The organism is Streptomyces sp. NBC_01288, assembly GCF_035982055.1.
Lineage (GTDB): Bacteria > Actinomycetota > Actinomycetes > Streptomycetales > Streptomycetaceae > Streptomyces.
The window spans coordinates 5,203,297-5,260,967 of the sequence record NZ_CP108427.1 but is presented as its reverse complement, the minus strand read 5'-3'; the positions used below and the strand labels follow the sequence as shown (position 1 = coordinate 5,260,967).

Sequence of the window (57,671 nt, the reverse complement as noted above, 5' to 3'; positions counted from 1 at the left end):
ATGGGGTCGACGCCCGAGTCCGTGTAGAAGCTCTTGTTCTCGGCCGAGATCACCGACCACTGCATGGCCTTGGGGATCTGCGCGATGTTGATGTTCTGGCGGTTGGTGCCGGTGCCCGTGGCGACCATCTGGTCGCCGTTGGACCAGTAGTAGACGTTGTTCTGCGACTTGGCCGCGGTGTTCTCGCTGGGGATGCTGACCATCGCGTAGCCGACACCGACCGCGGCCACCAGGCTGCCGAAGAAGAACAGGCACAGGCCGGAGACAAGCCTCCAGGAGGGCACCCAGCGGCGCCATCCGTACTTGTCGAAGCGCGGATAGTCGACGAAACGCTTCTTGCCGGGCGCGGGAGCGCGGCCTCTGCCCCGGCCGGGCCCGTTCGGGCCGCCGGGACCTTGGCCGGCGGGCTCTCTGCGACGGCCACCGCTTCTCTGGGCAGCCTTGCGTGCTTCGGCGCGGCTGCCGTACTGGCGCTCCTCACCCCCCGGCTCTGCGGGGTTCGACCCATAGGAGTCGGAGGGAGACCCGGTGGTGGCGCCTCGCGGTGCCGCGCGGCGGCCGGAGGTCGGTCCGGACTGGCCGCGTCGGGCCGCGGCTCGTCCGCCTCCCTGCGGCTGCGGCGGTTTGCGACGGTGCTCGCTCATCGAACGATTACTCCTCGGGCAGGCGCACCCGTGCGCGCCTGGAAACGGCGGCTGGTTTCCGGTCCCCCCGAAGTACGGATGTGGTCGGTTCTGCATTCATCCGTACCGCACCGGGGACGTCGACGCCCCCACGCGTCACTTGGTTCCCGGTGGTGTGCATGCCGCACAGACTACGCACCGTCAAAACCTGCTTAGCCCCGAAGTTCACCCCAAATCAGGCAACTTGATTCCAACGAATCAGTGATGTGACGCCGCTCACCATCTCCCCACTTGTCGCATCCGGGAGGCCGTTCTATCGTCTGGATGTATCGAGTCGATACATCAGCTCGGCATAAAGGCCGTCACGGCCGGATCGCGGACAGGAAGGGGGCGACGATGAGCAGACGCTCCGGCATCCTTGAGTTCGCCATCCTCGGCCTGCTCCGCGAATCCCCGATGCACGGCTATGAGCTGCGCAAACGACTCAACACGTCACTGGGTGTGTTCCGTGCGTTCAGCTACGGGACGCTCTACCCCTGCCTCAAGACGCTGGTCGCCAACGGCTGGTTGATCGAGGAGACGGGGAACACCCCCGAGGACGCCCTTACCGCCACCCTCGCGGGACGTCGCGCCAAGATCGTCTACCGGTTGACGGCGGAAGGTAAGGAGCACTTCGAGGAGCTGCTCTCGCAGACGGGGCCCGACGCGTACGAGGACGAACATTTCGCCGCTCGTTTCGCCTTCTTCGGGCAGACGTCACGCGACGTACGCATGCGCGTACTGGAAGGTCGCCGCAGCCGGCTGGAGGAGCGTCTCGACAAGATGCGCACCTCCCTGGCGCGGACCCGGGAGCGCCTCGACGACTACACGCTTGAGCTCCAGCGCCACGGAATGGAGTCCGTGGAGCGCGAAGTGCGCTGGCTGAACGAGCTCATCGAGAGCGAGCGAGCCGGACGGGACCTGACGGGTCCCGCCTCCGGAGGCTCCGCTCAGCAGGACAGCACATCTGGGGAGTCGGGCGGCCTGCCCCGGCTCGGGGGCGCCACCCCCGGGCCGGATCCGTCCGACGAAACCACCACATGAGGTCCAGTCAGGGCCTCACCTCGCACACACAGGGAGCAACCGGAATGGGTTCGGTTCGCGTAGCCATCGTCGGCGTGGGCAACTGCGCCGCGTCACTGGTACAGGGCGTCGAGTACTACAAGGACGCCGATCCGGCGGCCAAGGTGCCCGGTCTGATGCACGTCCAGTTCGGCGAGTACCACGTCGGTGACGTCGAGTTCGTCGCCGCGTTCGACGTCGACGCGAAGAAGGTCGGCCTCGACCTCTCCGACGCCATCGGTGCCAGTGAGAACAACACCATCAAGATCTGCGACGTCCCGAACAAGGGCATCACGGTCCAGCGCGGTCACACCCTCGACGGCCTGGGCAAGTACTACCGCATGACGATCGAGGAGTCCGACGAGACCCCGGTCGACGTGGTCCAGATCCTCAAGGACAAGCAGGTCGACGTCCTGATCTGCTACCTGCCCGTCGGTTCCGAGGACGCGGCGAAGTTCTACGCCCAGTGCGCCATCGACGCCAAGGTCGCCTTCGTCAACGCCCTCCCGGTCTTCATCGCCGGCACCAAGGAGTGGGCGGACAAGTTCACCGAGGCCGGTGTCCCGATCGTCGGCGACGACATCAAGTCGCAGGTCGGCGCCACCATCACGCACCGTGTGATGGCGAAGCTGTTCGAGGACCGCGGTGTCCGCCTTGAGCGCACGATGCAGCTCAACGTCGGCGGCAACATGGACTTCAAGAACATGCTGGAGCGCGACCGCCTGGAGTCCAAGAAGATCTCGAAGACGCAGGCCGTCACCTCGCAGATCCCGGACCGCGACCTGGGCGAGAAGAACGTCCACATCGGCCCGTCGGACTACGTCCAGTGGCTCGACGACCGCAAGTGGGCCTACGTCCGCCTCGAAGGCCGTGCCTTCGGCGACGTCCCGCTGAACCTGGAGTACAAGCTGGAGGTCTGGGACTCCCCGAACTCCGCGGGTGTCATCATCGACGCCCTGCGCGCCGCGAAGATCGCCAAGGACCGCGGCATCGGCGGCCCGATCCTCTCCGCGTCGAGCTACTTCATGAAGTCCCCGCCGGTCCAGTACTTCGACGACGAGGCCTACGCGAACGTCGAGAAGTTCATCAAGGGCGAGGTCGAGCGCTAGGACCCGCCACCGGTCCGCTCGTCGAGGGTCCCCGGGCATTGCGCCCGGGGACCCTCCTCGTATGTGAGGCTGTGCCCATGGCCGTCGTCCGTGACCTGCGCATCCTCCTGCGCTTCCAGGGCTTCCGGCGCCTGCTCGCCGTACGCCTGCTCTCCCAGGGCGCGGACGGCGTCTACCAGGTCGCACTCGCCGCCTATGTCGTCTTCTCCCCGGAGAAACAGACCTCGGCCGCCGCGATCGCCTCCGCGATGGCGGTCCTGCTCCTCCCGTACTCCCTCATCGGCCCCTTCGCCGGCGTCCTCCTGGACCGCTGGCGCCGCCGCCAGGTCTTCCTCTACGGCAACCTGCTGCGCGCCCTGCTGGCCGCGGCCACCGCCGTCCTGATGCTGAGCCACGTCCCGGACTGGCTCTTCTACGTCTCCGCCCTGTGCGTCACCGCGGTCAACCGCTTCGTCCTCGCCGGCCTGTCCGCCGCCCTCCCGCGCGTGGTCGACGACGAACGCCTGGTCGTCGCCAACTCCCTTTCCCCCACGGCCGGAACACTGGCGGCGACGCTCGGCGGCGGCCTCGCCTTCCTCGTCCGGCTGCTGGTCGCGGACACCGACGCCGCGGTGGTGCTGCTGGGAGCGGCCCTCTATCTGTGCGCGGCCCTCACGTCCTTGCGCATGGCCCCCGAACTCCTCGGCCCCGACCGCGCGTTGACCCAGCCCCGACTGGCGACGGCACTCGCCGGCACCGCCAGAGACCTGAAGGCGGCGGTACGCCACCTCGCCGCCCCGCAACGCAGGGAAGCGGTCTGGGCTCTCGTCGCCATGACGTTGATGCGCTTCTGCTACGGCGCCCTGACCGTCCTGCTGCTGATGCTCTGCCGCTACGCCCTCTCGTCGACCCCGGACGACGGACTGCGCCTGCTGGGGCTGGCGTTGGGGGTGTCCGGCGCCGGCTTCTTCGTGGCGGCCGTGGTGACACCCTGGGCCGCCGGACGACTCGGCCCCGGCCGCTGGATCGCCGTGTGCGCCGCGGGCGCCGCCCTCCTGGAACCGGCCCTCGGCCTCCCGTTCACCACCGCCCCCATGCTGGCGGCGGCCTTCGTCCTGGGCCTGACCACACAGGGCGCGAAGATCGCCACGGACACGATCGTGCAGTTCTCGGTCGACGACGGCTTCCGCGGCCGCATCTTCTCCGTCTACGACGTGCTCTTCAACGTCGCTTTCGTCGGCGCCGCCGCGACGGCCGCGCTGATGCTTCCCCCTGACGGCCGCTCAGCCGTGCTGGTGCTCACCGTGGCCCTCGTCTACGGAGCGGTTGCTGCGACTATGGCCCATTTTGAGCGCCGGACAGTGTCACATCACTGATACGGAGCCGCTTCGGGCCACAGCGGTGTCAGTGGGGGCAGGTAGCTTACGGGCGTCTTATTTCGCATCATGCCGCACGCCAGACCACGGGTCCTGCCGTGTGCCATGCGTCCACGTTCCAGGGGGGACCCCAGTGACTACTCCGCCGCCTCAGAGCCCGAACCCATACGCCCAGGGCCCGGGCCCGAATCCCTACACCCAGGACCAGCAGTCCTACGGCCAGCCTCAGACGCCGGCGCCGTACCCGCCGCAGGCTCAGACTCCGGCCCCGTACCCGGCCCAGGCTCAGGCTCCCTACCCGCCGCAGGCCCAGGCCCCGTACCCGCCTCAGGGCGGCTACCCGCAGCAGCCCGGTCAGCCCGGCTTCCCGCCCCAGGGCGGGGCCCCGTACGCTCCGGTCCCCCCGCAGCCGAAGCGCAAGTTCAGCCCCAAGATGATCCGCATCGGCGTCATCGTCCTGATCGCCGCCGGCGCGGCCATCTACGGTGCCATATCGAGCCAGGACGACGCCGACACCGCCAAGGTCGGCGACTGCATGCACCGCGGCAGCGCCAGCGACACCAATCCGGATCTTGAGGTCGTGAAGTGCAGCGACTCGAAGGCCCAGTACACGGTGCTTGCCAAGATCAGCGGCAAGTACTCCGAGTCGGAGGCCGACGCCAAGTGCTCAGCCGCCGCGAAGGACTTCCAGTACTCGTACACCGAGAGCGGTGACGGCAGTAACTTCCTGCTCTGCCTGAAGGACTACTCGAAGTAAGGCAGATACGGCGAGGGGCGGTGTCTCATGTTTCACGTGAAACACCGCCCCTGATGCTGTCCGGGGTCCATGTTTCACGTGAAACATGGACCCCGTTCCACGGCCTCAGCTCTCCGAGGCCCACCACTCCTTGAGTGCGGCCACCGCCGCCTCATGCTCCATCGGCCCGTTCTCCAGCCGCAGTTCCAGCAGGAACTTGTACGCACGGCCGATGACCGGCCCGGGCGTGACGCCCAGGATCTCCATGATCTGGTTGCCGTCGAGGTCGGGACGGATCGAGTCCAGCTCCTCCTGCTCCTGCAGCTGGGCGATGCGCTCCTCCAGACCGTCGTACGCCCGGGACAGCGCGGCAGCCCGGCGCTTGTTCCGTGTGGTGCAGTCCGAGCGGGTCAGCTTGTGGAGGCGACCGAGGAGCGGGCCGGCGTCACGGACATAACGGCGAACGGCTGAGTCGGTCCACTCGCCGGTGCCGTAGCCGTGGAAACGCAGGTGGAGTTCGACGAGACGTGAGACGTCCTTCACCAGGTCGTTGGAGTACTTGAGCGCCAGCATGCGCTTCTTGGTCATCTTCGCGCCGACCACCTCGTGGTGGTGGAACGAGACCCGGCCGTCGTTCTCGAAGCGGCGGGTGCGCGGCTTGCCGATGTCGTGCAGCAGGGCGGCCAGGCGGAGGGTGAGGTCGGGACCGTTCTCCTCCAGTTCGATCGCCTGCTCCAGAACGATCAGCGTGTGTTCGTAGACGTCCTTGTGCCGGTGGTGTTCGTCGCTCTCCAGGCGGAGGGCGGGAAGCTCGGGCAAGACGTGGTCGGCGAGTCCGGTGTCGACCAGCAGGGCCAGCCCCTTGCGGGGGTGCGCGGAGAGGATCAGCTTGTTCAGCTCGTCCCGCACCCGCTCGGCCGAGACGATCTCGATCCGCCCGGACATCTCCGTCATCGCCGCGACGACCTCGGGAGCGACCTCGAAGTCCAGCTGCGCGGCGAACCGTGCCGCCCGCATCATCCGCAGGGGATCGTCCGAGAAGGACGCCTCGGGAGTGCCCGGGGTCCGCAGCACCCGGGCCGCGAGGTCGGCGAGGCCGCCGTGCGGGTCGATGAACTCCTTCTCCGGGAGCGCGACAGCCATCGCGTTCACGGTGAAGTCGCGCCGGACGAGGTCCTCCTCGATGGAGTCGCCGTACGACACCTCGGGCTTGCGCGAGGTGCGGTCGTACGCCTCCGACCGGTACGTGGTCACCTCGATCTGAAAGCGTCGATCAGTGTCTCCGACGCGGGCGTCCTTCTGCACCCCCACCGTGCCGAAGGCGATCCCGACCTCCCACACGGCGTCCGCCCACGGCCGGACGATCTTCAGTACGTCCTCGGGGCGGGCATCCGTCGTGAAGTCCAGATCGTTGCCGAGCCGTTCGAGCAGCGCGTCCCGAACCGAGCCGCCGACCAGGGCAAGAGAGAACCCGGCCTCCTGGAAACGGCGGGCGAGGTCGTCGGCGACGGGAGCCACCCGCAGCAGCTCGCTCACCGCGCGGTGCTGCACCTGGCTCAGGGCACTGGGGTTGTCTTCGTTGGCGTTCGGCACAACAGAAAAGGGTACGTGGCCCCGGCCACCGCGAGCGCCTCCATTAAATGTGCACGGACACGTCCGCCGATACCCGCGCAAGCGCTGCCCTTGCGACGTACACCAGCGCTCCCCTTCATACGGGCACATACGGGACGGTCCGCCGCTGTTCTCCGATCTTGTGGAGCAGTCCGCGGCACTTCCCCTCAGCGCGCATCGTTACCATGCGTGGACGCACATTGCGACGACCACTGACGATGACGAGGGACGGGCGAGCGCGTGGCCGAGGCGGCAGACTTCCAGGGGACGCGTCCCTCACCTGCCCGCCGGTGGCTGGGGCGCACCGGCGCACTGCTCGCCGGGGCGCCTCTGCTGGCCGGCCTCCTCCAGCTGTCCGCCGTCGCACCCGCCGGTGCGGCCGAGCAGACGTCCGCGAAGGCCGCCTCCGGCTCGCAGACGGTGTCCATCTCCCTGGACACGCTCAGTCCCGGCATCCCCACGGACGGGGACACCCTGACCGTCTCCGGGACGGTGACCAACAACGGCAAGCAGGCGGTCACCGACGCCCATGTGGGCCTGCGCCTGGGTCAGGCGCTGAGCACCCGTTCGGCGATCGACACCGTCGCGAAGCGCACCGACTTCATCCAGGGCGTCGACGGCTCGGAGGTCGGCGACAAGTACACCGAGAAGTTCTCCAAGCTCACTCCGGGCGTCGCCGAGCCCTTCACCCTCTCCGTGCCGGTCGACAAGCTGGACCTCGGTGACGACGGTGTCTACCCGCTCGGTGTCTCGCTCTCGGGCCAGACCTCCGCGCAGCCGTGGGAGCAGGTGCTGGGCATCCAGCGGACGTTCCTGCCGTGGCAGCCCGACGAGGCGGACACGAAGACGAAGACGACGTATCTGTGGCCGCTCGTCTCCGGCGTCCACATGACGGCGCAGACGGGTTCCAACGAGCAGCAGACGCCGGTCTTCCTCAACGACGACCTCGCCAAGGAGATCGCCCCGGGCGGTCGCCTCGACCAGATGCTGTCGCTCGGCAAGGATCTCGACGTCACCTGGGTGATCGACCCGGACCTGCTGGCCTCCGTCGACGCGATGACCCGCAGCTACAAGATCCAGGGAAACGGCGACACCACGACGACGGGCACCCACCAGGCGGTCGCCAAGGCGTGGCTTGCCGAACTGCAGTCGGCGGTCGCGGACAAGGAGGTCGTAGCCCTCCCCTTCGCGGACCCGGACCTGGCGTCCCTCGCCCACAACGGCACCAGCGTCACCGGCTCCCTGAGCCATCTCAAGGACGCCACGGACGTCGCCGCGAGCACCGTGGAGACGGTGCTGCACGTGACGCCGAACACGGACTTCGCGTGGCCGGTGAACGGCGCCGTGGACCCGTCGATCATCAAGGTCGCCACCTCGGCCGGCGCCGACAAGGTGATCGCCCGCAGCGACAGCCTCCAGGAGACCGGCGACCTGTCGTACACGCCTTCCGCCGCGCGGCCCATCGGCGGCGGCACGACGGCGGTGGTCGCGGACGCACGGCTCTCGACGGCGTTCGAGGGCGATCTGACGAAGGCCGGGGCCGCCACGCTCGCCGAGCAGCGGTTCCTCGCCCAGAGCCTGGCGCTCGACCTGCAGACGGACAAGCAGCGCAGCATCGTCGTCGCCCCACCGCGCATGCCCACCGGGAGCCAGGCCCAGACGATGGCCGAAGCTCTGACGACCCTCCAGAGCAGCACCTGGAGCGAGTCGCAGGATCTTGCCGCGGCGGCCAAGGCCAAACCCGACCCGAGCGCCACGACGAAGATCCCGTCGTCCTCCTCGTACCCCTCCTCGCTGCGCAGGCAGGAGCTGCCGAAGTCGGCTTTCGAGCAGATCGCGGCCACCCAGGACAGGCTCGACAACTTCCGGGTGATCCTCACCGACGAGTCCCGGGTCGTGACCCCGTTCGGGCGGGCCATGAACCGTGAGGTGTCCACGTCGTGGCGGGGACAGGCGGGCGAGGCGGCGAACTTCCGCCAGAGCGTGCTGAATTACCTCGAAGACCTCACCGACCAGGTGAAGTTGATCGACAAGTCCGAGACCAAGCTCTCGGGCCGCAGCGCGACGATCCCCGTGACCGTGCAGAACAACCTGGTGCAGGGCGTCGAGCACCTGGTCCTGCGCCTCACCTCGACGAATCCCACGCGGCTGAAGATCGGCGGCAAGGCCTACTGGGAGCAGCAGGTCACGGTCAACGGCGGGCACAGCCAGTCCGTGAAGTTCACCACGTCGGCCAACGCCAACGGCAAGGTGGGCGTGATCGCCCAGCTGTACACGGAGGACGGCCAGGAGTACGGGCAGGCCGTCAACTTCGACGTGAAGGTCACCGAGGTCACGGCCACCGTCATGCTGGTCATCGGGGGCGGTGTCCTGCTCCTCGTCCTCGCCGGCTTCCGGATGTACACGCATCGCAAGCGCGCCGTCGCCCGCCAGGCCGAGGAGGGTCCCGACGGACCCGACGACGAAGCGGCGGAGGAGCCCGACGGCCCGGAGAACCCCGAAGGCCCCCAGGACCGTCTCAAGGAGGAGTCCGGCACTCCGTCCCGGGCAGACGACCCGGAGCACCCGAGTGACCCGACACCGGACACCGCACCGGAAAGCGCCGACCCGTCCGGCACGGGTGAGAGAGTGGACCGTTGAGCGATGTCGTGGCCGGTGGGCCCGGGGACGATGAGGTGGGGTAACCATGAACGCGCCGTACGACGGTGACCACGGTCAGGGCGCGGGCGGCTCGGGCTACCCCGAGGGCCCGCCGCCCGAACACGGCCAGGTGCCGCCGCAGCCCCCCGCGGACATGTACCTCCAGGACGCCTACGACCAGGACCCCTACCGGGCGCAGGACCTCTCCGCCCAGGACCCGGTCGCCGAGGCGCTCTACGACCGCGCCGCCCACCCCCCGCCGCCGCCGGGCACGTACCAGCCGCAGCCCCCGCTCTACGCACAGCCGCCTCAGTCCCCCTACGCCCCGGACCCCCGTGTGTGGGCGCAGACCCCGGCGCCCGAGCCGGAGGGCCCGACCCAGTACCTGCCGTACGGCGACGACGCCCGGACGACCCAGTTCGTGGGCGTGGACGACCTGGTGACCGGGGCCGGCGAGGAGCACCACGAGCCGGACGCCTTCGCGCATCTCTTCCGGGACCAGGGACAGGGCGGCGGACGTCCGCAGACGGACTCCCCGGCAGTCCCCGGCCCGTCCCCGGCCCCGCCCTCGGGCCAGGCGCCCCCGGCGCCGATGTCCGACGCCACGATGCAGCTCACTCCCACAGCACCGGCGCCCGCGGCCGCTCCCAAGAAGAGCGGGAAGGCCTCCGGCCTGCTGAAGTCGAGTGCCGTGATGGCGGCGGGCACGATGGTCTCCCGCCTGACCGGCTTCGTCCGCTCCGCGCTGATCGTCGCGGCGCTGGGCACGGCTCTCCTCGGCGACACCTTCCAGGTCGCCTACCAGCTGCCGACGATGATCTACATCCTGACCGTCGGTGGCGGACTCAACTCCGTCTTCGTGCCGCAGCTCGTGCGCGCCATGAAGGAGGACGACGACGGCGGCGAGGCGTTCGCCAACCGTCTGCTGACCCTGGTCATCGTGGCGCTCGGAGTACTGACCGCGCTGGCGATGTTCGCGGCGCCTCTCCTGGTCCGCCTGCTGTCGGTGAAGGTCGCGAGCGACCCCGCGGCCGACAGCGTCGCCATCACCTTCACCCGCTACTTCCTGCCCTCGATCTTCTTCATGGGCATCCACGTGGTGATGGGCCAGATCCTCAACGCCCGCGGCAAGTTCGGCGCGATGATGTGGACCCCGGTCCTCAACAACGTCGTCATCATCGTGACGCTCGGCATGTTCCTCTGGGTGTACGGCACCTCGGCGGACTCCGGTATGGGCGTCCAGAACATCCCGCCGGAGGCCCAACGCCTCCTGGGCATCGGTGTTCTGCTCGGTCTGGTCGTCCAGGCGCTGGCGATGATCCCGTACCTGCGCGAGACAGGGTTCAGGCTGCGGCTGCGGTTCGACTGGAAGGGCCACGGCCTCGGCAAGGCCGCGATGCTCGCCAAGTGGACCGTCCTGTTCGTCCTCGCGAACCAGGCGGGTGCCCTCGTGGTCACCCAGCTCGCCACCGCGTCGGTCGCGGACACGAACATCGCCGGTACCGGATTCAGCGCCTACGCCAACGCCCAGCTCATCTGGGGTCTGCCGCAGGCCATCATCACGGTGTCCCTCATGGCCGCCCTGCTGCCGCGCATCTCGCGCTCGGCCGCCGAGGGCGACGGCGGAGCCGTCCGCGACGACATCTCCCAGGGTCTGCGCACGACCGCCGTCGCGATCGTGCCGATCGCCTTCGGCCTGCTCGCCCTCGGCATCCCGATGTGCACCCTGATCTTCGGCTCCTCGGGTACCGGCGCGGCCACCAACATGGGCTTCATGCTGATGGCCTTCGCCCTCGGCCTGATCCCGTACTCGGTGCAGTACGTCGTCCTGCGTGCCTTCTACGCCTACGAGGACACCCGGACGCCCTTCTACAACACCGTCATCGTCGCCGCGGTCAACGCGGGCGCCTCGGCGGTCTGTTTCTTCGTGCTCCCGGCCCGCTGGGCCGTGGTGGGCATGGCGGCCTCGTACGGCCTCGCGTACGCGACCGGTGTCGGCGTCGCCTGGAACCGGCTGCGCAAGCGGCTGAACGGCGACCTGGACGGCGCTCGCGTCATGCGGACGTACGCTCGGCTCAGCATCGCCTCCGTGCCGGCCGCACTGCTCAGTGGTGCGGCTTGCTACGGGATCGGTCATACGCTCGGCCAGGGGGTCGTCGGCTCGTTCGCCGCCCTCCTGGTGGGCGGTGCCGTACTGCTCGGAATCTTCTACGTCGCGGCCCGGCGCATGCGCATCGAGGAGCTCAACTCCCTCGTGGGCATGGTGCGCGGGCGCTTGGGGCGCTGAGGCGGGGGCACACGCACAACCATCGTCCGCCGCTGTGTGTCGTGCATAGCGGCAGACTGTGGGCACAATTGGTTTCGGCGTCGAACAGCGTGCAACGGATGGGGAGGCAGGAGCGACGGTGGCGGAACGGAGCACGGCTGCCGTCGACGTGGCAGACAACAGCGGTGACGAGCCGCTGACCGCCAAGGCGGACCAGTCCACGGCCGACGGGGTGGCCCAGAACCCGGAGCGGGACACGGAGAGCGACAAGACACAGGGGAGCGGCGGGATCGAGGAAACCGAGAAGGCCTCGCCTCCCGAACTGCACAGCGGTCACAAGCTCGCCAGACGCTATCGCCTCGAAGAGTGCGTCACCCGTCTGGACGGCTTCAGCAGTTGGCGCGCGGTGGACGAGAAACTCCGCCGTGCCGTCGGCGTCCACATCCTGCCCGCGGACCATGCGAGGGGCCGCTCGGTGCTGGCCGCGGCCCGTTCCTCGGCGCTGCTGGGTGATCCCCGCTTCGTCCAGGTCCTGGACGCCGTGGAGGAGAACGACCTCGTCTACGTCGTCCACGAATGGCTGCCCGACGCCACCGAGCTGACGGCGCTTCTGGCCACCGGCCCGCTGGAGGTGCACGACGCTTACCAGATGGTCAGTCAGATCGCCTCGGCCATGGCCGCCGCGCACCGCGAGGGCCTCGCCCATCTGCGCCTGAACCCGAACGCGGTGCTGCGCACCTCGTCCGGCCAGTGGCGCATCCGCGGTCTGGCCGTCAACGCCGCGCTGCGCGGCATCAGTTCGGACACCCCGCAGCGCACGGACACGGAGGCGATCGGCGCCCTGCTGTACGCGGCGCTCACCCAGCGCTGGCCGTACGAGAGCGACGCCTACGGCCTGTCCGGGCTGCCCAAGGGCGTCGGTCTGATCGCCCCCGACCAGGTGCGTGCCGGTGTCCACCGCGGTCTGTCGGAGCTCGCCATGCGCGCGCTCGCCAACGACGGTGCCACGGCCTCCCGGCACGAGTCGGCGTGCACCACGCCGGAGGAACTGGTGAAGGCCATCGGCGAGATGCCCCGCATCCGCCCGCCGGAGCCCGTGTTCACCGCACCACCCGAGTACCAGCGCACGACGTACCAGCAGGGCACGTACGGCCGCCCGGCGCCGCCCGGCGCCAACCAGGTCCCGCCGACCCCGCCGCCCCCGCTGCAGAGCCGCACGGGCAAGGCCCTCAAGTGGGCCGTGTCCGCGCTGCTGATCGCCGCGCTGGGCCTGGGCAGTTGGCAGCTCGCGGACGCGCTCATGGACCAGGGCAACAAGTCCGAGGACACGAAGCAGACGCAGACGACGGACGGGAACGACAAGACCGGCGACAAGACCAAGCCGGTCAAGACGCTCGCGATCCAGGGCGCCAAGGAGTTCGTGGCGAAGGGCGACCCGCAGCATCCGAACGACGTCGCCAAGACCTACGACGGCGACAAGTCAACGTACTGGCGGACCTCCAGCTTCATAGGGGGCCCGGTGCTCGCGCCGTACAAGCCGGGCGTGGGCATCGTCTACGACCTCGGTTCGGTCCAGGACGTCTCCACGGCGGCCATAGGGCTCTACTACAGCGGCGATCACACGACGGTGCAGCTCTACGCGACCAACTCGCTGTCGCCCTCCTCGCTGGACTCCATGACGCAGCTCGGCACCGTCACGACGACCGGGACCAGTGCCACGGTGAAGGTCACCAAGCACGTGAAGAGCCGGTACGTTCTTGTCTGGCTCACCGCTCTGCCGCACGCGGACAGCGACCAGTACAGCGACGCCGGCTACAAGCAGGCCATCACCGACGTGAAGTTCACGGGCTGACGTCTCACCGGAGGGGGAGGGGGTCCGATGGCGGAAGGCGCCGGATACGACGAGACGAGCGATCAGGATCTGCTCGCCCGCCATGTCGAAGGCGACCCGGACGCCTTCGGTGAGCTCGTACGACGGCACCGGGACCGGCTCTGGGCCGTTGCCCTCCGCACGCTGGGAGACCGCGAGGAGGCCGCTGACGCGGTCCAGGACGCCCTCGTCTCCGCCTACCGGGCCGCCCACACCTTCCGCGGCCAGTCGGCCGTCACGACCTGGCTGCACCGCATCACGGTGAACGCCTGCCTGGACCGCGCCCGCAAGGCCGCCTCCAGAAAGACATCCCCGGTCGACGACACCGAGCGCCTCGAACAGCTCCTGGAACCGCACGAGTCGGCCTCGGCTCCCGCGGAACGCAACGACCTGCACCGCCAACTGCTGGAAGCCCTGGGCACCCTCCCGCCCGACCAGCGCGCCGCCCTCGTCCTCGTGGACATGCAGGGCTACCCCGTCGCAGAGGCCGCCCGCATGCTCGATGTGCCGACCGGCACGGTGAAGAGCCGCTGCGCCCGCGGAAGAGCCAGACTGCTGCCGCTGCTCACCCATCTACGGCCGGAAAGAGCCGGTGACGGCAAGGAACCGGGCGCAGGACGGAACCGGGCGCAGGGGACATCCGTCCCACCGGCAGCGGGACCTCGCGACGAGGGTCCCGAGGATGCAGGGCCGAGCGATTCAGCTGCTGTGAAGGGCGGAGGTGGGCGAGCGTGACATCCACGACAGACACGGCCGGGCACCCGGACGTCGCGGAGATCTCCGACCTCACCGAGGGCCTTCTCCCACCGTCCAGGGGAGCCGAGGTACGACGGCATCTGGACGAGTGCGAACTCTGTGCCGACGTCCACGACTCACTGGAGGAGATCCGGGGTCTGCTGGGCAGCATGCCAGGCCCTCCGCGCATGCCCGCCGAGGTCGCGGGCCGTATCGATGCAGCCCTCGCCGCAGAGGCACTGCTGGGCTCCACCGCACCCGAGTCCCTGGCCGCGCCGACGTTGGTGAGCGCATCCCGAGCTACATCGGGCGAGGACGGCGAGGACGGGGAGCACACCGAGGCGCATGTTTCACGTGAAACATCGCCCACGGCAGCCCCCCCATCAGGACACGCACACGCGGCGACCGGTCCCGGACGCAGCAAGGAACGCAAGGAGCGGAAGCGCGGCGGACGTCGCGGGAGGATCGTCCTGGGAGCCGTGTTCACCGCGGCCGTTCTGGGAGCCGGTTCTCTGTTCATCCAGTCGCTGGGCGACCACACGTCGTCCGACACGACTCAGGGGAACTCGACCAGCTCTGCGGACACCTTCTCCAAGGGGAAGCTGGAGAGCGAGGTCTCGGGTCTCCTCTCCACCAAGTCGTCCACGAGTCAGGGCGCCAACAGCGAGAAGCCCTGGAACGTCGCGTCCGATCCCGGCGGCGCGGAGTCTTCCACCAAGACTCCCAAAACCCTGATCCAACCGTCCGGCTCCATCCCGGACTGCATCCGGCAGGGCGTCGACCGTGGCAACACGGATGTCCTCGCTTTCAAGAAGGGCACCTACAACGGGACCGCCGCCTATCTCGTGGTGCTCCCCGACGCGTCCGACAACAGCCGGGTCACGGCCTACGTCGTCGACGCGGCCTGCGTGAGCAGCCAGACATCCACCCCTGGCAAGGTCCTTCTGACGCGGTCGTTCCCGCATTCCTGACTGCGGCCGCCGCCTCTCCGTCCGTCGTGGCGATTCCCTGCCGCGTGCTGTCTCCGTGTGCCCGGACACAGCGGGAATGCGGGCCCCGTAGGATCCGTTGGGTGGTGTGGAGGCTCCGACAGGGGGCTCCCGCCGGTCGTACTGACGCAGTCCAGAGACGAGGAACCAAGCCGTGAGCGACGTCCGAAACGTGATCATCATCGGCTCCGGGCCCGCCGGCTACACGGCGGCGCTCTACACCGCGCGCGCGTCGCTGAAGCCGCTGGTGTTCGAGGGTGCCGTCACCGCTGGTGGCGCGCTGATGAACACCACCGAGGTCGAGAACTTCCCGGGCTTCCAGGACGGCATCATGGGCCCCGAGCTCATGGACAACATGCGCGCCCAGGCCGAGCGCTTCGGTGCCGAGCTGATCCCGGACGATGTGGTCTCCGTCGACCTGACCGGTGAGATCAAGACCGTCACGGACACCTCGGGCACCGTGCACCAGGCGAAGGCCGTCATCGTCACCACCGGCTCTCAGCACCGCAAGCTGGGCCTGCCGAACGAGGACGCGCTCTCCGGCCGGGGTGTCTCCTGGTGTGCCACCTGTGACGGGTTCTTCTTCAAGGACCAGGACATCGCCGTCATCGGTGGCGGCGACACGGCGATGGAGGAGGCAACCTTCCTCTCCCGTTTCGCCAAGTCCGTGACGATCGTCCACCGGCGGGACAGCCTGCGTGCCTCAAAGGCGATGCAAGAGCGCGCCTTCGCCGACCCGAAGATCAAGTTCGTCTGGGACAGCGAGGTCGCCGAGATCGAGGGCGACCCCAAGCTCGCCGGCCTCAAGCTGCGCAACCTGAAGACCGGGGAACTCTCGGACCTGGCGGTGACGGGCCTGTTCATCGCGATCGGCCACGACCCCCGCACGGAGCTCTTCAAGGGCCAGCTCGACCTGGACGGGGAGGGCTACCTGAAGGTCGAGGCACCCTCGACCCACACCAACCTGACCGGTGTCTTCGGCGCCGGTGACGTCGTCGACCACACCTACCGCCAGGCGATCACCGCCGCCGGTACCGGGTGCTCCGCCGCTCTGGACGCCGAGCGCTTCCTCGCCGCTCTCGCGGACGAGGAAAAGGCAGAGCCCGCGAAGACCACCGTCTGATCCCGTCTGATCCCCATCCTCGCCATCGCACGATCAAGTTAAGGAGCCCGCCGTGGCCGGCACTCTGAAGAATGTGACCGACGCTTCCTTCGATGAGGACGTCCTCAAGAGCGACAAGCCCGTCCTGGTGGACTTCTGGGCTTCGTGGTGCGGTCCGTGCCGCCAGATCGCTCCGTCCCTCGAAGCCATCGCCGCCGAGCACGGCGACGCGATCGAGATCGTCAAGCTCAACATCGACGAGAACCCGGCGACGGCCGCCCGGTACGGCGTCATGTCCATCCCGACCCTGAACGTCTACCAGGGTGGCGAGGTGGCCAAGACCATCGTCGGCGCCAAGCCGAAGGCCGCGATCCTTCGCGACCTCGACGAGTTCATCGCCAGCAAGTGATGTTTCACGTGAAACCGTGTTTCACGTGAAACATGCAGGGGCCGACTCTCCGGAGTCGGCCCCTTCGCTTTAGAGCGGTCGAAGCGCTGGTTCCTTCTGTACGGCCCCCAGCAACCGGTCGAGCGCCATCTCCACGTCTTCCTTCCAGGAGAGCGTCGTGCGCAGCTCCAGCCTCAGCCGTGGATAGGCGGGATGCTGGCGGACCGTCTTGAAACCCACGGCGAGCAGATGGTCGGCGGGCAGGACGCAGGCAGCCTCTTTCGCGCGGGCATCACCGAAGGCCTCGATCGCCTTGAAGCCCCGCCGCAACAGATCCTTGGCCACCGTCTGCACCATGACCCGGCCCAGTCCTTGTCCCTGGTAGCCCGGCATGATGAACGACGTCATCAGCTGCACGGCGTCCGGTGACACGGGGCTCGTGGGAAACGCCGTCGAGCGGGGGACATAGGCAGGGGGCGCGTAGAGGACGAAGCCCACCGGCACGTCATCGACGTAGACGACGCGCCCGCAGGAGCCCCAGTCCAGGAGGACGGCGGAGATCCAGGCTTCCTTCTCCAGGGCCGCCGTGCCCGCCTTTACCGCGGCTTGCCCGCTGACGGGGTCCAGCTCCCAGAAGACGCACGACTGACAACGGTTGGGAATGTCCGGGAGGTTGTCCAGCGTGAGCGGTACGAGCCGACGCCCCATGAAGGCTGATCCTCGCTTCCTTCGCCCGCAGCGCCACGGGCGGCTGTCAGAGCGCTGCGTTCCCTGAGCAGACTGCCGACGAACCCACCGACCGCCCCCAGGCCCAGACCCGCGCTCACCAGTCCGGTGCGGCTCACCGTTCGCATGGCCCCCGCCTCCCCTAAGAGGTGCTGCCAGGTGGATGCGCCATACCCGAACGCATCGTATCGATGATGCGATTGCATCGATACCGACAGAAAGCAAAGAGCGGGCCGCGTTCCGGTACACACCGGACACGGCCCGCTCTGCTGGTTGGACGGACAGGACGCCTGCCGTCGGCAGGACGGCTCAGGCCTCGTCCTCCGAGTCGTCGTCCAGCAGACTCCGCTGAAGGACCGGCCCCTCGCCCGGGGCGAGCGAACCGAGGATCCGCTCAAGGTCCTCCATCGAGGCGAACTCGACAGTGATCTTGCCCTTCTTCTGGCCCAGGTCGACCTTCACCCGGGTCTCGAAGCGATCAGAGAGACGCGTGGCGAGATCGGACAGCGCCGGGGAGACCAGGGCGCCGGCCCGCGGTCCCTTGGAACGCTGAGCGGTCTGGGGACGCGAACCCATCAGGGTCACGATCTCCTCGACGGCCCGCACCGAGAGCCCCTCGGCCACGATCCGGTGAGCCAGCCGGTCCTGCTCCTCCGAGTCGTCCACGGAGAGCAGCGCCCGGGCGTGACCGGCGGAGAGGACTCCGGCGGCGACACGGCGCTGGACCGACGGCGAGAGCTTCAGCAGACGCAGGGTGTTGGAGACCTGCGGACGCGAACGCCCGATGCGGTCCGCCAGCTGGTCGTGCGTGCAGTTGAAGTCCTTGAGCAACTGGTCGTAGGCAGCCGCCTCTTCGAGCGGGTTCAGCTGGGCGCGGTGCAGGTTCTCCAGGAGAGCGTCCAGGAGAAGCTTCTCGTCGTCCGTAGCCCGCACGATCGCCGGGATCGCCTCCAGGCCGGCCTCACGGCAGGCCCGCCAGCGCCGCTCGCCCATGATGAGCTCGTAGCTCGTCGGGCCGATCTGCCGTACGACGACGGGCTGGAGGAGGCCGACCTCCTTGATGGAGGTGACGAGCTCTTGCAGCGCGTCCTCGTCGAAGACCTCACGCGGCTGACGCGAGTTCGGCGTGATGTCGTCGAGGGGCAGCTCGGCAAAGTAGGCACCGACGGGCGGCGCCGGCGCCTGCAGGACACCGTACGACGGGTCCTCTGTCTCGTAGGAGACCGGCGGCAGCGTGGTGACCTTCGCCGCGGCCACCCCTCGGTCGCCGGTGATGACCGGAACAGCCGTCGGGGACGCGGAACCCATGGCAGCCGGAGCTACCGTCTTCTCCCCGGTCGGGGCTGCGGGGATCAGTGCGCCGAGCCCACGGCCCAAACCCCTCCGTCGCTCGCTCACTGGATGCCCTCCACCATGCTCTGGTCGCTCTGAGCGCCGATGTGCGCATGCGGTGCGTCGTAGCTGACGCCCACACCCTTCAGCGCGATTTCCCTTGCTGCCTCAAAGTAGGAGAGGGCACCGCTCGATCCAGGATCGTAGGTCAGTACCGTCTGCCCATAACTCGGCGCCTCGGAGATACGGACCGAGCGGGGAATGCTCGTCCGCAGCACCTCGTCGCCGAAGTGACTGCGCACCTCGTCCGCGACCTGGGACGCGAGACGCGTCCGGCCGTCGTACATGGTGAGCAGGATGGTCGACACATGCAGGTTGGGGTTGAGGTGCCCCCGAACCAGGTCGACGTTGCGGAGCAACTGTCCGAGGCCTTCCAGCGCGTAGTACTCGCACTGGATCGGGATGAGAACCTCCGCGCCGGCGACCAACGCGTTGACCGTCAGCAGGCCGAGCGAGGGCGGACAGTCGATGAGGATGTAGTCCAGCGGCTGCTCGTAGGCCTGAATCGCCCGCTGCAGTCTGCTCTCACGCGCCACCAGGGACACCAGCTCGATCTCCGCACCGGCGAGATCGATCGTGGCAGGGGCACAGAAGAGACCCTCGACATCGAGGACCGGCTGCACGACCTCGGAGAGAGGCCGGCTGTCGACCAACACGTCATAGATGGAAGGAACTTCCGCGTGGTGGTCGATCCCCAGTGCCGTGGACGCGTTGCCCTGTGGGTCGAGGTCGACCACCAGAACACGGGCACCGTGCAGTGCCAGCGAAGCGGCAAGATTGACGGTCGTCGTCGTCTTGCCCACCCCGCCCTTCTGGTTGGCGACGACCATGATGCGGGTCTGCTCAGGACGCGGCAGGCCCTCGCCAGCACGGCCTAGGGCTTCCACCGCCAGTTGGGCAGCACGACCGATGGGAGTGTCGTCCATAGGGGGCGGTGTTTCACGTGAAACATCCTCCCCCATCGACTCGGTACGGGGACCGGGGACCGGATCGGTCATCGGTCCCGCGATGTTGGCGTCGGACCGCAAGGATTCACTCTCCTCGACTTCAGGCTCGCAATGAACAGAGCCTCCCATGTCTTCAGGGTCGTGAACCAGTGAGGCCTGTTGTTCTGTGGAGAATTCCACCTCTGTGGACAACTCCGTGCCCTCTCCGAGTGATCCGAGAGGCTTCCGGTCGCGGGGTTCGGCCGCGGCGCGGGTGCGACCGATGATGCCGTGTAGCAGTGAGCGACGTTTCACGTGAAACACGATGCACAGCCGCCGAGGCCGAACTGTCGACGACACTCCGGCGTGAGTAGGTTTGGCAGCTTGTGTGGAGTAAGTCTCGTCGTCAGGACGGATCAGCGACGCGCTTCACGCGCTGACACCGACGTGCCTCAACCGCTGAGACCGACCCGTCCCAGCGCTGACACAGCCTCAACGACGCCGGCGTGTACGGCCCGTACGAGCCGCCTTGGCACGCTTCGCCGCGAAACGAACCCCGCCGGGGCTCTCTCCGACCTCGACACGCACCACCGTGGACAGCGGATCGACGATGCCTTCGCCGACATGCAGGATGGACGTTCCCACGGCTCCGAGCTTGCTGAGCACGGTCCCCGCACTCTTGAGCTCCTCCTCGGCCGTGTCCCCCTTGAGGGCGAGCATCTCGCCGTAGGGACGCAGCAGCGGGATGCCCCAGGTGGCCAGTCGCTCCAGCGGAGCCACCGCCCGGGCCGTCACCACATGGACCGGCTGCAGGGTGCCCATGACCTCCTCGGCACGGCCGCGCACGACGGTGACGTGGTCGAGGCCCAGGAGTTCGACGACCTCGGTGAGGAAGGTCGTACGGCGGAGCAGCGGTTCGAGCAGGGTGATCTTGATGTCCTCGCGGACCAGGGCCAGGGGAATGCCCGGGAGGCCGGCGCCGGAGCCGACGTCGCAGACCGTCACTCCGTCCGGCACGACCTCCGAGAGGACCGCGCAGTTCAGCAGGTGCCGCTCCCACAGGCGGGGCACCTCGCGTGGGCCGATCAGGCCGCGCTGCACACCCGCGTCGGCGAGCAGCTCGGCGTACCGGACCGCGTCCTCGAAGCGATCGCCGAACACCTCGCGCGCCTGCTCGGGCGCGGGGGGAAGCTCCGCTGCCTCCGTCACGGGGGACCGTCCTTCCGTACCGCAAAAGCGCATTGGGCGCTGACCACCAGGACCACCAGAACTACAGGACTATCAGGCTGACAAAGTTCGGCCCCGTCTGCTCAACAGACGGGGCCGGTGGAACGTCGGGACCGATCAGGCGGGAAGCACGACGACGAAGCGCTGCGGCTCCTCGCCCTCCGACTCGCTGCGCAGTCCCGCGGCCTTGACCGCGTCGTGCACGACCTTGCGCTCGAACGGGGTCATCGGATTCAGCTTCACCGGCTCGCCGGTGTTCTTCACGTCGGCCGCGGTCTTGGCACCCAGCTCGGAGAGCTCGGTACGCTTCTTGGCGCGATAGCCCGCGATGTCCAGCATCAGCCGGCTGCGGTCCCCGGTCTCTCGGTGCACGGCCAGGCGGGTGAGCTCCTGGAGTGCTTCCAGCACCTCACCGTCACGGCCGACGAGCTTCTGGAGATCACGGCCGCTGTTGTCGCTGATGATCGAGACAGCGGCGCGGTCGGCCTCGACATCCATGTCGATGTCGCCGTCGAGATCGGCGATGTCCAGCAGACCCTCAAGGTAGTCCGCCGCGATCTCGCCCTCCTGCTCCAGGCGGGACAGGGTGTCTGCACCCTCGGCAGCGGCGGAGGTGATGCCTTCCGTCACGGGATGGACTCCTTCTTTACTTCTTGGACGGGGACTTGGGCCGCTGCGGACCCTTGCGCTGTCCGGACTGGGCCTTGCTGCGTGTGCCGCCGGCCGGCTTCGGGGCGGGCTTCTTCGCGGCGGTGGCGGGCTTGGCGTCCTCGGGCTCGTCCGACTTGGTCAGCGAGGTCTTCGGCTCGTCGGCGTCGTCAGCCTCGTGCTCGGCGCTGTCGTCGGCCGCCTTCGCGGCGGCGGACTGGCGCTGGGCCTTGGTCTGCCGCTTGGGCTGCTGACGCCTGGGAGTGGCAGCCGGGGTCGGCGTACCGTCCTCGGAGTCCACAGCCGCGCTCTCACCCTTCGCCACGTTGCCGTCCGGCTGGGCCACGAGGCCCACCTTGGTGAGGCTGTTGATGAACTTGCGCTCGAACTCGTTGCGGTCACGGCCCTTGGAGACGATCGCCTTGACGATGGCCTTCTCACCCCGGCTGCGCGTCTTCTCGTGGTGCGTGACGTGCTTGGTCAGGCGCTCCAGGTAAGCGGCCTGGGCCTTGGAACCCGGGGTGGGGTTGTTGTGGATGACGTACATCTGCTGGCCCATGGTCCACACGTTGGTGGTCAGCCAGTAGACGAGGACACCGACAGGGAAGTTGATGCCGAAGATCGCGAACATGACCGGGAAGACGTACATCAGCATCTTCTGCTGCTGCATGAACGGCGTCTTCACCGTGGTGTCGACGTTCTTCGTCATCAGCTGGCGCTGCGTGTAGAACTGCGACGCCGACATCATCACGATCATGATCGCGGTGACGACCCGGACGTCGGTCAGTGTGGCACCGAGCGCCTCGACCTTGCTGCTGCCGTCCGTGAACTTCGCGGCCAGCGGAGCGCCGAAGATGTGCGCCTTACGCGCGCTGGCGAGCAGCGAGTCGTTGATGACGCCGATCGTCGAGCCCGTCGCGATGCCGTTGAGCACGTGGTACAGGGCGAAGAAGAACGGGGACTGCGCCAGGATGGGAAGGCACGAGGAGAGCGGGTTGGTACCCGACTCCTTGTACAGCTTCATCATCTCTTCGGACTGACGCTGCTTGTCGTTCTTGTAGCGTTCCTGGATCTTCTTCATCTCGGGCTGCAGGGTCTGCATGGCCCGGGTCGCCTTGATCTGCTTCACGAAGAGCGGGATCAGACAGATGCGGATCAGGATCACCAGGGACACGATGGACAGGCCCCAGGCCCAGCCCGTGTCGGGACCGAAAACCTTCCCGTACACCGAGTGGAACTGGACGATGACCCAAGAAACGGGTGTCGTGATGAAGCTGAAAAGACTGGCAATCGTGTCCACTAATCATGCTCCTTGGGCATGGGACGGTGTCTCTGCGGCCGGGCTCGAAGGACTCAGCCCTTCAGTGGCCGTTTCGGCGGCGGAGGTCCCGCCCTTGTCTGCGCGCCGTGCGCCCCGCAGCATCTCGTGCCACCGCGGGCGCTTGCGCGGTGGGACATGGTCCACACCGCCGAGCGACCACGGATTGCAGCGCAGGATGCGCCAGGCCGTGAGCGCTGTGCCCTTGATCGCGCCGTGCCGGTCTATGGCCGTGTAGCCGTAGTGGGAGCACGACGGGTAGTACTTGCAGACCGGCCCGAGCAAGGGACTGATCGTCCACTGGTAGAGCTTGATCAGCGCCAGTAGTGGGTACTTCATCGCGCGCCCCCTCCCAGCAGCCGCTGAACGGCGGCATCCAGGTCTTGGGCCAGCTGTGCATGGTCGGCGTCGCCCGCTCCGGGCAGCGCTCGTACGACTACCAGGCTACCGGGGGGAAACAGGGCGACTCGCTCGCGCATCAGATGACGGAGTCTGCGCTTCACCTTGTTGCGTACCACGGCACCGCCCACCGCCTTGCTGACGACGAAACCCGCACGCGTCGGGGGAGCGCTCTCCCCTGGCGCGTGCGGGTCCGTGGCACCGCTACGAAAGTGGACGACGAGAAGCGGGCGGCCGGCCCGGCGACCCCGTCGTACCGCGGTCGCGAAGTCTTCGCGCCGCCTCAGCCGATGCTCGGTAGGCAGCACGACGTCATGACCTGATCGGGATCAGGCGGACAGGCTGCTGCGACCCTTGCCACGACGGTTCGCGAGAATCGCGCGACCGGCACGGGTACGCATCCGCAGACGGAAGCCGTGGGTCTTGGCCCGGCGACGGTTGTTCGGCTGGAAGGTGCGCTTGCTCACGAGAGGGCTCCAGAAATAAATCGGTGGTGGCGGGTGCCGTCCTGGCTGTCACCGTGCGCCCACGAGTAGCTCGCAGTTACGCCCGAGTGCACCGCTTCCCGATCACCTCGAAGCGATCTGTGCCCATCGGAGGCAGGCGGCAGCAGCCATCGACAACTCGACCTGGTCACGGTACGCGGGGCTACGCCATCCGGTCAAACCAGCGGTCACGAGGAGACACTATCCACAGGCTGGGGACAACAACTTGAACCGCACCCGCCGCCCTGACTACCGTGGCTGGACTCCGACTCGTTCCTTTGTCCCCCGCCCCACACCTTTTTCCCGAGCGCCCCACCCGATGTACATCCCGTCCCGTCCGCGAACCACACGTTCGTGGGACCCGTGAGAGAGCGTGCCCTGTGGCTGACGTACCTGCCGATCTTGCCGCAGTGTGGCCACGAGTGCTGGAGCAACTTCTCGGTGAGGGGCGTGGGCAGGGTGTCGAGACCAAGGACGAGCACTGGATCCGGCGCTGCCAACCCCTGGCACTCGTCGCCGACACCGCCTTGCTCGCCGTACCGAACGAATTTGCGAAAGGCGTGCTCGAAGGCCGCCTCGCCCCGATCGTCAGCGAGACGCTGAGCCGCGAGTGCGGCCGGCCGATCCGCATCGCGATCACCGTCGACGACTCCGCCGGCGAGCCCCCCGGCCCGCCGGCGCCCCCCGCCCAGCCCCAGCGGCGCTACGAGGAACCCGAGCAGAGCCGGGACCCCTATGAGGGCGGCTACGGCCGTCATCGCGCCGAGCCGCTCCCGGGCGGCCCCGGCGACCAGTTGCCCACCGCGCGTCCCGCCTATCCGTCGGAGTACCAGCGCCCCGAGCCGGGCGCCTGGCCGCGTCCGTCGCAGGACGACTACGGTTGGCAGCAGCAGCGGCTCGGCTTCCCCGAGCGGGACCCGTACGCGTCGCCTTCGCAGGATCAGTACGGACCGCCGTCCCAGGACCAGTACGGGCCACCGGTGAAGGACAAGTACGGTCCGCCGCAGGACTCGTACCAGTCGCAGCAGGACCAGTACGCGCCGCCGCAGCAGGACTACCGCCCGCAGTCGATGGAGCGTCCGTCGTACGAGCAGCAGCGCGCCGAATACGAACAGTCGCGGGCCGAGTACGAGAAGTCCCGCGAGCAGTACAACCAGCGCGACGCGCGCCGCGACCTGTCCGACTCGCACGCGCCGTCCAACTCCGGTCATGTGCACCGCAGCGGTCCGGGACCGCTGGGCTCGAAGCCCGCGCCGGCGGCCGGCCCGGGTGAGCCGACCGCGCGCCTGAACCCGAAGTACCTCTTCGACACGTTCGTCATCGGTGCCTCGAACCGGTTCGCGCACGCGGCCGCGGTCGCCGTCGCCGAGGCGCCCGCGAAGGCGTACAACCCCCTTTTCATCTATGGGGAGTCGGGGCTCGGCAAGACGCACCTGCTGCACGCGATCGGGCACTACGCGCGGAGCCTGTACCCCGGCACGCGCGTGCGGTACGTGAGCTCCGAGGAGTTCACCAACGAGTTCATCAACTCGATCCGCGACGGCAAGGGCGACAGCTTCCGCAAGCGGTACCGCGAGATGGACATCCTTCTTGTCGACGACATCCAGTTCCTCGCGGACAAGGAGTCGACGCAGGAGGAGTTCTTCCACACCTTCAACACGCTCCACAACGCGAACAAGCAGATCGTGCTCTCCAGCGACCGGCCGCCCAAGCAGCTGGTCACGCTGGAGGACCGGCTGCGGAACCGCTTCGAGTGGGGACTGATCACCGACGTCCAACCGCCCGAGCTGGAGACCCGTATCGCCATCCTTCGTAAGAAGGCGGTGCAGGAGCAGCTCAACGCCCCGCCGGAGGTCCTGGAGTTCATCGCCTCCCGCATCTCGCGCAACATCCGCGAGCTGGAGGGGGCACTGATCCGGGTGACGGCGTTCGCGTCGCTCAACCGGCAACCCGTCGACCTAGGTCTCACCGAGATCGTCCTCAAGGACCTCATCCCGGGCGGCGAGGACTCCACACCGGAGATCACCGCGACGGCGATCATGGGCGCGACCGCCGACTACTTCGGCATCACGGTCGAGGACCTGTGCGGCAGTTCGCGCGGCCGCCAACTGGTCACGGCCCGGCAGATCGCCATGTACGTATGCCGCGAACTGACCGACCTCTCGCTCCCGAAGATCGGCGCACAGTTCGGCGGCCGCGACCACACGACGGTCATGCACGCCGACCGCAAGATCCGCGCCCTGATGGCCGAGCGTCGCTCGATCTACAACCAGGTCACCGAACTGACCAACCGCATCAAGAACGGCTGACCGCCGCGGAGTTACGACACCAGAGCTACGACACCGAAGGGCGCCCCGGGATCTCTGCCGGGGCGCCCTTCGGCTTGCCGGGAGACGGCCGGTACGGCGCGCACGGAGGAGGCCGGACCGCGCTTCGGCGGACGCCGGGAGCGGGCGGAGAGGACGGAGAAGAGGCGTCAGAGAGGCGTCGAAGGAGAGCGTCCCGGAGGTGTGCGGAGGCGTCCGGGACGATCCGCAGCGTTTCCGGACCCCCTTCCGGAGCCTCTCCGAGGGTGCTCCGACTCGGTCCGCGGCCGATCCTCAGCCCGTCCGGAGCCCGTTTGGAGCTGATCCGACAGCCCCTCGCCGTCGTTTCAAACCCACGGACCGACCACCCGCTGTTCGAATACCCGCCGGGTTACGGCCGTCCTCCACAGATTCGGCGACTTTCTTCCGTCCACATCCTGGGGACTGTGAAGTTGTCCAGATCGTGTCCACAGGCGCCGCGGGTGAGGGACGATCAGACCAGGTCAGGTGCTTGTGGATTCGTGGACAAAAGATATCCACAGGCTGTGGACGGATCTTTGATCCCCAGCCTGTGGATCAAGTTGTCCACCGACAACCCACAGGCTGGGGGCGGTTGTCCCCAGCGATCTCCAGCTTCTCCACACCGCTGTCCACTGTTCGGCAACGCAACGCGCCATCTCACCGTGTCGAGTGAAAGGCGTCACACGAAGGTGCCGGGTTGGGCTGTGGGAAAGGCGGGTAAAGCTGGGGACGGCGCTGGGGAGAAGTGGCCCTCGGCTGTGCATGGGGTGTGCAGAACTTTCCGTTCTCCACAGAAACCCGAGGTTGTCCACCGCCGTCGCCCACAGGGTCGGTGGACAAAATTCCTGCCCTGAGCTGCGAAAACGCGGTTATCCACGGTATCCACAGCCCCTACTACTACTAGCAACTAGAGAGAGCTGGGAAACCGTTTCGAAGCGGGGCCTGTGCACAACTCGCGCTTCGTCGCCCGACAGCCCCTCGTCACGACTTGACCCCGATAGGCACCTACTGTCAGTGCCGTGCGTCAGACTGTTCCCCGATGTCCTTCCCCTCACAGGGACCGACGACACCGAGACAGACGACGAAGCCAGGCAGGCCGAGAAGCGCCGGCAACAGCAGGAGGCGGCAACAGTGAAGATCCGGGTGGAACGCGACGTACTCGCGGAGGCAGTGGCCTGGGCGGCACGCAGCCTCCCGGCCCGTCCGCCGGCGCCGGTCCTCGCCGGCCTCCTGCTGAAGTCCGAGGAGGGGCAGCTGAGCCTGTCCAGCTTCGACTACGAGGTCTCCGCACGCGTGTCGGTCGACGCGGAGATCGAGGAGGAGGGCACGGTCCTCGTCTCCGGCCGACTGCTCGCCGACATCTGCCGCGCTCTTCCGAACCGTCCGGTGGAGATTTCCACAGACGGTGTACGGGCGACGGTGGTCTGCGGCTCCTCCCGCTTCACCCTGCACACACTCCCTGTGGAGGAGTACCCGGCGCTGCCGCAGATGCCGGGCGCGACCGGCACCGTCCCCGGTGAGGTGTTCGCCTCGGCGGCCGCCCAGGTGGCCATCGCGGCCGGCCGTGACGACACGCTGCCCGTCCTCACCGGTGTGCGGATCGAGATCGAGGGCGACACGGTGACGCTGGCGTCCACCGACCGCTACCGCTTCGCGGTCCGCGAGTTCCTGTGGAAGCCGGAGAACCCGGAGGCGTCCGCGGTCGCCCTGGTGCCCGCCAAGACGCTCCTGGACACCGCCAAGGCCCTCACGAGCGGCGACAGCGTGATCCTGGCGCTGTCCGGTTCCGGCGCGGGAGAGGGCCTCATCGGCTTCGAGGGTGCCGGGCGTCGTACGACCACCCGCCTCCTGGAGGGCGACCTCCCGAAGTACCGCTCGCTGTTCCCGACGGAGTTCAACTCCATCGCCGTGATCGAGACCGCCCCCTTCGTGGAAGCCGTCAAGCGCGTGGCCCTGGTCGCCGAGCGGAACACGCCGGTGCGGCTGAGCTTCGAGCAGGGTGTGCTGATCCTGGAGGCCGGTTCCAGCGACGACGCACAGGCTGTGGAGCGCGTCGACGCGAACCTTGAGGGCGACGACGTGTCGATCGCCTTCAACCCGACGTTCCTGCTGGACGGCCTGAGCGCCATCGACTCCCCGGTCGCCCAGCTGTCGTTCACGACGTCCACCAAGCCCGCGCTGCTCAGCGGCAAGCCGGCCCTGGACGCCGAGGCGGACGAGGCCTACAAGTACCTGATCATGCCGGTCCGCCTCAGCGGCTGATCCGTACCCGACGAGAACACCGCAGGTCGGGGCATACCGCTCGGTACTTCTGAGCGCGTATGCCCACAGGTGTGCATGACCGTCCGGGTTTAGGCTCGGACACAGGTACGCAAGTGCCTTCATGCCACGTCGCACCCTAAGGAACAACTGATGGAGCTCGGTCTCGTCGGCCTCGGCAAGATGGGCGGCAACATGCGCGAGCGCATCCGCCGCGCAGGCCACACCGTCATCGGATACGACCGCAACCCGGACCTCGCCGATGTCCACAGCCTGGGAGAGCTTGTGGGCAAGCTCAAGGGCCCGCGCGTGGTGTGGGTGATGGTCCCGGCCGGCGCCCCGACCCAGGCGACCGTCGACGAGCTGGCCGGGCTCCTGGAGCCCGGCGACGTCGTCGTGGACGGCGGCAACTCCCGCTGGACGGACGACGAGAAGCACGCCGAGGAGCTCGGGGCCAAGGGCATCGGCTTCGTCGACGCGGGCGTCTCAGGCGGCGTCTGGGGCCTCCAGAACGGCTACGCCCTGATGGTCGGCGGCGACGCCGAGAACATCGCCAAGGTGCAGCCCGTCTTCGACGCCCTCAAGCCGGAGGGCGAGTTCGGCTTCGTGCACGCCGGCAAGGTCGGCGCGGGCCACTTCTCGAAGATGGTCCACAACGGCATCGAGTACGCCATGATGCAGGCCTATGCCGAGGGCTGGGAGCTGCTGGAGAAGGTCGACTCGGTGACGGACGTCCGCGAGGTCTTCCGCTCCTGGCAGGAGGGCACGGTCATCCGCTCCTGGCTGCTCGACCTGGCCGTCAACGCCCTGGACGGCGACGAGCACCTCGACAAGCTCAAGGGCTACGCCGAGGACTCCGGCGAGGGCCGCTGGACCGTCGAGGCCGCCATCGACAACGCCGTGCCGCTGCCCGCGATCACGGCCTCCCTCTTCGCGCGGTTCGCGTCGCGCCAGGAGGACTCGCCGCAGATGAAGATGGTCGCGGCACTGCGCAACCAGTTCGGCGGCCACGCGGTCGAGACGAAGTAGTCCACAACCTGGGGGAGGTCGGCGAACGACCATGCACGTCACGCATCTGTCGCTGGCCGACTTCCGCTCGTACGCCGGGGTCGACGTCCCGCTCGACCCCGGCGTCACCGCTTTCGTGGGACCCAACGGGCAGGGCAAGACCAACCTCGTCGAGGCCATCGGCTACCTCGCCACCCTGGGCAGTCACCGCGTCTCCTCCGATGCCCCCCTCGTCCGCATGGGCGCCGAGCGCGCGATCATCCGGGCCCAGGTCAGGCAGGGCGAGCGGCAGCAGCTGGTCGAGCTGGAGCTGAACCCCGGCCGCGCCAACCGCGCCCGCATCAACCGGTCCTCGCAGGTCAGACCCCGTGACGTGCTGGGCATCGTACGGACCGTGCTGTTCGCGCCCGAGGACCTCGCCCTGGTGAAGGGCGATCCCGGGGAGCGGCGGCGGTTCCTGGACGAGCTGATCACCGCGCGCTCTCCGCGCATGGCCGGGGTCCGTTCCGACTACGAGCGGGTGCTCAAGCAGCGCAACACCCTCCTGAAGTCGGCCGCGTTGGCGCGGCGGCACGGCGGGCGGTCGATGGACCTGTCCACGCTCGACGTGTGGGATCAGCATCTCGCGCGCGTGGGCGCCGAGTTGCTCGCCCAGCGGCTCGATCTGATCGCCGCGATCCAGCCCCTCGCCGACAAGGCGTACGAGCAACTCGCCCCCGGTGGTGGTCCGGTGGCCCTGGAGTACAAGCCGTCGGCGCCCGGTGAGGCACACACGCGTGAAGACCTCTACGAGCAGTTGATGGCGGCGATCGCGGAGGCGCGCAAGCAGGAGATCGAGCGGGGCGTCACCCTCGTAGGACCGCATCGGGACGATTTGGTTCTCAAACTCGGTCAGTTGCCCGCCAAGGGGTACGCCTCGCACGGGGAGTCCTGGTCGTACGCGCTGGCGTTGCGGCTCGCGTCGTACGACCTGCTCCGGGGTGAGGGCAATGAGCCGGTGCTCGTGCTCGACGACGTGTTCGCGGAGCTGGACACGCGGCGTCGGGAGCGGCTGGCCGAGTTGGTGGCGCCCGGCGAGCAGGTGCTGGTGACGGCCGCGGTCGACGACGACGTACCGCATGTCCTGGCGGGGACGCGGTACAGCGTGGCGGAGGGGGCGGTGGAGCGCGTATGACGACGGATCAGCCCGCGGGCGGGGAACCCGCGCCCAAGAAGGCCGCCGAACCCTCCGGCGTCGACCTCGCGCGCGTGGCGCTGCGCGCCGCGAAAGAACAGGCACGCGCGCGTGGGGACGCGGCGCAGCAGAAGAAGCAGGCGCGGCGCGGCGGCCTGCGCTCCGGCGCGCGCGCCGACGGCCGCGACCCGATGGCCCTCGGTGCTGCGATCAACCGGCTGCTGAACGAGCGCGGCTGGGAGACGCCGGCCGCGGTGGGCGGGGTGATGGGCCGCTGGCCGCAGATCGTCGGCGAGGACCTGGCCAACCACTGCGTCCCGGAGAAGTACGACGAGGACGAGCGGGTCCTGATCGTGCGCTGCGACTCGACGGCCTGGGCGACGAACCTGCGTCTCCTCGCCCCGCAGCTGGTGGCCCGGCTGAACGAGGACCTGGGGCACGGCACGGTGAAGCTCCTCAAGGTGAACGGCCCTGGTGGGCCGCCCCGCCGCTACGGTCCCCTGCGCGCTCCCGGCAGCACGGGTCCCGGCGACACCTATGGGTGACTGACATCACAGCGCGGGCTCCGGCGGGTGAACGGACGCGGCTGCGAATACCGACCTGACCCCGGAGTAGCAAAGGGTTGACACCCGGAAGCGCTGAGTGCCTCCGTGAGCCTCTTTGAGCCCCGTTCCGCATATGGGGAGTCGGGAGAGACCGGTTGAGGGCGGCACATGAGGACTCAGGTACCGGCAAACCCCCATCCATGTCGGCGCTACCGGTAGACTGGAAGCAATCCCGCCCCACTTGTGGGACAGACACCGAGCAACGCTGACTAAGGCTTACCAACGCAACACGCCGCAGCCGCTCCGGCCACCAGCCTGAGCCTGGCTTGTGCTGTGCCAGAAAGGGCGCTTCGTGGCCGATTCCGGCAACCCCAACGAGAACATCCCCTCCACCGACGCCGGCGCCAACGGCGGGGCTCACACCTCGAACGGCGAGGTCACCGCCTCGTACGACGCCAGCGCCATCACCGTCCTCGAGGGCCTGGACGCGGTCCGCAAGCGACCCGGTATGTACATCGGCTCGACCGGCGAGCGCGGCCTGCACCACCTCGTGCAGGAAGTCGTCGACAACTCGGTCGACGAGGCGCTGGCCGGACACGCGGACACCATCGACGTCACGATCCTTCACGACGGTGGCGTGCGCGTCATCGACAACGGCCGAGGCATCCCGGTGGGCATCGTCCCGTCCGAGGGCAAGCCGGCCATCGAGGTCGTGCTGACGGTGCTGCACGCGGGCGGCAAGTTCGGGGGCGGCGGTTACGCGGTCTCCGGCGGTCTGCACGGCGTGGGCGTGTCCGTGGTGAACGCGCTGTCCAGCAAGGTCGCGGTCGAGGTCAGGACCGACGGCTACCGCTGGACGCAGGACTACAAGCTGGGCGTTCCGACCGCCCCGCTCGCGCAGCACGAGGCCACGGACGAGACCGGTACGTCGGTCACCTTCTGGGCCGACCCGGACGTCTTCGAGACCACCGAGTACTCCTTCGAGACGCTCTCGCGGCGCTTCCAGGAGATGGCGTTCCTCAACAAGGGTTTGACGATCAAACTCACTGACGAGCGCGAGGTGGCGAAGGCCACGGCCGGTGCCGACGAGGCGGGTGCGGACGAGAAGGACGACGTCAAGACCGTCACGTACCACTACGAGGGCGGCATCGTCGACTACGTGACGTACCTCAACTCCCGCAAGGGGGACGTGGTGCACCCGACCGTCATCGACCTGGAGGCGGAGGACAAGGACAAGAGCCTGTCCCTTGAGGTCGCGATGCAGTGGAACAGTGGTTACAGCGAGGGTGTGTACTCCTTCGCCAACATCATCCACACGCATGAGGGCGGCACGCACGAAGAGGGCTTCCGGGCCGCGCTGACGTCGCTGATCAACAAGTACGCGCGCGACAAGAAGCTGCTCCGCGAGAAGGACGACAACCTCACGGGCGACGACATCCGCGAGGGTCTGACCGCGATCATCTCGGTGAAGCTGGCCGAGCCGCAGTTCGAGGGCCAGACCAAGACCAAGCTCGGCAACACCGAAGCGAAGACCTTCGTACAGAAGGCGGTCTACGAGCACCTCAACGACTGGCTCGACCGCAACCCGAACGAGGCCTCGGACATCATCCGCAAGGGCATCCAGGCGGCCACCGCGCGCGTGGCGGCCCGCAAGGCCCGTGACCTCACCCGTCGCAAGGGTCTGCTGGAGACGGCTTCGCTGCCGGGCAAGCTGTCCGACTGCCAGTCGAACGACCCCACCAAGTGCGAGATCTTCATCGTCGAGGGTGACTCCGCCGGCGGCTCGGCCAAGTCCGGCCGGAACCCGCAGTACCAGGCGATCCTCCCGATCCGCGGAAAGATCCTCAACGTCGAGAAGGCCAGGATCGACAAGATCCTGCAGAACCAGGAGATCCAGGCACTGATCTCCGCCTTCGGCACCGGAGTCCACGAGGACTTCGACATCGCCAGGCTGCGCTATCACAAGATCATTCTGATGGCGGACGCCGACGTCGACGGTCAGCACATCAGCACCCTGCTGCTGACCTTCCTGTTCCGCTTCATGCGGCCGCTGGTCGAGGCCGGGCACGTGTTCCTGTCGCGTCCCCCGCTGTACAAGATCAAGTGGGGCCGTGACGACTTCGAGTACGCGTACTCGGACCGCGAGCGCGACGCCCTGATCGAGCTGGGCCGGCAGAGCGGCAAGCGCATCAAGGAAGACTCGATCCAGCGCTTCAAGGGTCTCGGCGAGATGAACGCCGAGGAGCTGCGCATCACCACGATGGACCAGGAGCACCGCGTCCTCGGCCAGGTCACCCTGGACGACGCCGCGCAGGCCGACGACCTGTTCTCGGTCCTCATGGGCGAGGACGTCGAGGCGCGCCGCCAGTTCATCCAGCGCAACGCCAAGGACGTCCGCTTCCTCGACATCTGAGTCGGTCTCAGCTGACCGCATCAGGAAGGATCTTCACCAGCAATGGCCGACGAGACCCCTAATTTTTCCACTGGTCCCAGCACGCCCGAAGAGGGCGTCATCGCTCAGCGCGTCGAGCCCGTAGGGCTTGAGACCGAGATGCAGCGCTCGTACCTCGACTACGCGATGTCCGTCATCGTGTCGCGAGCCCTGCCCGACGTCCGTGACGGCCTCAAGCCCGTCCACCGCCGCGTCCTGTACGCCATGTACGACGGCGGCTACCGGCCCGAGAAGGGCTTCTACAAGTGCGCCCGTGTCGTCGGCGACGTCATGGGCAACTACCACCCGCACGGCGACTCCTCGATCTACGACGCGCTGGTCCGCCTCGCGCAGCCGTGGTCGATGCGGATGCCGCTGGTGGACTCCAACGGCAACTTCGGCTCCCCGGGCAACGACCCCGCCGCCGCCATGCGCTACACCGAGTGCAAGCTGGCGCCGCTGTCCATGGAGATGGTCCGTGACATCGACGAGGAGACCGTCGACTTCACGGACAACTACGACGGCCGCTCCCAGGAGCCGACCGTCCTGCCGGCCCGCTTCCCGAACCTGCTGATCAACGGCTCGGCTGGCATCGCGGTCGGCATGGCCACCAACATCCCGCCGCACAACCTCCGTGAGGTCGCGGCGGGCGCCCAATGGTGCCTGGAGAACCCCGAGGCCTCCCACGAGGAGCTGCTGGACGCGCTGATCGAGCGCATCAAGGGCCCCGACTTCCCGACCGGCGCCCTCGTCGTCGGCCGCAAGGGCATCGAAGAGGCGTACCGCACCGGGCGCGGCTCGATCACCATGCGCGCGGTCGTCGAGGTCGAGGAGATCCAGAACCGCCAGTGCCTGGTGGTCACCGAACTCCCCTACCAGACCAACCCCGACAACCTTGCGCAGAAGATCGCCGACCTGGTGAAGGACGGCAAGGTCGGCGGCATCGCGGACGTCCGCGACGAGACGTCGTCCCGTACCGGCCAGCGCCTCGTCATCGTCCTCAAGAGGGACGCGGTCGCCAAGGTCGTACTGAACAACCTCTACAAGCACACGGACCTTCAGTCGAACTTCAGCGCCAACATGCTGGCCCTGGTCGACGGTGTGCCGAGGACGCTCTCCCTGGACGCGTTCATCCGGCACTGGGTGGCGCACCAGATCGAGGTCATCGTCCGCCGGACGAAGTTCCGGCTGCGCAAGGCCGAGGAGCGGGCGCACATCCTGCGTGGCCTCCTGAAGGCCCTGGACGCCATCGACGAGGTCATCGCGCTGATCCGGCGCAGCGACACCGTCGACATCGCGCGCACGGGCCTGATGGCCCTCCTGGAGATCGACGAGATCCAGGCGAACGCCATCCTGGAGATGCAGCTCCGCCGACTGGCCGCCCTGGAGCGCCAGAAGATCGTCCAGGAGCACGACGAACTCCAGGCGAAGATCACCGAGTACAACGCGATCCTGGCCTCCCCGGTCCGCCAGCGCGGCATCGTCAGCGAGGAACTCGCCGCGATCGTCGAGAAGTTCGGCGACGACCGCAAGACGATGCTGGTGCCCTTCGACGGCGACATGTCCATGGAGGACCTGATCGCCGAAGAGGACATCGTCGTCACCATCTCGCGCGGCGGCTACGTCAAGCGCACCAAGGCGGACGACTACCGCTCCCAGAAGCGCGGCGGCAAGGGCGTGCGCGGCACGAAGCTCAAGGAAGACGACATCGTCGACCACTTCTTCGTGTCGACGACCCACCACTGGCTGCTGTTCTTCACGAACAAGGGCCGCGTCTACCGCGCGAAGGCGTACGAACTCCCGGACGCCGGACGGGACGCGCGCGGGCAGCACGTCGCGAACCTGCTGGCCTTCCAGCCGGACGAGGCGATCGCCGAGATCCTCGCGATCCGCGACTACGAAGCGGCGCCCTACCTGATCCTCGCCACCAAGGGAGGCCTGGTGAAGAAGACGCCTCTGAAGGATTACGATTCGCCCCGCTCCGGCGGTGTCATCGCGATCAACCTCCGTGAGACGGAGGACGGTTCCGACGACGAACTGATCGGCGCCGAACTCGTCTCGAACGAGGACGATCTGCTGCTGATCAGCAAGAAGGCACAGTCGATCAGGTTCACGGCGACGGACGACGCACTGCGCCCCATGGGGCGTGCGACCTCCGGTGTCAAGGGCATGAGTTTCCGCGAGGGCGACCAGCTTCTCTCGATGAATGTTGTTCGACCCGGTACGTTCGTGTTCACTGCCACAGACGGCGGGTACGCGAAGCGGACCGCCGTCGACGAGTACCGCGTCCAGGGTCGCGGCGGCCTGGGTATCAAGGCCGCCAAGATCGTCGAGGACCGCGGTTCTCTCGTCGGCGCGCTGGTGGTCGAGGAGACCGACGAGATCCTCGCCATCACGCTGTCCGGCGGTGTGATTCGTACGCGAGTCAACGAGGTCAGGGAGACGGGCCGTGACACCATGGGCGTCCAACTGATCAACCTGGGCAAGCGCGATGCCGTCGTCGGTATCGCTCGTAACGCCGAGGCGGGACCCGAGGCGGAGGAAGTCGTCGGCGACGAAGCCGCCGACGAGACCACCGAGGGTGTCGCGACCACCGGCACGGACGAGGGTGACGCACCCTCGGACGAGTAGCACGAGGAGAGAGTCATCGTGAGCGGAGCCACGGGCGCCGGATCGACCGGTACGGACACGGACGGCGGCGGCCGTGGCTCCGCCGCGAACGCGACAGATCCGCACACGACCCAACTGCGTGCGATCGACGTGAAGAAGACGGACGCGCACTCGCCCGACTCGCATGGATCCCAGGGGGGAACTGTGACGGACACCCGAGGTCCGCAGACCCAGCAGCAGTCCGCTGGGGCGGGCCCGGCCGCGCCGGGCGCCAAGGCACCCGCTCAGGGCCAGGCACCGGCCCAGCCCGCCGCACCGGCCGCGCAGCCTGCGGGGTCCCCGCTGCCGGGTTCGCCCCTCCCGGGGGAGCGTCAGCCGCAGCAGGCCGCGGGGCCGTACCACCCGCCGCAGGCCTACCCGACGCAGGCGCCCGCCGCCGCTCAGAGCGGTGCCGTACGGCGGCCGCGCACGGGCGCGCGTACCGCGCCGCGTACCCGTAAGGCGCGGCTGCGGGTGGCCAAGGCCGACCCGTGGTCGGTGATGAAGGTCAGCTTCCTGCTCTCCATCGCGCTGGGCATCTGCACGGTCGTCGCGTCCGCGGTGCTGTGGATGGTCATGGACGCGATGGGCGTCTTCTCGACGGTCGGGGGCACGATCTCGGAGGCGACCGGCTCGAACGAGTCGAACGGCTTCGACCTGCAGTCCTTCCTGTCCCTCCCGCACGTCCTGACGTTCTCGGGGATCATCGCGGTCATCGACGTCGTCCTGGCCACGGCCCTCGCGACGCTCGGCGCGTTCATCTACAACCTCTCCGCCGGCTTCGTCGGCGGCATCGAGCTGACGCTCGCCGAGGACGAGTGAGAAGGCGGACGACAGGACGGGCGAGAAGTCGGGTGAACGCGGGTTGAAACCCCTCCCGGCGGTCCTGTGACTATCGATTTTGGGACTGCCCATGTCGTGCGCTAATCTTCAGGAGTCAGCGCGCGGGACACACTCCGCAAAGCGCGGCGGGGCTATAGCTCAGTTGGTTAGAGCGCATCCCTGATAAGGATGAGGCCACAGGTTCAAATCCTGTTAGCCCCACCAGCACGAAGACCCCCAACCGGTTGCGGTTGGGGGTTTTTGGCGTCCCCGGTTGGTTCAGGGTCGCGGAAGACTTCATGAAACCGCTGACCCGACGGGACGAAGTCGCCTGTGGATGATCCATGACGGCCGGCTCGTGGAAGCGCCGTTGCCGCGTGCCCGGCGGGACTCCTGGACGAATCACTACACAGGGGTGGTCGATCCGGATTGCCCCGGGATTCTGGTCCGCACGGACGGGCCGTTCGGTGGGGCCGGGGAGGGATGAGTCGTGGGCACGCCAGAAGACCCCCGGCCACGGTGGGCCAGGGGTTTTCTGGGTCCTCTGTGTTGTCTCTGGAGCTTTGTACGCAAGTTCGCCGCTGTGTCAGAGAGGGCGGACGGTCGGGCAGGTTGAGCAAGTTCGGTACGGCCAGGGAGACTCGCGGGCCGGGGTGTCGGCGCGCAGGTCGGTGCTGGAGGGGCCGAAGGCGGTGCTGGACGGGCCTGAGGTAGTGCTGGACGGGCCCGGGGTGGTGCTGGAGGGACTCGGGTCAGTGCTGGAGCGGGGCTCCCGGCTCCGCGTGGTCCGGCTCCGTCGCGTCGGCCGTCTCCGCGGTCTCGTCCGTGTCCGTCGGCGGGCGGTGGCGGCAGCTGGGGGACTTGCCGTGGGCCTCGGCGCGGATGCGTTGCTTCATCGTGGGGGGCAGCGACCTGGTGAAGGACAAGGGGGAGATCGCCGGTGTCGTCTCGGCGACCGTGCTGGTGCTCGCCGCCTCGGTCCGCTCAGTCGCGGCGGCGACCGTCGCGGTGACCGTGATGAGTCCGAGCGCCGTGCACAGTGCCAGGAAGCCGGTGACGAAGGCGTTCCACAACTTCTGGACCTTGATCTGGGCCATGGCCCCTCACTTTCAGGTTGGGCGATTTGCGTACTTTCCTCATGATGTGTATGGGGGTCGCGAAGTGGTGGACCGACGCCCATGGCGCGTCGATGTTCTGATGAACACCACTCGGATGGGTGTAAGAGGCAGTAAAACGGATGAAGATGCGCGAAAGGAGGGCGAAGTAACCGTCAGTGGGGATGTGATCACCCTCAGATCGGAGCGGTCCCGTCCGCTCCTACTGCGCTGTCCCGGGCCGGAGTTGACCCCGGACGCAGGTCACTGATCGGTCTCGGTCGGTGTGTATAGTCGGGCGACAGAGGTCCCCTACGTCAAGGAAAGACGAGGTCGCGCGGTGAAGAAGCTTCTCCTGGTCGCACTGGCCGCCATCGGCGGGCTCCTCGTGTACCGCCAGATCCAGGCGGATCGCGCCGAGCAGGATCTGTGGACGGAGGCGACCGACTCCGTGCCCACGGGTTCGTGAGTACCGAGATCCAGTTCTGAGCACGCCCCGACCGCCTGGCGGTCGGGGCTTTGTGTTGCGCCCCTGCCCTGGTGCGGGTACGGCCGCCACGACCCCGGCGTTTCGGACACTCGTCCGCATTGCCGGGATGCCACGCGCGCATGCGGGGCAGGATGGGCCACGTCCGGAGCAACGACGAGGGGTGGCGCGTGATGGGGCGGCGTACGGCGTGGTGGCGGACGACGCGGGCACAGGGCGGCCGTACGCCCGTCGCCGGGGCCGTACGACGTGTCGTGGTCCTTGCCGCGGTCCTGTGCGCGACGGCCGCCCTCACGGACCGGCCCGCCATGGCGGCAGCGTCGGCCGGCTCCTACGGCTACGACAAGGGCGACCGGGCTGTCGACGGAGCGACCGGTACCGCCGGCGCCGAAGAACTGAAACCCGGTGAGACGTACAGGAGTTCCCTCTCTAAGGGGGCCAGCGTCTACTACGGCCTTGATCTCGATGCCACGTCGAACGCCTATGTCTCCGTGACCGCGGTGCCTCCGGTGGGCACCACCGTCGCCGCCACCGACGGCATCAAGGTGTCGATGCGGAACGCGAAGGGCTCCGGCTGCACGTACCGGAGCGCCACCTTCGGGGCCGGCCGGAGTCCCCACCCCGTGGCCGCCTGGGCCGTGCGGGAGGCGGGCAAGGCGCTGTGCAAGGGGAGCGGCAAGTACTACGTGCTCGTCGAACGCGTCGACGCGTCGGACTCCTCGTCGGACACCTGGGGGCTGGAGCTCACCGCGGTGTCGGAACCCGCGCTGGCGCAGGCCGGCGCGACCGACGCGCCCCAGGTCTGGGACTCCGCGTCGCCCGAGGCCGTCACGGGGGAGGCGCGGCGCCGCGCGGGCGGGTCGGGCTTCGCCGGGGCGGTCGCCGTCGGGCAGGGCGCGTGGCGGGACGACATCGGACCGGGCCGGACCCTCTTCTACAAGGTGCCGGTCGACTGGGGCCAACAGCTGTCCGTCACGGCCGAGTTGGGCGCTTCCGACGGCGGTAGCGGCTATGTGAACCGCGCGCTGGACCTGGCGCTCTACAACCCCGTACGCGCCTCCGTCGACCAGGCCGGCCTCGGTTACCGGGGCAGCGAGAGGTCGGTGGCACTGGAGCCCCTGCCGCCCGTCGAGTACCGCAACCGCTACTCCGTCGTCGACCACGAGAACGGGATGCGCTTCGCCGGGTCGTACTACCTCGTCGTGCACCTCGACGCGCAACTGGCCGACGACTTCGGCCAGGGACCGTTCCCGGTGACCCTGCGCGTCCGCGTCGCCGGTACGGCGCACGGCGGTCCCGGGTACGCGGGCCGGCCCGATCCCCGGAACATCTTCGACGTCACCACACAGGACCGCGCCGCGGCCGTGACGGGGCCGGGGAGCGCCGGGGGCGGCGGCGACACCGCGATGAAGGTGCTCGCCGTGGCCGGGATCGGCGCCGGCACCGTGCTGCTGGCCACGCTCGGCGTGTGGACGGTGTCGGCCCGGCGCCGGGACCGGGCTTCGACGGCGGCCCCGTAACCGTCCCACCCTCACCCCGGTTCGGATCCCGCAGTTCAGATGCGGGTCAGCGCCCAGAACCCCACCGCATAACAGGCCAGCGCGAGCAGCAGCACCGGGATCACCACCTTCGCGGGCGGCCCGGGACGACGCCGTGCCCGCCTGCCGCGGTGCTGCGGAACCGGCGGCGCCGACGGTGGAACCTGCGGGACCTGAGCGGTGTATGAAGCAGTAGAGGGATCAGCACGTGGCTGGGGGGAGGACAGGACATGCGTGAGGTCATGGGGCGAGGAGTACTGGGGCGAGGGGTTCATGGGCGGCTGGTACTGGCCGCCCTGGTGGGCCTGGGCTGTCTGATGTGCTGCCTGCTGCTCCGCCTGTGCCTGGTCCGCCTGTTGTCCGTACGGGGCCTGCGGGGGCGGCAGATGGAAGCTGCCGGTGTCCGACATCGGGGACCGGGGCGGGGAAGTCGGCGGAGTCGGAATCGGCACGGGAGTCGGGGTCGGCTGGGAGACGATGCCCTGCCGTGGATCCACGGGTACGGAGTCCGTGCCGGGCCAGGCCGAGTCGAGACCCTCGCCGCTGGCACTGCCGGCATCGCCGACACCGGCGTCCAGGTCGTTCTCGGGATCGGAAGAGCCGGCCGACGAGGGAGTCGTCGTCGACCCCGTGTCCACCCCGGAAGCCCTCTTCAGCGGACCCTCGGGCGCGAACTCCGAAGGCAGCGGCCCGATTTGGTCGAAGATCTCGATCAGCTCGTCGTCGGGGCCGGGCTCGGGCAACAGCTCCGCGGCCGCCGCGAGCGCCTTGCGCGCCCCCGTGGCCGTCCGGAAGCGAGCCTGCGGATCGGGCTGGAGCAGCATTGCCACGACCTGCCACAGCGCCTCGGGAATGCCCTTGGGTGCCCCCGGAGTCCCATGCTCCGCGAAGTACTGCACCAGCGCCTTGGAGTCCGGCTTGGCCCCCTCCAGCAGGTACAGCGCCACCAGCCCTACGGCGAACAGGTCGGCGGGGAAGTCCGGCTCCGCGCCCATCATCTGCTCGGGCGCGAGGTAACCCGGCGTCCCCACCACGAGGTTGGTCTCCGTCAGGCGTGCCTCGCCCAGCCGCATCGCGATGCCGAAGTCGGACAGGCGCAGGCGCGGACGGGCCGTGCCGGTGGCTTCGAGGAGCAGGTTGGCGGGCTTGATGTCACGGTGCACGACACCTTCCGCGTGCACCGCGGCGAGACCGGAGAGGAGCTGGTCGAGCAGCGTGCAGACGAACGCGGGGGGCAGGGGACCGTAGTCCCCGATGAGATGGACGAGCGAACCGCCCGCCACCAGGTCCATGGTGAACAGGACCTTGTCGTCGTCGGCGGCCCAGCTGGCCGGTGCGAGCACATGGGGGTGGTCGATCCGCAGTGCCTGTTCTCGGACGAAGCGCAGCAGCGAGTGCGCGTCGCTCTGTTGCAGGACCTTGGCCGCCACATAGCGGCGACGCCGGTGGTCCCAGGCGCGCCAGACCGCGCCGACACCGCCGCGCCCGATCGGGTCGACCAGTTCGTACCGGCCGGCGAAGACCTCACCCATGGCTGTGCGTCGCTCCTCCCCCTTCGGCTACCCCCGTTGCTTCCCCCGGGACGAGCGATACGACTCCCCCTCACGGCAGTTCCTCATGGCACTCCCTAGCGGCGGTTCCGCATGGCTGTTCCGCACGTGCTTCCGATGAGCGGCACGACCCCCTCGTGCCCCTCGCGGGCTGCGTGCCCGGCTGCCGAACCCCCGATCGGCGGCCGGGCCGTGGGCTCAGCTCTGGTGGGACTGGTAGTGCGCGACCGCGTCCGAGGTGCGGCCGGCGCCGTACACCCGGAGGAACTCTGCCAGTTCGGGGTGGGTCGGGGCGAGGGTGTCAGCCGCGTCGATGATGTCGCCCGCGGCGGCCACCGAGCGCAGCAGCGACTGGATCTCGCGGACCACCCGCTTGACCGTGGGCGCTCCCGAACTGCTCGTCGTGGTCGTGGTGTTGCTGAGCACCGAGCCCCCCTGGGACTTCTTGATCTCGTCCATGCGCTCGGTCGCCTCGGCCGCGCTCACGCTGCCGTCCGCGACCTGTCCCGCCAGGTCCTGCAGCAACTGCACCCGCTGGACCACCGCGGGATTGCCGATCTTCGCCCGCTGACCGCTCATCAGCTGGGACAACATCGGCGCGGACAGTCCCAACACCCCCGCGAGACGAGCCTGGTTGAGCCCAAGATCGTCGATGAGCTTACGGAAGAGCGCCCCCAAAGGCTCCCCGTACCAATTCCGCTGCAGCTCCCGCGCTCTGGCGGTGGCTTCCTGCTGTGCGGCGTCCATTGCGTCTCCCCATCGCTTCCCCAAAACCGCGGTTCGCTCTAGCGAACCACGCCGAGCATCTTACGGAGAGTGGTCGTTCACCGGGACCCCCAAATTTTTGCGAGATACCCGGGGTGACCCGGTACGCTGGTCTCCGAAGCTCGCCGGTGTGTGGTTCTGCCGGTCGGACGCTTCTCTAGCGGGGCCTTAGCTCAGTTGGTAGAGCGCTGTCTTTGCATGGCAGATGTCAGGGGTTCGACTCCCCTAGGCTCCACATCCCGCACCGGCCGGTCGCCCTCAGTGGCGTCCGGCCGGTGTTTCTTTGTGTCGAGAGGTGACGTGCGTCACGTAGAGGGTGACTCTTCGTTGCAGTTGTTTGCGCAAATATCGGTTCCGGGTGGAGTCGGTAGGGTCTCGCGCCGGTCGTCGACCTGATGTGGGGACGGTGTGCCCGTGTGTGCGGGAGGTGTGTGAGCTGGTGTGAATTCGGATGCGTAATCAGGGGTGTGCGGTCCGTTAAGGGAGGCTGTGCGCTGCTTGTACACCTAAGGCGTTGCAAACGTCATCGCGGCAACTTGCGTAAATCAAGAAGTCAAGGGCGTTCGCCCGGGTCCGGGACTGTTCCACGTGAAACATCGCCGCGGGGCAGGAGACCCTCAAGTCTCCTGCCCCGCGGCGATGTTGACAGTGCGTCGGACGTCAGCGGTGTTCGTCGCTCTCGGCGGCCTCGTCCTCGGCCTGCTTGGCCTCGACCTCGGGGTCGAGTACGGCCTCGGGGCTGCCGTCCACCGAGGTGAGGTGACCCGTCTCGGGCACCTCGGTCGCGGCAGGCGGTTCGACCAGCCAGTCGGGGTTGGCCTGCTTGTCCCACCACTTCCAGGCGGCGAAAGCGCCGCCCGCCAGGATGCCCACAACCGCCAGCCCCTTCGCGAGCCGGCCGGCCCTCGCCCGCCGCTCGTGCTTGCGGACCAGCTTCTGGATCTCCTTGGGCGAGACCTGGCCGCGCAGCGCGGCGAACGCGGCCGCACCGCGTGCGGCGGCCTCGTCCTTGACCGGGCCCGCGGCGGCGACCGCCTGCTCGATCCTCGGCCGTGAGTACTCGGCGGCCTGCTGGGCAGCCTTGCGGGTACGGACGGCGGCTTCCTGGGCGGCCTGGTCGACCTTCGGCGGTACATGGGTGCGGGCCTGCTCCAGGCGCGGCACGACATGGGCGTCGTACTGGACGCGGGCCTGGTCTGCGGCCAGCGACACCTTGGGCGCGAGACGTACGCGTGCCTCATGGGCGTAGTACGAGGCCCTGTCCTTGGCCGTGTCGGCGTAGGGCGCCACCACTTCCGCGGCGTGCAGCACGCTGTCCTTCGCCGAGCCGGTCGCGGAGCGCACGCTGTCGATGCGGGTCACGGGGTTCCTCCTCCTCGGTGGCGGTACGGTATTTCGTCTATCCACCCATTTACGGATCATGCCTGCCAACGGACCGCGGGGCATGTAGAGGGCGGGCATCCGGGTCACGATCACGTGCAATTACGGATGAATCCGGGGGAACGGGAGCTTGTCATCGACAATGTCACGGATCCCCGCCCTGTGCCCCTGTCCCGGACCCACTCGGCCGGTTTTCCGCAAGCGGATCCTGTGGAAATGCCCCGAGAGAAGGCCGTCGGACGACGGGGCCCAGCGAGCGTGCGAGGATTTGGGGGTCACAGGAAGACAACGGAAGGCAGACCGTGGCCGAGCAGCTCTACGCCACCCTCAGGACCAGCCTCGGCGACATCGAAGTCCGGCTTCTGCCGAACCACGCGCCCAAGACGGTCAAGAACTTCGTCGAGCTCGCCACGGGCGAGCGGGAGTGGACCAACCCCACCACCGGTGAGAAGGCCGCGGCCAAGCTCTACGACGGTACGGTCTTCCACCGGGTGATCAAGGGCTTCATGATTCAGGGCGGGGACCCGCTGGGCAACGGCACGGGTGGCCCGGGCTACCAGTTCGAGGACGAGTTCCACCCCGACCTGCGTTTCGACAAGCCCTACCTGTTGGCCATGGCCAACGCCGGGCCGGGCACCAATGGCTCGCAGTTCTTCGTCACCGTCTCCCCGACGGCCTGGCTGACCCGCAAGCACACCATCTTCGGTGAGGTCACCGACGCGGCGAGCCAGAAGGTCGTGGACGCCATCGCGGCCGCCGACACCAACCCGCGCACCGACCGCCCGGTCAAGGACGTCGTCATCGAGTCGGTCGTCGTCGAGACCCGCTAGGGCCGGCCAGGGCCGGACAGGCCCGGGTTCCAGGGTTGACACCAGTACTTACCGCCGGGAACCAAACGCCCCGCTCGTCCGTAAGGATGGGCGGGGCGGTGCATTGCGTACGAAGGATTGAGGGGACCCCATGGACCAGGCGCCAGGCAGCCCGCAGGGCCCGGAGGAACAGCGGCCCCAGGATGCCCAGAGTCTGCCGGTCTGCTACCGGCACCCGGACCGCGAGACCGGCGTCCGCTGCACCCGCTGCGAGCGCCCGATCTGCCCGGAGTGCATGGTGAGCGCCTCCGTCGGTTTCCAGTGTTCCGAGTGCGTCCGCGGCGGTTCCGGCACGGGGCACGCTCCGACCGCGGCCCAGCCGCGCACGATCGCCGGTGGCACGGTGGCGTCGGATCCCCGGCTTGTCACCAAGATCCTTGTCGGCCTGTGCGTCGCCGTCTATCTGGTCCAACTGTCCTCGGTGGGGGACCGGTTCACCGACCATTTCGAGCTGATCGGCAAGGTCTCGGACACCGGTCTGCCGCCGTACGACGGCGTCTCCGCAGGGCAGTGGTACCGGCTGTTGACCGCGATGTTCCTGCACGCCAACCTGCTTCACATCATTTTCAACATGCTCAGCCTGTGGTGGCTCGGCGGTCCCCTGGAGGCTGCTCTCGGCCGCGCCCGCTATCTCGCGTTGTACTTCGTCTCGGGCCTCGCGGGGAGCGCGCTCAGCTATCTCCTCGCCGCTCCGAACGCGTCCTCGGTCGGTGCCTCCGGCGCCATCTTCGGTCTCTTCGGCGCAACCGCGATTCTGATGCGCCGCCTCAACTACGACCTCCGGCCGCTCATCGCCATCCTGGTGATCAACCTGATCTTCACCTTCAACCCGGCGATGAACATCGCCTGGCAGGCCCACGTCGGCGGCCTGGTCGCCGGTGTGATCACCGGGTACGCGATGGTGCACGCCCCGCGTGAGCGGCGGGCCCTGATCCAGTACGGCACCTGTGCGGTCGTACTGGTCGTCGTCGTGGTGTTGACGCTGATCAGGACGGCTCAGCTCAGCTGATATCAAACCGTTGTCCACAGTGCGTGGCGGATCTTGTGCATACCGTGGAGAACAGCTGTGCCCCCTGTCGCTGACCCGTGTTTATGCAGGTCAGGCAGGGGGCGAACAGGCTTGCGGTTGCCAGTGTGTCAGTCACACCAGCGTCAACACCCAGTGGGTTATCCACAGATCGTCGTTCTTTTTCCCCAGGCCTGCTGTGGATACTTCTCTGGCCTGTGGATAACTCAGCGGAAAGTCGTGGGCAGAGCTGCGTTCACCGAGTGGTGGCCGCAGCTTCGACCGCTGCTTGTGCCGCTACTTCCACTGCGTGGAGACGCCGAACCCGGCGGCGATGAAGCCGAAGCCCACCACGATGTTCCAGTTGTCCAGGCTGTCGATGGGCATGGAGCCGTCGGTGACGTAGAAGACGACGATCCACGCCAGCCCGATGACGAACATGGCCAGCATGACCGGAGCGACCCAGGCACGGCTGTTCAACTTGATGGCGGTCGCCGCTTTCGCCGGCGGCGGCGTGTAGTCGGCCTTCTTGCGGATACGTGACTTCGGCACGAGGGTCTCTCCTGTCGATGCGCTGCGTGGCCGCGCAGGGAACTGGGGCGGGCTCCGGGGCAGCGTACAAGGGGACACTGAGTGCTCCCCCGGGCGTCCGTTAGCGTAGTGCTTCCGCGGCGCCGAAGGAGATAAGGGTACGTTGAGCAATTCTGCCGACTCCCCCGGGACGGGTACCAGTCCCGCCCGTATCCGCCGTTTCCGTCCCGTGCGGATTCTGACGGTGGCCGTCTTCGCCCTCGCGGGGCTCATCTTCTTCACCAGTTTCGACACGGCCAAGGGCACCAACATCCGCACGGACGCCTCCTTGCTGAAGCTGTCCGACCTGATCCAGACCCGCAGCCAGAAGAACGGCCGGCTGAACGACGCGAACGGGGTCCTGCGCGACGAGGTCGACGCCCTCCGTAAGGAGGACGACGGCAGTACCGGCGCCGACGACAAGAAGCTCACGGCACTGGAGCGGACCGCGGGCGCGCAGCGGCTCAAGGGCAAGGCCGTCACCGTCACCCTGAACGACGCCCCGCCCAACGCCACCGCCAAGCTCCCCGGCTACCCCGAGCCGCAGCCCGACTACCTGGTCATCCACCAGCAGGACCTCCAGGCCGTGGTGAACGCCCTCTGGCAGGGCGGCGCCAAGGGCATCAAGGTCATGGACCAGCGGCTGATCGCGACCAGCGCCGTGCGCTGCGTGGGCAACACCCTGATCCTCCAGGGCCGGGTCTACTCACCGCCGTACAAGATCACGGCGGTCGGGGACCCGGGGAAGCTCCAGGCGGCGCTGACGGCGTCCAAGGCGATCCAGAACTACAAGGTGTACGTCGACGTCTACGGGCTCGGTTGGAAAGTGACCGACGACGGGACCGTGACTCTTCCCGGGTACTCGGGCACAGTGGATCTGCACTACGCGAAGCCAGTGGAGTAAGCGGCCGTACGGGAGCTGCCGGTGCGCGTGATCGTCAGGAGCGTCAGCGAACTCTGCATCACCGTAGGCACCCTGATCGTCCTCTTCGTGGTCTACGTCCTGTTCTGGACCGGCGTGAAGGCCGACCGCACGATGAGCGACCAGATCCACCAGTTGCACAACCAGTGGTCGCAGCAGACCGCGCACCCCAAGGCATCCCCCGCGCCGGCGCCCGCCGCCTCGCCCGCTCCGGCGAGACCGGCCGCGTACAAGGACGGCAAGCCCTTCGCGATCATGTACATCCCGCGGCTTGGTTTCACGTGGAACAAGCCCGTCCTTGAGGACACCGACGTGAGCACCCTCAAGAAGGGGCTCGGGCACTACGCCGGCACCGCGCGGCTGGGGCAGGTCGGCAACTTCGCGGTGGCGGGGCACAGACGGACGTACGGCAACCCCTTCGTGAACTTTCCGGAGCTGCGCGTGGGTGACGCGGTGGTGCTGACGGACGGGACCACCTGGTTCACGTATCGGATCGACAAAGGGCCTTACAAAACAGTGCCCACCGACATTGAGGTGATCGATCCTGTGCCACGTAAGTCCGGGTACACGGCCTCGGGCCGCTATCTCACGCTGACCACGTGCGATCCGGAGTGGGGGCACAGCCACCGGCTGATCGTCTGGGCCCATCTCGACTCCACACAGCCTGTGGAGGCCGGGAGACCAGCCGCGCTGCGCCGTTAGTCTGGTGACGTACGGCGTGAGTCTGGTGCCGTGGTGCGACGGGAAGGGACGGCATGTACGGCTGGATCTGGCGGCATCTGCCGGGCAACGTGTGGGTCAGGGCGCTCATCTCGCTCGTCCTTGCCCTGGCCGTGGTCTACATCCTGTTCCAGTACGTCTTCCCGTGGGCCGAACCGCTGCTGCCCTTCAACGATGTGACGGTGGACAACCAGTGAGTGCACGGATTCTCGTCGTCGACAACTACGACAGCTTCGTCTTCAACCTGGTCCAGTACCTGTACCAGCTGGGCGCCGAGTGCGAGGTGCTGCGCAACGACGAGGTGTCGACCGCGCACGCCCAGGACGGCTTCGACGGCGTCCTCCTCTCGCCCGGCCCCGGCACCCCCGAGGAGGCCGGCGTCTGCATCGAGATGGTCCGGCACTGCGCCTCGACCGGGGTACCCGTCTTCGGCGTCTGCCTCGGCATGCAGTCGATGCAGGTGGCCTACGGCGGTGTCGTGGACCGCGCCCCCGAACTGCTGCACGGCAAGACCTCGCTCGTCGAGCACGAGGGCAAGGGCGTCTTCGCCGGACTGCCCTCGCCCTTCACGGCGACCCGCTACCACTCGCTGGCGGCCGAGCCGGGGACGGTCCCGGCCGAGCTGGACGTCACCGCCAGAACGCACGACGGCATCATCATGGGCCTGCGCCACCGCGAACTGCCCGTCGAGGGCGTCCAGTTCCACCCGGAGTCGGTGCTCACCGAGCACGGCCACCGGATGCTGGCCAACTGGCTGGTGGAGTGCGGCGACGAGGGTGCCGTGGCGAGGTCGGTGGGGCTCGCCCCGGTGGTGGGCAGGGCCACGGCGTGACCGCGCTGCGCCCCGAGCGCGAGTCCGAGGCCGCGTACGGGGAGCAGCCGTACGCGGAGCCGTCGTACGGGGAACAGGGCGGGTTCGACCAGTGGCACGGCACGCAGGCTCAGGGCGCGTCCGGGGTGCCGTACGGTCCGATCGACGAAGAGACCGTCGCGCTGCGGATAGCGGATCTCTCGCCGGAGCGGACGGGCCACGGCCGGTCCATATCGGCGTCTGACGCCTCATCCGCCTCCTCCGCCACAGGAACCCCCACGGGCGGGCGTGCGGCCCGCAGAAAGGCCGCCAAGGGGCGTCACGGGCGTCATGGGGCCGGCGGGGCGGCGGAGGAGACCACCGAGGCCTCTGCGACACCGGAGTCGGCATCGGCTTCGTCCGGTGGCGGCGCACGTCTCTCGCGGGTCGAGGCGCGGCGGCGGCAGCGGGCGAACAAGCCGGGGGCCGCGGTCGTCGCGAGCCGGGCCATCGGCGAGGTGTTCATCACCACCGGCGTGCTGATGCTGCTGTTCGTCACCTACCAGCTGTGGTGGACGAACGTACGGGCGCACGCGCAGGCCGGCAGCGAGGCGAGCCAGCTCCAGAACGACTGGGCGAGCGGGAAGCGCGCCCCCGGAGAGTTCTCGCCGGGGCAGGGCTTCGCCATCCTGCACATCCCCAAGCTGGACGTGGTGGCGCCGATCGCCGAGGGCGTCAGCAACAAGAAGGTGCTCGACAAGGGGATGGTCGGGCACTACAGCGAGGGCACCCTCAAGACCGCGATGCCGGACGCGAAGACCGGCAACTTCGCGCTCGCCGCGCACCGCAACACCCATGGCGAACCGTTCCGGTACATCAACCAGCTCAAGCCGGGCGACGAGGTCGTGGTGGAGACCCAGGACACCTACTACGTCTACAAGATGACGAAGACGCTGCCCGTGACGGCGCCGAGCAACACCAGTGTCATCGACCCCATCCCCAAGGGCTCGGGCTTCACCAAGCCCGGCCGCTACATCACGCTGACGACCTGTACGCCGGAGTTCACCAGCAAGTACCGGCTGATCGTCTGGGGCAAGATGGTCGAGGTACGGCCGCGCAGCAAGGGCAAGCCGGATGCGCTCATCGAGTAAGGGCAGATGAACGTGGCAGCGACCACCGACGACACCGAAGAGCAGACCGACACGCCCGCCTCCCCGCCGGACCGCCCCCGCGGTACCGGCCCGGTCGCGACGGCGGTCAGCCTCTTCGGTGAACTCCTCATCACGGCGGGCCTGATCCTCGGCCTGTTCGTCGTCTACTCCCTGTGGTGGACGAACGTCGTCGCCGACCGCACGGCCGACAAACAGGGCGACAAGGTCCGGAACAACTGGTCCAAGGACAAGGACACCGGTCCCGGCGCGCTCGACACCAAGGACGGCATCGGCTTCCTGCACGTGCCCGCCATGAAGAACGGCGAGGTGCTGGTCGAGAAGGGCACCGAGACGAGCGTCCTGAACGACGGCGTCGCCGGCTACTACACGGACCCCGTCAAGGCCGCCCTCCCGACCACCGGCAAGAACGGCAACTTCACCCTCGCCGCCCACCGCGACGGCCACGGCGCCAAGTTCCACAACATCGACAAGCTCAGGAAGGGCGACCCGATCGTCTTCGAGACGAAGGACGACTGGTACGTCTACAAGGTCTACGACATCCTTCCCGAGACCTCGAAGTACAACGTCAAGACGCTCGCCCAGGTCCCCACGGAGTCCGGCAAGAAGAAGGCCGGGCACTACATCACCCTGACGACCTGCACGCCGGTGTACACGTCCCGGTACCGGTACGTGGTGTGGGGCGAGCTGGTCCGCGTCGACAAGGTGGACAGCGCGCGGACACCGCCGAAGGAGCTCCGCTGACGGCGGGGTCGTAGCGCACCGGACGGACGAAAGAGCCCCGGCACCCTGTGGAGGGTGCCGGGGCTCCGTCATGTCGTAACGGTGTGCCGCCTATCCGGAGTTGCCCCCGAAGAAGCCGCCGCCACCGTTGTTGTTGCCGTTGCCGGTGCCCACGGTGGTGAGGGTGATCTGCGTGTTGCCGGGGTCGTCCACCTGGTTGCCCGAGCCCGGGTCCTGCTGGGTCACGATCGCGTTGTCGCCCTGATCGCTGTTGTCGGCGAACTGGATGTTGGTGAAGCCGTTCTGCTGCAAAATCTGCTTGGCGTTCGCCACCGTCTGGCCGACGACGTTCGGGACCTGGGTCTGGGAGACCTTGCCGATCTGGATGTTGACCGACGAGTTCTTGTCGACCTGCGTCCCGGCCGTGGGCGAGGTCGCGACGACCTTGCCGTTCAGGTTCGTGTCGGTGGTCGCCACCTCGGTGCAGTTGCCGACGAGGTTGTTCTGCTGCATCTGCGCCTTGGCGTCGTCACAGCTCTTGCCGCTGACGTCGGGGACCGTGGACTTCGCCTCGGCCTTGGCGACGGTCAGGGTGACGGTGGTGCCCTTCTCGACCTGCGCACCGAGGACGGGGTCCTGCTCCAGGACCGTGCCGGGGTCCTCGCCGGACACCTTCTCCTTCTTCTCCACCTTGAACTGGTACTTGTCGCCGGTGAGCGTCTCGGAGGCGTCGTCGAAGCTCTGGCCGACGACACTCGGTACGACGACCTTCGGGGCGCCGGTCGAGACGACCAGGTTGACCGTGGAGTCCTTCTTGACCGAGGTGTTGGGATCCGGGTTCTGCGTGCAGATCTTGCCCTTGGGCTGGTCCGCGCAGGTCTTCGACGTGAACGACAGCTTCAGGCCGATGTTGTCCGCCATGGTGTTGGCGGAGTCCTTGGTCTGCCCGATGAAGGTCGGCGTATCTACGTTGTCGTTGGCCGAGCCGTTACCGCTGAACGCCCACTTCCCGATCAGGATCGCGCCCACCAGCACCAGGACCGCCGCCACGACCAGCAGGATCGTCGAGGTGTTCGACTTCTTCTGCTGGCGGCGGCGGTCCGGACGGTCGTCGTAGCCGAAGCCGCCGTCGTCCGGGTTCATGGGGGGCAGCATCGTCGTGGCGCCGGCGTCGGAACGCAGGGCCGTCGTCGCCTGGTCGTCGCCGTAGGCGCCGTAGCCGACCGAACCCATCGCCGCCGTCGCCGCGACCGGCTGGCCGTCGAGGCAGGCCTCGATGTCCATGCGCATCTCGTCGGCGGACTGGTAGCGGTAGTTGGGGTCCTTGGTGAGCGCCTTCAGGACGATCGCGTCCATCTCCGGCGTGATCTCCGCGTCGAAGACGCTCGGCGGCTGCGGCTCCTCGCGCACGTGCTGGTACGCCACCGCGACGGGGGAGTCGCCCACGAAGGGCGGCCGTACCGTCAGCAGCTCGTAGAGGAGGCAGCCCGTCGAGTAGAGGTCCGAGCGGGCGTCGACCTGCTCGCCCTTCGCCTGCTCCGGGGAGAGGTACTGGGCGGTGCCGATCACCGCGGACGTCTGCGTCATCGTCATGCCGGAGTCGCCCATCGCGCGGGCGATGCCGAAGTCCATCACCTTGACCTGGCCGGTGCGCGTCAGCATGACGTTGGCCGGCTTGATGTCGCGGTGGACGATGCCGTTGCGGTGCGAGTACTCCAGGGCCTGGAGGATGCCGATGGTCATCTCCATGGCACGCTCCGGCAGCAGCTTGCGGCCGCTGTGGAGCAGCTCACGGAGCGTCGAACCGTCGACGTACTCCATGACGATGTACGGGATCGAGACCCCGTCGACGTAGTCCTCGCCCGTGTCGTAGACCGCGACGATCGCGGGATGGTTGAGCGAGGCGGCCGACTGGGCCTCCCGGCGGAACCGGGCCTGGAAGGAAGGGTCGCGCGCAAGGTCGACGCGCAGCGTCTTCACCGCCACCGTGCGGCCGAGGCGTGTGTCATGGGCGAGGTAGACCTCCGCCATGCCACCACGGCCGAGCACCTGGCCCAGCTCGTACCGGCCGCCGAGGCGACGCGGCTCTTCCATAGTTCCCTACCAGCCCTCTCCGTCGGTCCCGACCCGCACGGATGTGCGGTCGGAGGCTAGCCGTCCGGGCCTACCGTACCCGGCTGGCTCTGTGTGACCTGGCCAAGCCCGTCACCCGATACAGGACCGGTATCGCAACGTGCACCGATGTGAAGGGGACGTGAGCGGAGTCACTTCTTGCTGTCGATGACCGCCTCCATGACACTCTTCGCGATCGGGGCCGCGAGACCGCCGCCGGAGATGTCGTCACGGTTGGCCTTGTCGTCCTCGATGACCACCGCCACGGCCACCGGCGAACTGCCGTCGGCGTTCTTGGCGTAGGAGAGGAACCAGGCGTACGGGTTCTCGCTGTTGGCGACACCGTGCTGGGCGGTGCCGGTCTTGCCGCCGACGGTGACGCCGGAGATCTTCGCGCTGGTGCCGGTGCCCTTCTCGACGACCGTCTCCATCATCGACTGGAGGATCTGCGCGTTCTTCGAGGAGAGCGGCTGGCTCATCTCCTCCGGCTCGGTCTGCGCGATGGTGTCGAGGTTCGACGACTGGAGCTTGTCGACCATGTACGGCTTCATCAGCTTGCCGTCGTTGGCGACCGCGGAGGCGATCATGGCCATCTGGAGCGGGGTCGCGGCGGTGTTGTACTGGCCGATCGAGGAGAGCGCGGTCTGCGACTGGTTCATGTTGTCGGAGAAGACCGAGGCGTTGGAGCGGATCGGCGTGAACTGCTCGGAGTCGAAGCCGTACTTCTTGGCCTCGGCGAGCATCTTGGCGTTGCCGAGGTCGGCACCGATCTTGCCGAAGACGCTGTTGCAGGAGACGCGGAGGGCCTCGCGCAGGGTGGCGTTCTTGCAGGGCAGGTTGCCCTCGTTCTTCAGCGGGGTCGTGGTGCCCGGCATGATCCACGGCAGCGGCGAGTTCGTGGCCGTGTCGGCGGAGTCGTACAGGCCGTTCTGCAGTGCGGCGGACGCGGTGACGATCTTGAAGGTGGAGCCGGGCGGGTAGGTCTCGCGCAGGGCGCGGTTGAGCATGGGGTCGTCGGGGTCGTACTTCTTCTGGAGCTTCTGCCAGGCCTTGGTGTCCGTGGAGGTGGAGTTCCCGGCGAACGTCGAGGGGTCGTACGACGGGTAGGAGGCCAGCGCGAGGATCTTGCCGGTGGAGGGGTCGAGGGCGACGACGGCGCCCTTGCCGCCCTGCTTCTTGAGGCCGTCGTAGGCGGCCTTCTGGGCGGAGGAGTTGAGGGTGGTGACGACGTTGCCGCCGGACTTCTGCTTGCCGGTGACCATGTCGAGGGTGTTGCGGAAGAAGAGCCGGTCGTCGTTGCCGGTGAGGATGCCGTCCTCCAGGGACTCCAGCTGGTTCGCGCCGAAGGCCTGCGAGGCGAAGCCCGTGACCGGGGCCCACATGGGGCCGTCGGTGTAGGTGCGCTTGTACTTGAAGTCGCTGCTGGAGGTTTCCTTGGACCCGGTCACCGACTGGCCGTCGACGATGATGTTCCCGCGGGGCTGGGCGTAGCGCTCGATGGAGACACGACGGTTGAGCGCGTTCGTCTTCAGGGAATCCGCTTTGACGTACTGGAGCCAGTTGTCCCGGATGAGCAGGGAGAGGACGAGGAGTCCGCAGAAGAGCGCGATCCGGCGCAGGGGCTTGTTCATGGACGGACCACCTGGGTCATCTCGGCGTCGGGGTTGGATGCGGGCGCGGGGGCCGGGCGGCGGGCGGTGTCGCTGATGCGGATCAGGATGCCGATCAAGGCCCAGTTGGCGATGACGGACGAGCCGCCGTAGGCGACGAACGGCATGGTCATGCCGCTCAGCGGGATCAGGCCCATCACGCCGCCGGCGACGACGAACACCTGGATGGCGAAGGCGCTGGAGAGGCCGATCGCGAGGAGCTTGCCGAACGGGTCGCGGGCGGCGAGCGCGGTGCGCACACCCCGCTCGACGATCAGGCCGTACAGCAGCAGGATCGCCATCACGCCGGCCAGGCCGAGTTCCTCGCCGAAGGTGGCGAAGATGAAGTCGGAGTTCGCCGCGAAGCCGATGAGGTCCGAATTGCCCTGGCCGAGGCCGGTACCGAGGGTGCCGCCCGAGCCGAACGACATCAGGGACTGGGCGATCTGGTCGCTCTGCGCCATGACCTTCGGGGAGAAGGGGTTCAGCCAGGCGTTGACGCGCTCCTGGACGTGCGGTTCGAAGGAGGCGACGCCGACCGCACCGGCACCGGACATCAGCAGACCGAAGACGATCCAGCTGGTGCGCTCGGTGGCGACGTACAGGACGACGACGAACATCCCGAAGAACAGCATCGAGGTTCCGAGGTCGGTCTCGAAGATCAGGATGAGCAGGCTCATCGCCCACACCATGAGGATGGGGCCGAGGTCACGGCCGCGAGGCAGGTACAGCCCCATGAAACGACGGCTGGCCAGTGCGAGCGCGTCTCTCTTCACCATGAGATAGCCGGAGAAGAAGATCGCGATGATGATCTTCGCGAACTCGCCGGGCTGGATGGTGAACCCGCCGATGCTGATCCAGATCTTGGCGCCGTTGACGGCGGGGAAGAACACCGGCGCGACGAGCAGGACCAGCGAGACGACCATGGAGATGTACGTATAGCGCTGGAGGATGCGGTGGTCCTTCAGGAACACGATGATCACCGCGAAGAACGCGATGCCGAGCGCCGAGTACAGCAGCTGCTTCGGCGCGTCCGGGCTGAACGCGCCGAACAGGCTCTTGGCCCGCTGCTGGAGTCTCGGTGACTGGTCCAGCCGCCAGATGATGACCAGTCCGAGGCCGTTCAGCAGCGTGGCGAGCGGCAGCAGCAGCGGGTCCGCGTACCGGGCGAACTTCCGGACCACGAGATGGCCGACGCCGGCGAGCAGGCCGAGCCCGAGGCCGTAGCCCAGCAGACCGGACGGCACCGTGCCGTCGATGGCCAGGCCCACGTTGGCGTAGGCGAAGACCGGGATGACGACCGCGAACACCAGGAGCGCCAGCTCGGTGTTGCGCCGGCTCGGTGCGCCGATGGAGCCGATCGTGGACGTGTGGTGCGACGGCGTGTTGGTAGAACTGCTCATCGTGTGACGGGGCCTCTCACGGCTTGCCTATTACTTGCTGCACTGCGAGACGACCTGCTGCTCTTCCTCCGAAAGGCTGGGACCGGGGCTGGGAGTCGCAGACGGGGTCGGGGACGGGGACACCGAGGTCGAGTTCGAAGGAGTCGGCTTCGGCGTGGCCTTGGACGTGAGCGAGGTGCTGGTGGTTCCCGTGGTGCCACTGGGCTTGGTGGCGGCGCTCTCGCGCTCGGACTCCTTCTTGCACGCGGAGGCCTGCACGGAGAGGTCGGCGATCTTCTTCTGGGCGTCCTGGAGACCGCCCTCGGCGATCGTCGCCTCGACCTGCTTCTGCTGGTAGGGCGGCAGGTACTTGAGTTCGATGTCGGGGTGGTCCTTCTCCACCTTCGACAGCGAGACCCAGGCGAGGTCCTGGCTGATGCCCCGGTACAGGGCCACGTGTTCGCCGTTGGCGCCGACGAAGTACTGCGTCTGCGTCCAGCGCCAGCCGCCGTAGAGGCCGCCGCCGATGACCGCGAGCGCGAGCACGGTGTAGAAGGATCTCTTGAACCACCTGCGGCCCCTGGAGGGCTTCACGAAGTCGTCGTCGGTGTAGTCCCCGAAGCTGCCCTCGGGGGCGTAGCCGGTGGTGTCGCCGGAGCCGGGCGGGCCGAACTCGCCGCCCCCGCCGTTCTGTCCGGGCACCTGGCGGCCGAGCCCGGAGGCGCGGCCGGCCGGGGTCTGCATGATGCCGTTGTCGTGCTGGTGGAGCTGGTTCTCGGCGACCGCGCCGACGATGACCGGGGTGTCCGAGAGCTGCGCGGCGAGGGTGTCGCCGGTGTCGAGGTCCAGGACGTCGGCGATGATCACCGTGATGTTGTCGGGGCCGCCGCCGCGCAGGGCGAGCTGGATCAGCTCCTGCACGGTCTCCTGGGGGCCCTGGTAGCTGGCGAGGGTGTCCTCCATCGTCTGGTGGGAGACGACTCCTGACAGCCCGTCGGAACAGATCAAGTACCGGTCGCCGGCGCGGACTTCACGGATCGACAGGTCCGGCTCGACGTGGTCGCCACTGCCGAGCGCGCGCATGAGGAGCGCGCGCTGCGGGTGCGTGGTGGCCTCTTCCTCGGTGATCCGGCCCTCGTCGACCAGCCGCTGCACCCAGGTGTGGTCCTGGGTGATCTGGGTCAGCACGCCGTCGCGCAACAGGTAGGCGCGGGAGTCGCCGACGTGGACGAGGCCGAGGCGCTGCCCGGTCCACAGCAGGGCGGTGAGCGTGGTGCCCATGCCCTCCAGCTGGGGATCCTCCTCGACCATCATCCGCAACTGGTCGTTGGCCCGCTGCACGGCGGTGCCGAGCGAGGTGAGGATGTCGGAGCCCGGCACGTCGTCGTCGAGCGAGACGATGGTCGAGATCACCTCGGAGGAGGCGACCTCGCCGGCGGCCTGACCGCCCATCCCGTCGGCGATCGCGAGGAGACGTGGACCGGCGTAGCCGGAGTCCTCGTTGCCCTCGCGGATCATGCCTTTGTGCGATCCGGCGGCGAAGCGCAGTGACAGACTCATGCGCACCTCGCCCGTCGGCTCCGGGTACATCCGCACGGTGCCCACCCTCCGGTCGGGAGCGCGCCGGGGTCCGCCAGGCGGTCCGCCGCTGCGTGCTCGCTCCGCTCGCTCATTTTCGTACTACTTCCGCAGCTCGATGACGGTCTTGCCGATGCGGATCGGCGCGCCCAGCGGAATCGGTGTGGGGGTCGTCAGCCGGGACCGGTCCAGGTACGTGCCGTTCGTGGATCCGAGGTCCTCGACGATCCACTGGCCGTCGCGGTCCGGGTAGATCCTGGCATGACGGCTGGACGCGTAGTCGTCGTCCAGCACGATCGTCGAATCGTGCGCCCGGCCCAGGGTGATGGTCTGGCCCTGGAGCGCGACGGTGGTGCCGGTGAGGATTCCCTCACTGACGACCAGTTTTGAAGGGGCGTTACGGCCCCGCCGGCCGCCCCCGCTCGGCTGCTGCTGGCGCTGTTGCGGAGGCGCCGCCTGCCGGGCGGCCTGCTGCTGCGGTCGTCCGGCTTCCCGTCGCGAGCCGC

The 57,671-nt window shown here is 68.2% G+C and carries 49 protein-coding genes, 2 tRNA genes and 1 pseudogene (2 of these 52 only partly in view); 31 read left to right on the top strand and 21 right to left on the bottom strand.

The features are described from left to right. Window positions 1–644 carry the start of a transglycosylase domain-containing protein gene (locus tag OG194_RS23560; protein ID WP_442811611.1) on the bottom strand. 1,963 nt of this gene lie to the left of the window's left edge, so 644 of the gene's 2,607 nt are visible here — the first part of the coding sequence; it begins with the start codon at window positions 642–644; its stop codon lies beyond the left edge, outside the window. A 375-nt stretch (window positions 645–1,019) separates the two neighbouring features. Here OG194_RS23560 and OG194_RS23555 point away from each other — a divergent pair, with 375 nt between their 5' ends. The 4 genes from OG194_RS23555 to OG194_RS23540 all read left to right on the top strand — a co-directional run bounded on the left by OG194_RS23555 (window position 1,020) and on the right by OG194_RS23540 (window position 4,945). Next, the gene (locus tag OG194_RS23555) at window positions 1,020–1,706 is read left to right on the top strand and encodes a PadR family transcriptional regulator (RefSeq protein WP_327402806.1); all 687 of its coding nucleotides are present in this window, start codon (window positions 1,020–1,022) and stop codon (window positions 1,704–1,706) included. Window positions 1,707–1,750: 44 nt separating this feature from the next. Beyond that, the gene (locus OG194_RS23550) at window positions 1,751–2,833 is read left to right on the top strand and encodes an inositol-3-phosphate synthase (protein ID WP_327402805.1); all 1,083 of its coding nucleotides are present in this window, start codon (window positions 1,751–1,753) and stop codon (window positions 2,831–2,833) included. Between the two features lie 77 nt (window positions 2,834–2,910). Then, on the top strand, window positions 2,911–4,188 hold the full coding sequence (locus OG194_RS23545; protein ID WP_327402804.1) for an MFS transporter: 1,278 nt from the start codon (window positions 2,911–2,913) through the stop codon (window positions 4,186–4,188). Window positions 4,189–4,321: 133 nt separating this feature from the next. Then, window positions 4,322–4,945, top strand: coding sequence for an LppU/SCO3897 family protein (locus tag OG194_RS23540; RefSeq protein WP_327402803.1), 624 nt, complete (start codon window positions 4,322–4,324; stop codon window positions 4,943–4,945). Window positions 4,946–5,050: 105 nt separating this feature from the next. Here the strand turns inward: OG194_RS23540 and OG194_RS23535 are convergent, their stop codons facing one another. Further along, entirely contained in the window at window positions 5,051–6,517 is a 1,467-nt protein-coding gene (locus OG194_RS23535; protein WP_327402802.1) for a CCA tRNA nucleotidyltransferase, read from the bottom strand. A 258-nt stretch (window positions 6,518–6,775) separates the two neighbouring features. Between OG194_RS23535 and OG194_RS23530 the strand changes: the two genes are divergently transcribed. The 7 genes from OG194_RS23530 to trxA all read left to right on the top strand — a co-directional run bounded on the left by OG194_RS23530 (window position 6,776) and on the right by trxA (window position 16,546). Continuing rightward, entirely contained in the window at window positions 6,776–9,175 is a 2,400-nt protein-coding gene (locus OG194_RS23530; RefSeq protein ID WP_327402801.1) for a DUF6049 family protein, read from the top strand. 46 nt (window positions 9,176–9,221) lie between these two features. Then, window positions 9,222–11,462 (top strand): murein biosynthesis integral membrane protein MurJ, encoded by a 2,241-nt coding sequence (gene murJ / locus OG194_RS23525; RefSeq protein ID WP_327402800.1) that lies wholly within the window; start codon window positions 9,222–9,224, stop codon window positions 11,460–11,462. Between the two features lie 118 nt (window positions 11,463–11,580). Further along, the gene (locus OG194_RS23520) at window positions 11,581–13,293 is read left to right on the top strand and encodes a protein kinase family protein (protein WP_327402799.1); all 1,713 of its coding nucleotides are present in this window, start codon (window positions 11,581–11,583) and stop codon (window positions 13,291–13,293) included. 27 nt (window positions 13,294–13,320) lie between these two features. Beyond that, complete coding sequence (gene sigM / locus OG194_RS23515) at window positions 13,321–14,046, top strand: RNA polymerase sigma factor SigM (protein ID WP_327402798.1); 726 nt, start codon at window positions 13,321–13,323, stop codon at window positions 14,044–14,046. Beyond that, window positions 14,043–15,017 carry an anti-sigma factor family protein gene (locus OG194_RS23510; RefSeq protein ID WP_327402797.1) on the top strand — a complete coding sequence of 325 codons (975 nt, stop codon included), beginning with the start codon at window positions 14,043–14,045 and terminating at the stop codon, window positions 15,015–15,017. Before sigM ends, OG194_RS23510 begins: the two co-directional genes overlap by 4 nt. A gap of 172 nt (window positions 15,018–15,189) precedes the next feature. Continuing rightward, the gene (gene trxB, locus OG194_RS23505; RefSeq protein WP_327402796.1) at window positions 15,190–16,158 is read left to right on the top strand and encodes a thioredoxin-disulfide reductase; all 969 of its coding nucleotides are present in this window, start codon (window positions 15,190–15,192) and stop codon (window positions 16,156–16,158) included. Window positions 16,159–16,210: 52 nt separating this feature from the next. Then, window positions 16,211–16,546, top strand: coding sequence for a thioredoxin (trxA, locus tag OG194_RS23500; RefSeq protein ID WP_327402795.1), 336 nt, complete (start codon window positions 16,211–16,213; stop codon window positions 16,544–16,546). Between the two features lie 69 nt (window positions 16,547–16,615). Here the strand turns inward: trxA and OG194_RS23495 are convergent, their stop codons facing one another. The 9 genes from OG194_RS23495 to rpmH form a co-directional block, all read right to left on the bottom strand. Beyond that, window positions 16,616–17,233 carry a GNAT family N-acetyltransferase gene (locus OG194_RS23495; protein ID WP_327402794.1) on the bottom strand — a complete coding sequence of 206 codons (618 nt, stop codon included), beginning with the start codon at window positions 17,231–17,233 and terminating at the stop codon, window positions 16,616–16,618. 327 nt (window positions 17,234–17,560) lie between these two features. Further along, window positions 17,561–18,649, bottom strand: a complete 1,089-nt coding sequence (locus tag OG194_RS23490; RefSeq protein ID WP_327402793.1) for a ParB/RepB/Spo0J family partition protein — start codon at window positions 18,647–18,649, stop codon at window positions 17,561–17,563. Then, on the bottom strand, window positions 18,646–19,719 hold the full coding sequence (locus OG194_RS23485; protein ID WP_078652772.1) for a ParA family protein: 1,074 nt from the start codon (window positions 19,717–19,719) through the stop codon (window positions 18,646–18,648). The genes OG194_RS23490 and OG194_RS23485 overlap by 4 nt, the downstream gene beginning before the upstream one ends. Window positions 19,720–20,061: 342 nt before the next feature. Next, a complete protein-coding gene (rsmG, locus tag OG194_RS23480) occupies window positions 20,062–20,778 on the bottom strand; it encodes a 16S rRNA (guanine(527)-N(7))-methyltransferase RsmG (RefSeq protein ID WP_327402792.1) in 717 nt (238 codons plus the stop codon). Window positions 20,779–20,913: 135 nt separating this feature from the next. Then, complete coding sequence (locus tag OG194_RS23475; protein WP_327402791.1) at window positions 20,914–21,426, bottom strand: Jag family protein; 513 nt, start codon at window positions 21,424–21,426, stop codon at window positions 20,914–20,916. 16 nt (window positions 21,427–21,442) lie between these two features. Next, entirely contained in the window at window positions 21,443–22,744 is a 1,302-nt protein-coding gene (gene yidC / locus OG194_RS23470) for a membrane protein insertase YidC (protein ID WP_327402790.1), read from the bottom strand. Between the two features lie 3 nt (window positions 22,745–22,747). Then, window positions 22,748–23,101 carry a membrane protein insertion efficiency factor YidD gene (gene yidD / locus OG194_RS23465; RefSeq protein WP_019073355.1) on the bottom strand — a complete coding sequence of 118 codons (354 nt, stop codon included), beginning with the start codon at window positions 23,099–23,101 and terminating at the stop codon, window positions 22,748–22,750. Continuing rightward, on the bottom strand, window positions 23,098–23,469 hold the full coding sequence (gene rnpA / locus OG194_RS23460) for a ribonuclease P protein component (RefSeq protein ID WP_078532680.1): 372 nt from the start codon (window positions 23,467–23,469) through the stop codon (window positions 23,098–23,100). Before rnpA ends, yidD begins: the two co-directional genes overlap by 4 nt. Window positions 23,470–23,490: 21 nt before the next feature. Next, a complete protein-coding gene (gene rpmH, locus OG194_RS23455; protein ID WP_003967884.1) occupies window positions 23,491–23,628 on the bottom strand; it encodes a 50S ribosomal protein L34 in 138 nt (45 codons plus the stop codon). Between the two features lie 398 nt (window positions 23,629–24,026). On the opposite strand from rpmH, the gene dnaA reads away from it, so the two are divergent. The 9 genes from dnaA (at window position 24,027) to OG194_RS23410 (ending at window position 37,086) form a co-directional block, all read left to right on the top strand. After that, a complete protein-coding gene (gene dnaA, locus OG194_RS23450) occupies window positions 24,027–25,955 on the top strand; it encodes a chromosomal replication initiator protein DnaA (protein ID WP_327402789.1) in 1,929 nt (642 codons plus the stop codon). Window positions 25,956–27,104: 1,149 nt separating this feature from the next. Continuing rightward, window positions 27,105–28,235 carry a DNA polymerase III subunit beta gene (gene dnaN, locus OG194_RS23445; RefSeq protein WP_327402788.1) on the top strand — a complete coding sequence of 377 codons (1,131 nt, stop codon included), beginning with the start codon at window positions 27,105–27,107 and terminating at the stop codon, window positions 28,233–28,235. A 150-nt stretch (window positions 28,236–28,385) separates the two neighbouring features. Then, window positions 28,386–29,261 (top strand): phosphogluconate dehydrogenase (NAD(+)-dependent, decarboxylating), encoded by an 876-nt coding sequence (gnd, locus tag OG194_RS23440; protein WP_327402787.1) that lies wholly within the window; start codon window positions 28,386–28,388, stop codon window positions 29,259–29,261. A gap of 31 nt (window positions 29,262–29,292) precedes the next feature. Next, entirely contained in the window at window positions 29,293–30,414 is a 1,122-nt protein-coding gene (gene recF / locus OG194_RS23435) for a DNA replication/repair protein RecF (protein ID WP_327402786.1), read from the top strand. After that, window positions 30,411–30,959, top strand: a complete 549-nt coding sequence (locus OG194_RS23430; protein WP_327402785.1) for a DUF721 domain-containing protein — start codon at window positions 30,411–30,413, stop codon at window positions 30,957–30,959. The genes recF and OG194_RS23430 overlap by 4 nt, the downstream gene beginning before the upstream one ends. 352 nt (window positions 30,960–31,311) lie before the next feature. Beyond that, window positions 31,312–33,372: a DNA topoisomerase (ATP-hydrolyzing) subunit B gene (gyrB, locus tag OG194_RS23425; RefSeq protein ID WP_327402784.1), complete on the top strand. Its 2,061-nt coding sequence runs from the start codon at window positions 31,312–31,314 to the stop codon at window positions 33,370–33,372. 42 nt (window positions 33,373–33,414) lie between these two features. Continuing rightward, window positions 33,415–36,021, top strand: coding sequence for a DNA gyrase subunit A (gyrA, locus tag OG194_RS23420; protein ID WP_327402783.1), 2,607 nt, complete (start codon window positions 33,415–33,417; stop codon window positions 36,019–36,021). An 18-nt stretch (window positions 36,022–36,039) separates the two neighbouring features. Next, on the top strand, window positions 36,040–36,861 hold the full coding sequence (locus OG194_RS23415) for a DUF3566 domain-containing protein (protein WP_327402782.1): 822 nt from the start codon (window positions 36,040–36,042) through the stop codon (window positions 36,859–36,861). Between the two features lie 148 nt (window positions 36,862–37,009). Continuing rightward, a tRNA-Ile gene (locus OG194_RS23410) sits at window positions 37,010–37,086 on the top strand. Window positions 37,087–37,613: 527 nt separating this feature from the next. Here OG194_RS23410 and OG194_RS23405 read toward each other — a convergent pair. Next, the gene (locus tag OG194_RS23405) at window positions 37,614–37,958 is read right to left on the bottom strand and encodes a DUF6344 domain-containing protein (protein ID WP_327402781.1); all 345 of its coding nucleotides are present in this window, start codon (window positions 37,956–37,958) and stop codon (window positions 37,614–37,616) included. Window positions 37,959–38,295: 337 nt separating this feature from the next. Between OG194_RS23405 and OG194_RS23400 the strand changes: the two genes are divergently transcribed. Both OG194_RS23400 and OG194_RS23395 read left to right on the top strand, forming a co-directional pair. After that, complete coding sequence (locus OG194_RS23400; RefSeq protein WP_003999697.1) at window positions 38,296–38,424, top strand: DLW-39 family protein; 129 nt, start codon at window positions 38,296–38,298, stop codon at window positions 38,422–38,424. 140 nt (window positions 38,425–38,564) lie between these two features. Next, window positions 38,565–39,962: a hypothetical protein gene (locus OG194_RS23395; RefSeq protein WP_327402780.1), complete on the top strand. Its 1,398-nt coding sequence runs from the start codon at window positions 38,565–38,567 to the stop codon at window positions 39,960–39,962. 35 nt (window positions 39,963–39,997) lie between these two features. Here the strand turns inward: OG194_RS23395 and OG194_RS23390 are convergent, their stop codons facing one another. Continuing rightward, window positions 39,998–41,512: a serine/threonine-protein kinase gene (locus OG194_RS23390; protein WP_327402779.1), complete on the bottom strand. Its 1,515-nt coding sequence runs from the start codon at window positions 41,510–41,512 to the stop codon at window positions 39,998–40,000. A gap of 216 nt (window positions 41,513–41,728) precedes the next feature. Then, window positions 41,729–42,277 carry a helix-turn-helix domain-containing protein gene (locus OG194_RS23385; protein WP_019055167.1) on the bottom strand — a complete coding sequence of 183 codons (549 nt, stop codon included), beginning with the start codon at window positions 42,275–42,277 and terminating at the stop codon, window positions 41,729–41,731. A 180-nt stretch (window positions 42,278–42,457) separates the two neighbouring features. On the opposite strand from OG194_RS23385, the gene OG194_RS23380 reads away from it, so the two are divergent. Further along, window positions 42,458–42,530: transfer RNA gene (locus OG194_RS23380), tRNA-Ala, on the top strand. 425 nt (window positions 42,531–42,955) lie between these two features. On the opposite strand, the gene OG194_RS23375 is transcribed toward OG194_RS23380, so the two are convergent. Then, window positions 42,956–43,657, bottom strand: a complete 702-nt coding sequence (locus tag OG194_RS23375) for a DUF5324 family protein (RefSeq protein ID WP_327402778.1) — start codon at window positions 43,655–43,657, stop codon at window positions 42,956–42,958. A gap of 320 nt (window positions 43,658–43,977) precedes the next feature. On the opposite strand from OG194_RS23375, the gene OG194_RS23370 reads away from it, so the two are divergent. Next, window positions 43,978–44,505 carry a peptidylprolyl isomerase gene (locus tag OG194_RS23370; protein WP_327402777.1) on the top strand — a complete coding sequence of 176 codons (528 nt, stop codon included), beginning with the start codon at window positions 43,978–43,980 and terminating at the stop codon, window positions 44,503–44,505. Between the two features lie 130 nt (window positions 44,506–44,635). Next, window positions 44,636–45,553, top strand: a complete 918-nt coding sequence (locus tag OG194_RS23365) for a rhomboid family intramembrane serine protease (RefSeq protein WP_327402776.1) — start codon at window positions 44,636–44,638, stop codon at window positions 45,551–45,553. 294 nt (window positions 45,554–45,847) lie between these two features. Here the strand turns inward: OG194_RS23365 and crgA are convergent, their stop codons facing one another. Continuing rightward, window positions 45,848–46,102: a cell division protein CrgA gene (crgA, locus tag OG194_RS23360; RefSeq protein WP_033285718.1), complete on the bottom strand. Its 255-nt coding sequence runs from the start codon at window positions 46,100–46,102 to the stop codon at window positions 45,848–45,850. Window positions 46,103–46,244: 142 nt separating this feature from the next. On the opposite strand from crgA, the gene OG194_RS23355 reads away from it, so the two are divergent. The 6 genes and pseudogenes from OG194_RS23355 to OG194_RS23330 all read left to right on the top strand — a co-directional run bounded on the left by OG194_RS23355 (window position 46,245) and on the right by OG194_RS23330 (window position 50,465). Continuing rightward, the gene (locus OG194_RS23355; protein WP_327402775.1) at window positions 46,245–47,024 is read left to right on the top strand and encodes a DUF881 domain-containing protein; all 780 of its coding nucleotides are present in this window, start codon (window positions 46,245–46,247) and stop codon (window positions 47,022–47,024) included. 21 nt (window positions 47,025–47,045) lie between these two features. Next, window positions 47,046–47,744 carry a class E sortase gene (locus OG194_RS23350; RefSeq protein WP_327402774.1) on the top strand — a complete coding sequence of 233 codons (699 nt, stop codon included), beginning with the start codon at window positions 47,046–47,048 and terminating at the stop codon, window positions 47,742–47,744. A gap of 4 nt (window positions 47,745–47,748) precedes the next feature. Beyond that, window positions 47,749–47,959 (top strand): annotated as a pseudogene (locus OG194_RS23345) (hypothetical protein). After that, entirely contained in the window at window positions 47,956–48,594 is a 639-nt protein-coding gene (locus tag OG194_RS23340) for an aminodeoxychorismate/anthranilate synthase component II (protein WP_327402773.1), read from the top strand. Before OG194_RS23345 ends, OG194_RS23340 begins: the two are co-directional and overlap by 4 nt. Continuing rightward, window positions 48,591–49,703 (top strand): class E sortase, encoded by a 1,113-nt coding sequence (locus OG194_RS23335; protein WP_327402772.1) that lies wholly within the window; start codon window positions 48,591–48,593, stop codon window positions 49,701–49,703. The genes OG194_RS23340 and OG194_RS23335 overlap by 4 nt, the downstream gene beginning before the upstream one ends. Window positions 49,704–49,709: 6 nt before the next feature. Beyond that, entirely contained in the window at window positions 49,710–50,465 is a 756-nt protein-coding gene (locus OG194_RS23330; RefSeq protein ID WP_327402771.1) for a class E sortase, read from the top strand. Between the two features lie 90 nt (window positions 50,466–50,555). Here the strand turns inward: OG194_RS23330 and pknB are convergent, their stop codons facing one another. From pknB to OG194_RS23305, 5 genes are all read right to left on the bottom strand, one after another. After that, window positions 50,556–52,538, bottom strand: coding sequence for a Stk1 family PASTA domain-containing Ser/Thr kinase (pknB, locus tag OG194_RS23325; RefSeq protein ID WP_327402770.1), 1,983 nt, complete (start codon window positions 52,536–52,538; stop codon window positions 50,556–50,558). 170 nt (window positions 52,539–52,708) lie between these two features. Beyond that, window positions 52,709–54,187: a peptidoglycan D,D-transpeptidase FtsI family protein gene (locus OG194_RS23320; RefSeq protein WP_327402769.1), complete on the bottom strand. Its 1,479-nt coding sequence runs from the start codon at window positions 54,185–54,187 to the stop codon at window positions 52,709–52,711. Continuing rightward, window positions 54,184–55,608 carry an FtsW/RodA/SpoVE family cell cycle protein gene (locus OG194_RS23315; protein WP_327402768.1) on the bottom strand — a complete coding sequence of 475 codons (1,425 nt, stop codon included), beginning with the start codon at window positions 55,606–55,608 and terminating at the stop codon, window positions 54,184–54,186. Before OG194_RS23315 ends, OG194_RS23320 begins: the two co-directional genes overlap by 4 nt. Before the next feature lie 30 nt (window positions 55,609–55,638). Next, the gene (locus OG194_RS23310; protein WP_327407179.1) at window positions 55,639–57,177 is read right to left on the bottom strand and encodes a Stp1/IreP family PP2C-type Ser/Thr phosphatase; all 1,539 of its coding nucleotides are present in this window, start codon (window positions 57,175–57,177) and stop codon (window positions 55,639–55,641) included. 90 nt (window positions 57,178–57,267) lie between these two features. Next, on the bottom strand, window positions 57,268–57,671 hold the 3' portion of the coding sequence (locus tag OG194_RS23305) for an FHA domain-containing protein FhaB/FipA (RefSeq protein ID WP_266770390.1). 118 nt of this gene lie beyond the right edge of the window; the window shows 404 of its 522 coding nt (coding positions 119–522); its start codon lies off the right edge, out of view; the stop codon is at window positions 57,268–57,270.

Excerpts from the sequence above, each read along its gene's own strand:
- OG194_RS23405 (WP_327402781.1), bottom strand. The coding sequence starts at position 37,958 with ATGGCCCAGATCAAGGTCCAGAAGTTGTGGAACGCCTTCGTCACCGGC.
- pknB (WP_327402770.1), bottom strand. The coding sequence starts at position 52,538 with ATGGAAGAGCCGCGTCGCCTCGGCGGCCGGTACGAGCTGGGCCAGGTG.
- OG194_RS23385 (WP_019055167.1), bottom strand. The coding sequence starts at position 42,277 with ATGGACGCCGCACAGCAGGAAGCCACCGCCAGAGCGCGGGAGCTGCAG.
- sigM (WP_327402798.1), top strand. The coding sequence starts at position 13,321 with ATGGCGGAAGGCGCCGGATACGACGAGACGAGCGATCAGGATCTGCTC.
- OG194_RS23330 (WP_327402771.1), top strand. The coding sequence starts at position 49,710 with ATGAACGTGGCAGCGACCACCGACGACACCGAAGAGCAGACCGACACG.
- gnd (WP_327402787.1), top strand. The coding sequence starts at position 28,386 with ATGGAGCTCGGTCTCGTCGGCCTCGGCAAGATGGGCGGCAACATGCGC.
- recF (WP_327402786.1), top strand. The coding sequence starts at position 29,293 with ATGCACGTCACGCATCTGTCGCTGGCCGACTTCCGCTCGTACGCCGGG.
- gyrA (WP_327402783.1), top strand. The coding sequence starts at position 33,415 with ATGGCCGACGAGACCCCTAATTTTTCCACTGGTCCCAGCACGCCCGAA.
- OG194_RS23485 (WP_078652772.1), bottom strand. The coding sequence starts at position 19,719 with ATGGGAGGCTCTGTTCATTGCGAGCCTGAAGTCGAGGAGAGTGAATCC.
- OG194_RS23365 (WP_327402776.1), top strand. The coding sequence starts at position 44,636 with ATGGACCAGGCGCCAGGCAGCCCGCAGGGCCCGGAGGAACAGCGGCCC.
- OG194_RS23545 (WP_327402804.1), top strand. The coding sequence starts at position 2,911 with ATGGCCGTCGTCCGTGACCTGCGCATCCTCCTGCGCTTCCAGGGCTTC.
- OG194_RS23550 (WP_327402805.1), top strand. The coding sequence starts at position 1,751 with ATGGGTTCGGTTCGCGTAGCCATCGTCGGCGTGGGCAACTGCGCCGCG.
- OG194_RS23555 (WP_327402806.1), top strand. The coding sequence starts at position 1,020 with ATGAGCAGACGCTCCGGCATCCTTGAGTTCGCCATCCTCGGCCTGCTC.
- OG194_RS23320 (WP_327402769.1), bottom strand. The coding sequence starts at position 54,187 with ATGAACAAGCCCCTGCGCCGGATCGCGCTCTTCTGCGGACTCCTCGTC.
- murJ (WP_327402800.1), top strand. The coding sequence starts at position 9,222 with ATGAACGCGCCGTACGACGGTGACCACGGTCAGGGCGCGGGCGGCTCG.
- yidD (WP_019073355.1), bottom strand. The coding sequence starts at position 23,101 with ATGAAGTACCCACTACTGGCGCTGATCAAGCTCTACCAGTGGACGATC.
- OG194_RS23430 (WP_327402785.1), top strand. The coding sequence starts at position 30,411 with ATGACGACGGATCAGCCCGCGGGCGGGGAACCCGCGCCCAAGAAGGCC.
- OG194_RS23495 (WP_327402794.1), bottom strand. The coding sequence starts at position 17,233 with ATGGGGCGTCGGCTCGTACCGCTCACGCTGGACAACCTCCCGGACATT.
- OG194_RS23315 (WP_327402768.1), bottom strand. The coding sequence starts at position 55,608 with ATGAGCAGTTCTACCAACACGCCGTCGCACCACACGTCCACGATCGGC.
- OG194_RS23390 (WP_327402779.1), bottom strand. The coding sequence starts at position 41,512 with ATGGGTGAGGTCTTCGCCGGCCGGTACGAACTGGTCGACCCGATCGGG.
- OG194_RS23310 (WP_327407179.1), bottom strand. The coding sequence starts at position 57,177 with ATGTACCCGGAGCCGACGGGCGAGGTGCGCATGAGTCTGTCACTGCGC.
- OG194_RS23395 (WP_327402780.1), top strand. The coding sequence starts at position 38,565 with ATGCGGGGCAGGATGGGCCACGTCCGGAGCAACGACGAGGGGTGGCGC.